Below are 57671 nucleotides of genomic sequence, written 5' to 3' on the forward strand. Positions count from 1 at the left end.
ATTGATATCGCCAAACGCAAATTGGCTGTGCCTCCGGAAAACTTTCAACAAGGATTTCACTTAATCCCGAAGACAGCGGATTTTCAGTTTGAGGATTGATGTTGGCTCATGGTCTGATAGACCATAGCTGATGGCTGATAGCTTATGGACCATGGTTAATGGTCTATGATCTATTGACCATTAACCATCAGCTAAATACAAAAAAATCTCCATTCAAAAAACGGGAAATTTCCCGTTTTTTTTCTGCCACCACTTACTGAACTTGCCTCTGCAAACCCGACAACTACATGGCGCATTTCTTGTTGACAAAGCGTTTCAACATTAAATCTGCTATCCATGATCACACATTGGCTATCCGCAAAGCGGGGCATTATCCTCAGCATGCTTGCCCTTTGTTTATGCAGCTGTACGAGCATCCGACTCATCAGCGCTTATGACGAAATCACCGACAAAAATATTAGTGCCCTGCAGGAAAAAGTATCAGGCTTTTTTGTGGAAATCAAAGAAGTCATTGGTACGGAACAAGCGCAATACAAGCATTACAATAGCTTTTACCGTGATGTAAAAACAGCCCTCGAAGGACTGCAGATACGTGCCAATGCCATCGACAAAAATGAACTTGTACAACAACAACTTGTTCTACTTGCACAACAATTAGCAGATTTGGAAACCCTGCATAAAAAAGGATTCAGCAATACCGCTGTACTCCAATCTGCACAAGAAGCCTGTAACCGTTCATTCACCGCCATCATTCGTTTGCAACTAGCCCTCAAACGTGGTGAAAAATAATTCAATCATTTATTCACTCATTCTATCATTCACTCATCCTATCATTCAATCATCCTATCATTCAATCATCCTATCATCCTATCATTCTATCATTCACTCATCCAATCATTGCCCATGGACTTCTCCTCCCTACTCCCCGATATGCTCAATGCCGCACAAGTGCCATTAGCCAAACAATGGAAACAGGCCAAGCCTTATGCCGAAGCACAAATCCGCTCCTTTATTGAAAGCATGGAAAGAATTGCCCTGCTGAAACTCGAAGGCAGCATCACCGAGGAAGAAGCCAATATCCTGATCACTATGCACAAACGCTCCATGACCACGGTATTGCTTACCATTAAAGGGCTCGGTCTGCTAGCCATTGAAGCTGCGATCAATGCAGCATTGGGCGTTGCACGCGATACGATTAACACGGCTATTGGCTGGAAATTATTGTAACTTAAGCAAGATGGAACCCGATATCCAAACACGCAGTTTCCGTAAACAAAGACGAGTGATCGGCTATCTGGGCTTTTATCTGCCCATTGCCCTCATGCTGCCTGCCTGCATTCCTAATTATGTGCCGCTGCAACATTCTATCAGTCATTACTACTACACCAATCTTCGCGAGATCTTTACCGGCACACTTTGCGCAGTGGGTTTATTCCTCATTAGTTATCAGGGACATAAAAGTCCTCAGTGGTGGCGCGATGATCACTTATTAACCAATATCGCCGGTGTCATGGCTTTTGGTGTGGCATTGATACCCACCAACCCGGAATCGCCTGCAGATAAAGTGGATACCCTTATTCCCATTCACCAACCAATACTTGGCTGGATACACTTAGGCTTTGCCGCCTGCCTCTTTTCCATTTTTGCATTGCTCTGTTTGTCTGTGTTTACGCTTGGACAAAAAAGAGATGCCGGCATTGCCAAAAGCATGCTGGATGAAAACAATATCTATCGCACTTGCGGCATTATCATTATCCTATGCATCATCGGCATTCCCATTTCTGAAGCACTGTTTCCAGATTTCGACTACTTCGTGTTTATCTACGAAGCCATTGCCCTCTTTGCATTTGGCACCAGCTGGCTCACCAAGGGACGTGCTTTGGGTGATAAGGGTTCAATAGGAAGAATCTTGTATGGAGAAAAGCATTGAGAAGAAGGTCTTTAGTCTTTGGGGTTTAGTCTTTGGTTTTTCTAATTTAACAGACTAGTAGTAAGAAATTTGAAAGGTTTCACGCTAAGCACGCCAAGTATGTGTAGCCCGCAAGGGTTTATAGAAGATTTGCGCGCCTGATAAACTTTGCGCGCTTTGCGAGAAAGGCGTTCAAAATGATACTGAAAGCAAAACGCAGAACACGGAACGCTTTATGCTTAAAGCCTTAAGCACTTAACCAAAGACCAACACCTAAAGACCAAAGACCATAGCTGATAGTCTATTGTCTATTGGCTATTGACCCTCCTGCGCCAAGGCTTCGGCGGGCGGGCCATGGACTATGGACTATTAACAATCACCTAAGTTTTTTCCTGTGAATACAAGAGTAGCTTTGAGCTAACCGAAACCAAACCGATGCGATTCCTACTAATAAAACTACTGATCATCACCGGATTGATTTGCTGCAGTAGCTGCTCAGTAAATAAAGCACTCCGCGAAGAAAGAAAAATGTGGGATTATGATCAATGGGAATTGGCATATAAAAACAGAACCCTTTGCTTATGTGTATTGGAAGGACTAAACAACCAAGCAATCAAAGACAGCATACTTAAATACGACAAATCCTATTATGAACCTTTAGCGATTGCTATTTTTGATTCCAGCATTCGCGCACTCCTGAAAAAAGAAATCAAACAAATACAGGAAGATTCTGCAAATGGCATTGGTCGATACCCGCAAGATATTGCCAGTTTAGTCGAAGGCAAACGTGTGATGTCCCACTGCCTGGAACTCTACCAAAGCAAAAGATTGGCAGAACTGGTTAAGCAACAAAAAAAAGACTGGAAACGCATTCCTAGTATCATCGATAAGATTCATGATACAATACCTACCTTTTGAAAAAGCACGCCAAGTAAGTTTAGTCCGCAAAGAATTATGAAAGACTTGCGCGCCTGATAGACTTTGCGCGCTTTGCGAGAAAGGCTTGTAATGATGCTGAAAGCCGAAGGCTGAATGCATAACGCTTTACGCTTTAAGCCTTAAGCAGTTAACCCAAGCCACCAAAGACAATAACCTAAGAACCAAAAACCATTAACTATAAACTATCAACCCATAACCCTCCCCCACAACCCCTAGCTATTGCTTGGTTACATAACCCAAGACGAGTTTCGTATCTTGACCCAGCTGAATACAAACCAAAACACCGCTTATGGAGCAGAAAGACTATGCACAAATGAGCAATGAAGCATTATTGCTGGAGAAAAAGAAATTAAAGCAGTCCAAAATCTTTTTTGCAGCAGCCATTGGTTTTCTGGCGGGAGTTTTTGTCTTTGGTATCGTTGGCTGGATACTCTCTCCCAAAAAGAACTTAGGTTTCTTTATACCCATGTTCATACCCATACTGCTCATACGCGGTATTCTTAAAAACAACAAACAAAACCAACCACTGGAAACCGTGCTGAAAGAAAGAGGAATATAGAGAGGGGGTTATTGGTTTAGGGTTATTAGTTTAGGGTTATTAGTTTAGGGGGTTTCTACCACAAAAGATGATTAGTAAGGAATTTAAAAAGTTTCACGCTAAGGACGCCAAGTGTTTTTAGCACGCAGGGATTCTTCTTAAATACTTGTAAGTTTTATAGTAGTGTTGCGACAGACAGATCGCTATAAATAGAATTGCACAGATGACAGACCAAACTGAAATTAAAAAGCCCAGGTTACACCCAATAATCATATTCCCTTTTTTATTAGGCACACCCCTTGCAATTATTGGTGGTGTTAGGACAGACGATATATTTCTTGAACCTAGCAGAAGTTTTACTACAGAAATTTTAGCTACTTTATCGTTATCTCTTTTATATATTGCTGTGATTAGCGCATTATTAATACACGATAAAATTAAGTTTGAATTACCACACACTCAAACTAAGCGAATATTATCTATAGTACTACAATTAATACTCTTGTTCGTTTCAAACTCAATTTTGGGTATTGGATTATGGGTAAACCTCAACTATTCTTTAAGAAGTAGTTCAGAAAAGAGCATTGAGTTAGTAGTTACAGCAAAAACAGCTTATCGTACAAAAGGACGTAAAACCTATTTAATCAACTTTACATCAAATGCTGAGGTATTGAGAAGGGAAGTGAGCCGAAAAGATTATCCAACTATTTCAGTTGGAGATAAATATGCAGCTACTGTACAAGAAGGGTATTTTGAAGGGTACTTTCTGACGAAACCGATGAATAAAATAAAAAACTAGCTGAAAGACCATCGGCCCCCGAATTCTCGGGGCAGGCTATTGACGATTGACCCTCCTACGCCAAGGCTTCGGCGGGCGGGCCATGGACTATCAGCTGTATGGGAAATCCCCCACTCCAAAACGGGAAATTTCCCATTAAAATACCGTTGTTTAACGGGTTGACTTTTTGAATAAAGAGGGATAGATTTGGATTGATAAACATTTCTAAACGCTTGTAAACGAAAATTAAGTTTTGTCAATCAGGTTGATACGCAAAACTTCTAAACGTTTAGTTGCGCATATTTACGAGTTAGCCCTCATTTAATACAGACAAAAGATGTACATAAATAAAGTCATAATAAAGAAATTTCGACATTTAGAAAATGAGGAATTAGGTCCTTTTAATTTTAACAGTAAAGCCTCTGACTTAATCGTATTTGCTGGTCCCAATGGAAGTGGAAAAAGTTCGGTATTGGAACTAATCGGATATGGGCTTTCAAGTTCATACAGCTTAAGCTGGCAATTAACAAGGACATTCACAGGATTCTCCTTTGAAATTGCTATTGGATTAAATCCAGAAGAGAAGAATATAATTATCAAATCACTGAACACAGAATTAGAAAATGTAGAAAAAGAAATAAATGACGGCTACATTAGTATTGACTACCGAACAGAAACTACTCCTGAAACTAAGCAAAGCCAAAAACAAGAACTTAAAGAAAGAGTGCGAAGACCGCATAAACACAAATATGACATATTAGAATATTTCAAAAGCAATAGTATTTATTATCGTGCGTTTGAATACAATGAAGGAGATTATGCCAAAAACCCAACTCTGCATAATCAAATTCACAGTTATGTTACGAGAGAATTGAAAGATATTTTGAAAAGATCGCTGGGTTTTTTCTTAAGAGCAGACCGAAACTACCCGCAACAAAGCTTCAATCGAAATCAAATATTTTCATATGATAATGTCAATAGGACAGAGCATTTATGGACTATGGCATTCAATACAAGCGAAATTCAATATAAGGACATGTATGAATTTCTCGTACAACAACGTTATCATTATTTACGTGAACTGGGGAATTATCATAACCAAAAAAATAAGGGGGTAACGACAGGTGCAGAACCTACTGATCCAATCAAGCCTTATGAAGCCTTGCTCAATAAACTGTTTCCAGAGTATAAATTCGCGGATCAGAATGAATCTATTCCAACAAACCTATTTGTTGAATTGCCATCGAAGGAAATAATAACATTTAATGATCTTTCATCTGGAGAAAAAGAAGTGTTTTTCATTCTTTCCTTCTTTATCAGACACAATGTAGAGAACGCAATAATTGTAATAGATGAACCAGAGTTGCATTTGCATCCCGAGTTATCGAGGCTATTAATCAGAAATATTAAAAGCATAAAAGACGGCAATCAAATATGGATGGCTACTCATAATTCCGAAATCATTGATGAAACTGGAAGGGATAAGGTTGTTTATGTAACACGTGACATTACTACAAGAAAAGCTAAGTTTATTTCAGGGGAAGAAGAACAGGAAGTAATTCTACAATTAAAAAATTTATTCGGATTCTCCGGGTACATAGGCGTTGCTAAAAATCTTGTTTTCCTTGAAGGTGATAATTCAAGCCCTGACAGAAAATTTTATAGTGCTCTATTTAGTAATAATTCAAACTTCAAATTAATTCCAGCAAACGGTAGCGACAATCTTAATAGAATTAATAATGCCATCCTTTCAATAATGGAATCAAACATTGCTTGGATTAGTTTTTATTTAATCCGAGATCGTGACTACCTTACGACTGAAATGATAGCTAAGTATAGAGGACATTCTTCTGGAAAAATATTTGTACTTGAAAAACATGAGCTTGAAAACTACCTGATCGACTTTAAAATTATAAAGACTGTTCTGTCTGATATATTCGGAATTGAGAAGGAAGAAACTGAAATTGAGGCAATTTTTCATAATACCGCCTTAAGTATTTCTTCAGCCGTTATTAGAGATATGATTAGTTTCAGGTTGAATCTTAAATTAAATCCTCAGGATTTTTCCATTGGAAAAGTATTGAATGGCCAACCATATTTTGAAGGAACTCGACCAAGTTATTCAATTAACAGTTCAAGAAATACAGTTATCAAGGATAAATTTAAAGAAACTTCAACTGAAATTCACAAGACACTTACAGAACAGCTCAGTGCACCAGCAATTGAATCAATAATTCAGACTTGTGAAAATGAAGTCAAAATGGCACTTGAATCTAACGATTGGCTGAATCTTTTTCCTGGAAAAGAATTAATAGAATTGTCTGCAAAAGCTTTGGGAATTAGCAATACCATTAGTTTTCAAAATTCAATAATTAAAGAACTTGCAGCGAATAAAGACCGCATAAATTCAGAGTTGGTAGAAATATTCGGAAAAATAAACCAGGGCTAACACGGGTTTTGCGTTAGTGGGCGGACTGTGCGAATAGAAACATTTGAGCAATTAATAAAGGTTGGTGCTGGCAGACAGTTTACGGTTTCAAAAGCCCCCCAACGCAAAGCCCGAAACCGTTGTATGCTATTTTAAGACATGACACCAATGACAATTGAAGACCTCATAAGCAAAGGATATTTTCCAAAAGAACTTCCGCCACCATTTACGACAAATGACTTGGCGACAAAGTATTCTTCAATTAAAACCTCACTCTCAGGGACAATTAGTAAAGACGCAACACGTTGTATTGACTTTTCAATTTCCAAAGTTGGTTTAATAAGGAAAATGATTAAAATTCCTAATCCAATGCATCAATGCCAACTGTGTGAAATGGTGGTTGACAACTGGGCTGATATTGAGGCAATATATAAGAAATCAAAGTTTTCATTTAGCAGACCTAAGTTGGTTGGAGAGAGAGCAGCCAACCCGACAAAATTCAAAGACTTTATTAGAAGAAGCTTTTTAGCTTCGTATCCATACATTTATGAACTCAAAACAGATATTTCAAAATACTATCCAACAATTTATACTCACAGTATTCCTTGGGCAATACACGGAAAAGCAATAGCAAAACGAAAACCGCTTGACCCAACGCTATTGGGTAATAAATTAGATTTTTATTTACGCCAAACTATGTATGCTCAGACAATTGGAATTCCAATTGGACCAGACACATCATTAATAATTTCTGAAATAATTGGTTGTAAAATAGACGAAATGCTTCTATCTGAATTTCCTTCTATAAAGGGATACAGATATGTTGATGACATGTATTTCTTCTTTCATAGTTACGCTGATGCAGAAGCGTTCCTCCTACGTTTACAGGCTGTTCTGAAAGAATTTGAATTACAGGTAAATCCAGAGAAAACCAAAATAAGGAAAATTCCAAGAGGAATTGAACCTGATTGGATTATTCAACTTAGAACTTTTACTATACGAGAAACGGAAATTAAGCAATACAATGACTTAATTAGCTTCTTTAGTTTGGCATTTGATTTAGCGTTACAACTTCCAAATGAATATGTTTTATCATATGCCGTGGAAAAGGTTAAGAGAGTTGCCGTAGTTTCCGACACCAATTTTGCGTTGCTTGAAACAATGCTACTCAAAACGATGATTGCCGAGCCATCTACAATCAAGGAAGTATTTAGAATATTATTTACAAATAAAACAAAAGTACGTGTAAGTAAAATTGAAAAGGTTTTACTAGATTTCATACTTTATCATTGCCCGAGAAAGAATGACTATGAATTATCGTGGGCTTTATGGTTTGCAAAAACATTTAAAATAAAAATTCCAACATCAGTTTCAAAGCAATTATCAACGACCAATGACCCAATAAGTGTTTTGATTATTTTAGACCTTTCAAACGATGGGTTAATAGAGAAAACTGATTTAGACTTGACAAATTGGTTAGCAAAATTGGAAGACCAATATTTATTAGATGAAAATTGGCTTTTGGCGTATGAAATTGCAGTAAAAAAATGGATTGGATCTGACTATTCATATATTGATGGAGTTCCCTACTTCAAACAATTACTTAAACATAAAATTTCGTTCTACGACCCAACCCGACAAATCAAACCTATTGACTATATAGACAAAGAAGTTTTTGAACCGGATACTGAGACGGAATATGAAAATACGCAAACTGAAGTTGCAGAACGAAATCAAGCAGAATTATTCCCTGACATAACTTATGACTTTAATGAAGGAGACGACACTGAAGAATTTAACCACGACTTTGACGACCAAGACGATTTAGATATTGACTACTTAAATTATCACTAATGCAAACCAAACGGAGAAAAACGGCATATAACACTGGTTTGGCAAAAGTGGCGGTTCACTGCTCCTCAGACACATTTGTAGTTAATCAAAGTTTGTTTCTCCGCATTAACATTTATGGTGAAAATCGCCACCTTCGCCAAGCCCTAAATCGTTGCCTGCTTTTTTTTCAGTCCCCGCAGAGTCTTCCAATAAAGGAGACTCTGCGCTTACTTCACCAACTACTTGCTCTTTAAAGTAATCTTCGTTTAATAATTCTTCAATGCGGCATCTTGCTTAAATTCAAAGAATTAGTTATGCATAGAATTATATGAGAATCCTTTACCCATTCGCACACTGGCTGCTAACGGTTCTTTTGTCACCACTTATGAGTAACCTACTCTTTTGTATGGTTTACCAAAGTCCATTAAGGCTAACCACTTTTTTTGAGCTCTACCCTGCTATCATCATCTTTATCTTCATTTTTTCTACACCAACTTTTCTTTGCTATTTGGTGCTATTTTTTATGCTCAAAAAATATCGGCTGCACATTCTTGTAGCCAAGCTTTGCCTAAATGCCACTGCCATCACAGGTATTCTTATCACCTGGTTTTATCTGGATGGAGGTTTTGGCTACCACCAGTTAGCCGGCACAATCATCAGCACATTACTTATTGGGTTTCTTTTGAAGCTGAAAAAAAGTTCAGCAAATAGTTCTCATACCGAAGATTGAGCGTGTAAAAGATTATAACTACTAACTACTAACTACTAACTTCTAACTTCTCAATTCTAACTTCTTCCCTGCTTACATTCAGCTTTGCCTTCAAACTTTCCTTCTATATATTCCTGCAATGGAATTAGTCCACGTTCCTTATTTTCGCCAAACTAACAACTGTTCGCTTTATGAACCTGGAGCAAAATCGTAACGAAGACTGGATGAAACTGGCCCTTAGCCAAACACGTCAATACCTGGAGCAGATTAAACTGGGTGGCGGTAAAAAAGCCATCGACAAACAACACGAGAAAAACAAACTCACACCGCGTGAGCGTATCGCCTACTTAATAGACAAGGATTCCACTTTCACAGAGATTGGTGCTTTTGCCGGTTTCGACATGTACACAGCAGAAGGCGGTTGCCCTGCCGGTGGTACGGTTGCCGGTATTGGTTATGTAAGCGGCAGACAATGTGTGATTGTGGCCAATGATCAAACTGTGAAAGCCGGTGCCTGGTTCCCCATCACAGGTAAGAAAAACCTACGCATGCAAGAGATTGCCATGGAGAACCGCTTACCCATTATCTACCTCGTGGATAGTGCCGGTGTGTTTCTGCCCATGCAGGATGAAATCTTTCCTGATAAAGAACATTTCGGTCGCATCTTCCGCAACAATGCCCGCATGAGTGCTATGGGCATTACACAAATTGCCGCAGTGATGGGCGCTTGTGTTGCAGGTGGTGCTTACCTACCCATCATGAGCGATGAAACCCTGATGGTGGAAGGCAATGGCAGTATTTTCCTCGCAGGTTCTTATTTGGTTAAAGCGGCCATCGGTGAAGACATCGACAATGAGCAACTCGGAGGTGCTGTTACGCATACAGAGATCAGTGGTATCGCAGATTATAAATTTCCTACAGAGCAAGCTTGCTTAGATCATATCAAAAATATCATGAGCAAACTGGGCGACACACCCAAAGCCGGTTTTAATCGTATCGCGCCAGCACCACCCAAAAAGAAAACCGAAGAGCTCTACAGCATCATGTCTGTAAACAATGCCAAGCCCTATGATATGCAAGAGATCATTGAGCGCATTGTAGATGAGAGCAGCTTCGAACAATTCAAACAAGATTATGGCAAAACCATATTGTGTGGTTATGCGCGCATAGAAGGTTGGGCCGTGGGCATTGTAGCCAATCAACGCCTCATCACCAAAAACAAAAAAGGTGAAATGCAAATGGGCGGTGTGATTTATAACGATAGTGCCGACAAAGCTGCCCGCTTTATCATGAACTGCAACCAGAAAAAAATTCCTTTGGTCTTCTTACAAGACGTCACCGGTTTTATGGTGGGCAGTCGCAGTGAACATAGCGGCATCATTAAAGACGGCGCCAAGTTGGTGAATGCTGTAGCCAATTCTGTTGTTCCCAAGATCACCATCATCGTAGGCAATAGTTATGGTGCCGGCAATTATGCTATGTGTGGTAAAGCTTATGATCCACGTTTCATCTATGCATGGCCATCGGCGAAGATTGCCGTGATGGGTGGCGAACAAGCAGCCAAAACATTGTTACAAATTCAGGTAAGTGCCATGAAGGCCAAGGGCAAGGAAGTACCTGCAGAAGAAGAACAAGCATTACTCAATACCATCAAGAGCCGATACGAGACACAGACCACGCCTTATTATGCAGCAGCACGTTTGTGGGTAGATGCCATTATTGATCCGCTGGAAACACGCCGGGTGATTGCAGAAGGTATTGCTGCAGCCAATCATAATCCCGATATGGAATCCTTTAAAACGGGCGTTTTTCAGGTCTAATCACCAGTGGTCATAAATAGCGTTTGCGGTCTGCATTCTTTTGGTTTGTTTTGTTCTTCAATTGATGCAAGATGACAGCAAGGAATTATTATGTGGTTGATGCGTTCACCAACAAATTATATGGTGGTAACCCCGCGGCTGTTTGTCCGCTGGAACAATGGTTGCCCGATGCCACCATGCAGGAAATAGCTGCAGAAAACAACCTGAGTGAAACGGTTTTCTTTGTGCCCGAGGGCGATCATTTCCGCATTCGCTGGTTTACCCCTGCGGTGGAAGTAAAACTCTGCGGTCATGCTACATTGGCTACTGCCCATGTGTTCTACACACAACTGGGTTGGACCAAACCCGAGATTCGTTTTGATTCTTTGAGTGGCATACTTGTGGTAACGAAAACCGATAATGGCTATCAATTGGATTTTCCTGCCAATGCACCTGAAGTGGTAGAACAAGTACCTGCAGGTTTGTTTGAGGGTTTACGCATCAGCGATGCACCGGTGTACAAAACATCTTTCGATTATATGGTGGTGCTGCCCACACAAGCAATGGTGGAAGCATTGAATCCTGATTTCAACACATTGGCACAAGTGCAAGCACGTGGTGTGATTGTAACGGCCAGAGGGAATGATGTGGATTTTGTATCGCGTTGTTTCTATCCGCAGAGCGGCGTGAATGAAGATCCGGTAACAGGTTCTGCGCACACCATCATGATACCTTATTGGGCACAGCAATTGAAGAAAACACGCATGCAAGCCATGCAATTGTCTAAGCGTCGCGGCCACCTAGATGTAGAACTCGTGGGCGATCGTGCCTTGATGCGCGGACAAGCTGTATTGTATGCAAAAGGTGAATATTACAGCGCATGAGTCACCCATTGATCATGTACACCGATGGATCGGCACGTGGTAATCCCGGACCCGGTGGTTATGGCGTTATTTTGATGTGGGGCAACCAAGCCAAGGAATTGTCTGAGGGCTATCGCCTCACCACCAATAACCGCATGGAATTGTTAGCGGTGATCAAAGGCTTGCAAGCATTAACACGCAAGCATATTCCCGTCACCATTTATTCTGATAGTCAGTATGTGGTAAAAGCAGTGCAAGAGAAATGGCTGGATAAATGGATTGCTACCGATTTCAAAGGTGGTAAGAAGAATCGTGATTTGTGGACGGAGTTTTATCATTTGTCGAAGCAGTTTCAATTGCGTTTTGTGTGGGTGAAGGGACATGCAGATAATCCATACAACAATCGTTGCGATGAATTGGCTACGACTGCTGCCGATGGAAAAAATCTATTGGTGGATGAAGGCTATGAAGCCATCGCAGAATAAATTCATTACATGAAAGCATTGGTTAGTTGGAGCGGTGGGAAGGACAGTTGTTTTGCGGCCATGCAAGCAAAAGCGCAAGGCTATGCACCAACCGTATTGCTGAATGTATTGAATGAAGCGGGTAAGATTTCTCGCTCGCATGGAATTCCATCAGCAATATTACAAGCGCAAGCCACTGCAGCAGGTTTACCTATTGAACTCATCAGTAGCAGCTGGCAAGAATATGAGCAACATTTTACGGGTGCCTTAGCGCGATTGAAAGCAGAACACGAATTAAGTCACGCCATCTTTGGCGATATCGATTTACAACCGCACCGCGATTGGGAAGAAAAGGTTTGCGCGAATGCGGGACTCACCGCTGTGTTACCACTCTGGTTACAAGAAAGAAAAGCATTGGTATTACAAATGCTGGATGCAGGCATTGACACGATGATTGTGAGTTGCAATACCACCATGGGTGAACGCTTTTTGGGGCAACGCCTCACTCCTGCTTTAATCGATGAACTGGAAGCTTTGGGTATTGATGCTTGTGGCGAGAACGGCGAGTTTCATACCCTGGTACTCAACTGTCCTTTATTCAGCCAACCCATTGATGTGCAGGTGCGCAACAAAATTCAACACGAACAATACTGGTTTACAGAACTAGAATTAACCCAAGCCTCCGGCTGACGCAAAATGCATTGCATTTTGGTCAGGGTTAACCCCGACAACGCCATGTGATGGCTTTTGTCGGCTCACTAAATTTACGCCCCTAGCCTAACGGCTTTAATAGCCTTTCGTTTGAGCATTTTTTTTGCAGTTGCACTGCAAAAAAAATGGGTTAAAATGAATAACCCCCGCATGTTGCGAGGGTTATTACTGTATACTTCCTTGTCCTTCCTAGGCAATGCGTTTGCTGCCCGCGAACCGAGTAATGAGGTAATAACCACCAAAGAAGATGGCCGAGAAAAATACGGTACCCAGTAAACTGTTCTGGTAAAAAGGCAGTCCATCCTGGTAGCATAGCATGAGGCCTTCAAAAGTCATGGGGCGCTTATAGCCACCATTACCGGCCCATACCATGAAATTAGACACCAGGAAAAATAAAGTAGGTGCAGTTACTGCTGCAGCTGTCACAGATAATGCGTTGTTCTTTCTAATGGCAAATCCCACAACAGTTACTGCTGCAAAGAGCAAGTAATTGCTGATCATACCGGAATAGAAACCGGGGATCATGGAATAGCCCATCTTGTAAGATATCTGGTAAAGAAGGTCTGACAATAACATAGATAACAAGGGCAATGCAAAAGCATATTGCTTGCTACGCGCAAAGAGAAAACCACCAAAGAGGGCTACGGCAATCTGGGGTGCGAAACCATAAGGTCTGCCCGGGAAAACACGATACAGGGCGGTTACCAATACCATGGCCGCCAGAGCCCATATAAAAGAACGATTCAGTTTCATCATTTAATCAGTTACGGAACAAAAATAGGTCTTAAAACCATTCAGCCACATTCTGTTATCCTCATAATGTGGAATTTTAGCCCTGAGGCACAAAAGCCTTGAAAATGGTGCATGCACCCGAGGTTTCAATGGCATATTGCCCACCAGCCAGCACGGCTGCAGCTTCTCCCGTCTTCAGGGTGAGCTCATTATTGATCACACAGCCCCCCTCGGTAACAAACAGAATTTCCAGCGAAGCGGCTGTGGATGTATAGCCTGAACCATTCAATTCCAGTCGGGAAATACCAAAATCCGGAACGGGACAAGGATAGACGATCTCGCCATTTTTGAGGTCGTTGCCCTTCATCACATTGGGCACTACTGGTTCGCAGGAAGTGTGCTTCATCAGTTCGGGCACATCGATATGCTTGGGGGTGAGTCCGCCGCGGAGCACATTATCGCTATTCGCCATGAGCTCCATATTCTGTCCTTCCAGATAAGCATGTGGAATACCTGCACTTTGGAAGATAGCACTACCCTTTTCAATGAAGACGATATTGAAGAAATAGATAGAGAATACACCACGATCGATATCAGTGATCTCTGTTTGACCATCAAATAGCTTGCTCACCCACCAGCCTGGCATGGAGCGATCCAGTTCGCCATCCTGCTTGCGGCGCAGTTCACGTTTCACGAGTGGCAGCAGCATATTGTTGATATCGGCCTGAGCCATTTCCATCACAAAGCGATACAGGGCTTGTGCGCCTTCGCGGCGATAGAGTCCGATGAGGATATTGAACTCTGGTACATCTTCTAAAATCTTGTTGAGCGATTCAGCAGAGCGGAAACCATGCAGCAACCAGAAATCGCTCAGGGCAACCATGACTTCGGGCTTGTGGTTGCGGTCTTTGTAATTACGATGAGGTGCAGAGATGGGAATGCCAGCCGCTTCTTCTGCATCAAAACCTTTTTCTGCTTCTGCTTTGGTAGGATGCACTTGAATGCTCAGCATGTCTTTTACATCCAGTACTTTGAAGAGATAAGGTAGTTCGCCAAAGCGATCGAATACTTGTTGATTGATGGTATTGGCAGGATCTTCTTTGACGAGTTGATTCAAGTTGATTTCACCTTCTTGATCCAACAGCACGGAAGAAGCCGAGGGATGGGCACCCATCCAGTATTCAGCGCAAGGCTGATTGTTTGCATTATCGATGCCTAAGAGTTGAGGAATGAAAGTTTGTCCGCCCCATGCATAGTGTTGCACTTTTCCTTTGAGTCGGTAGATTTTTTTGTTTGTGGCCATACACTTGGTTTTTCAAGATAGCTGTATTGTTTATGATTCAGTTGCAGCAATGCTTTGCAGGCATTAATTTACTTGGTAAAAAGCCATGCAGTCTAATAAAGATAAGGGCAAACAGGGAGAAGACCTCGCTGCGCAATATCTTTTAGATAAAGCTTATCACATACTGGAAAGAAACTGGCGCTATCGCCATGCGGAAGTAGACTTGATTGCCAGCAAAGCCAACCGATTACATTTTGTGGAAGTGAAGACCCGATACAGTGTGCGCTATGGTATGCCTGAGGAAAGTTTCAACCGGGACAAGATGCGCTCGCTTAAACTGGCAGCAGAAGCTTATCAATTAGCACATCCCGAATGGAAATATTTGCAGTTCGATATTGTATCCATCATCATGCTCAATGATGCAGTGCAGGAAATTCGTTTGTTTGAGGATGTGTATTTCTAGTGAATGGTTGGTGTCTCCACCAACCATATTTTCGGTGCCAATTTCGTTTGCTAAAATTTCGGTTGGTCGGGAGACCAACCGATAAAAGAGATTCAACAATCTCAACAACCAAATACAAGACCGCAGGGTCTACGCCTATGGCGCAAGACCCTGCGGGGACAAAGAAATATATTATTTTGTCCCCCTCTCCTTTGGAGAGGGGTAAGGGGTGAGGTCAGTTCTCTAATTGATCCATCATCTTCTCCACCATGCGGTAAGTGGCAGGACAATATTCCACGTTCTGCTGATGTACATGGATATACTCCACCATTTTCTTTTTCTTCAAATGTGGAAAGCCAGCGCAATCAGCCGGACGCACTTCGTAAATGCTGCAGTAATGTGTCTTTGGATCGAGGAACTGACAAGGCTGTGATTTATTCATCCAGTCGCCATCCTTCTCATCAAAATACAGCCACTTATCAATGAACTGCTGAGAGGTCATGTCCAGAAATTCAGCTATACGCTTGATATCGGCTTTGGTGTAGGTTGGGCTCATCGTCTTGCAGCAGTTGGCACAGCTTAAGCAATCCACTTCCTGCCATACTTCTGCATCTATTTTTTCAGCCAGTTTATCCAAACCCTTGGGTGGTCTGCGTTCAATCTTTGTAAGAAAACGTTTGAATGCTTTTTTGTTGTGTCTTACTTTCTGCTTGAAGGAACGTAGGTTGACGAGCTGCATGATGAATTGTTGTATGTTTATAGCGGCAGCGAATTTAGTTGAATTCGATTATACCTGAACAGATGTGGGAAGCTTATAAAAAAGGATTCAAAGCATGGTTGCAACTGGAGAAGTCGCTCAGTGATCATTCAGTGGAAGCGTATATCCGCGATGTGGAGAAGCTCACCATGTATTTGCAAGCAAACAATGACCTCAAAACACCCGATGCCGTTACACTCAAAGACTTGCAGGGTTTGTTGCAGTTCATCACCCAATTGGGTATTGGCGCTACATCGCAGGCACGCATGATTTCTGGACTGAGGGCATTCTATAAGTATTGCCTCTTAGAACAAATCTGCACCATCGACCCTACTGCCCTGCTGGATGCACCCAAAACCAAACGTAGTCTACCTGATACCCTCAGCTTTGAAGAGATCGAACAAATCATTGGTGAGATAGACTTGAGCACACCAGATGGTGGCCGAAACAAAGCCATTCTGGAAACCATGTATAGCTGTGGCTTACGCGTAAGCGAAGTGATTACCCTCAAGCTCTCCTGCTTGTACCTGGATATTGGCTTTATCCGTGTGATTGGAAAGGGTGATAAGGAAAGACTGGTACCCATTGGCTCAGATGCCACCAAATACATCAAACTCTATCGCGAAAACATTCGTGTGCATCAACCCTTGCAGCCGGGTTTTGAAGACATACTCTTTCTCAACAAATTCGGCCGTGGTCTATCCCGTGTGATGATCTTCTACATCATCAAAGACCTGGCGAAGAAAGCAGGTATTACCAAGACCATATCCCCGCACACATTCCGCCATTCCTTTGCCACGCACTTGGTTGAAGGCGGAGCAGATCTAAGAGCCGTGCAGGAAATGCTGGGCCATGAAAGCATTACCACAACGGAGATCTATACCCATCTGGACCGTGATTACCTGCGCAGCACCCTACAGCAATACCACCCCTCCTTCAAACAATAACCGCTTATCAGGGTTATCTTTTTGCCTCAGGGAATTCCCTTAGGTTTGCACCTCAAACAAAAAATGCTTGTTATGAAGAAATGGATCGCGCTGTCTGCTATTGTAGCAGCAACCAGCCTGCAGGCCCAGGTAAAAATGCCTCAACCATCTACCACACAAACCATCAGTCAAGAGTTTGGTCTGGGTAAAATAGAACTCAATTATTCAAGGCCAGGCCTGAAAGGTCGTGCTGCTTTTGGCGATAACAGCCTGCTGGCTCCCTTGGGTCAGGTATGGCGTACCGGCGCCAACGGTGCTACTACCATCACTTTCACAGATGAAGTAGTGATCAATCAAGTAACCATCAAAGCTGGTAAATACGGCTTGCTGAGCATCCCTGGTAAGAAAGAATGGACACTCATTATCAGCAAGGATGTTAATGTAAACCAGCCTTCTATGTACAAGCAGGAAAATGATGTGGTTCGTGTAACCGCCCCTGCCATGAGTATGAAGGACCGAGTAGAAACATTCACCATGCAGTTTGCCAATGTGCAAAATGAAAGCTGTGAATTGCACCTGATGTGGGATAAGACAGCTGTAAGCCTGCCCATCCAAACATTCATTAAAGCACGCATTGCTGCTGATATGGAAAAAGCATTGGCCGGTGATAAGCCACCTTATTTTGCCGCTGCTACTTTCTACAACGAGTGGATGAAAGACAATGAAAAAGCATTGGCGAATATTACCAAAGCCATTGAAGGCAATAAAACTGCTTTCTGGTTGTATTTAGCCAAAGCACGTATCCAGCGCGATATGGGCGACAAGGTTGGCGCCAAAACCAGTGCTGAAGAGTGTATCAAGATTGCTACCGAAGCCAAGAACGATGATTATGTACGTATGGCCAAGGACCTGATCAGCAAACTGTAATCGCTCTCAATACAATACAAGAATCCCCGCAGTCCGATAATTCGTGATGCGGGGATTTTTTATGCCCAACGAAAACGCTGCACAAAGATTGCGTAGCTAAAAAGTAATATTTCCACAAAGCTGGAATAACTTATTGCTTTTCATTCATCATAAAAATGCGTAGTTTGATGTTATTAGAAGGGTAACTCATACAGGGCAACCCTAAACATCCGCCCATGCAGGAAAACAATGAAATAAGTGCACTCTTTCGCCTGATAGACGACCCAGATGATACCGTCTATGACACCGTATCACAGAAGATTGTCAGCTATGGCAGCGTTATTATCCCCAATCTGGAACATCTCTGGGAAACATCAGTGAGTGAGGAAGTACAGGAAAGAATAGAGATGCTGATCCATCGCCTGCATTATACAGACCTAACCCGCGACTTTACTGAATGGCGGGATTCAGGACACCACGATCTCTTGTTTGGCGCTTTACTCGTAGCCAAATTCCAATACCCTGATCTGCACACAACCCCTGCCCTGCAGGAAATTGAAAAGATTCGCCGCAATGTATGGCTGGAGCTAAATAGCTTCCTAACACCACTGGAACAAGCCAATGTACTCAGCAGCATCATCTTCAGCTATTACCGTCTCAAAGGCGTGGAAATGGCCTATACCAATGTGGATGATTACATGGTGCATAAAGTATTGGAAAGTAAAAAAGGCAATGCCTTATCCAATGGCATTATTTACCAGGTGATGTGCGATTTGCTTGATATCAATGCCCGCATCATCAATATTCCCAAGCAATGTGTGATTGCATTCTTCCATTCTGATTATGATGGCGAACACATGGGGCATCCACAAGAGAAAATTCATTTCTATGTGGATGGTGCAACGGGACAGGCTTTCTCACACAACGATATCGAGAATTATTTCAAAAGGATCAATGTGCCTCCGGTTGCAGCTTATTTCAGACCGCAATCGCATAAGCGCACCATACAGATATTATTGGAACAAACGGCCAAATGCTTTGACCTGCCTGCAAATGAATACAAACAAAAAGAACTGATGCAGCTGGCCGATTTGCTGGATGAGTAGTTCATCAAATAATTCGCTACACAGCAACACAACTGCAAGCTTTGCCTTAATTTCATGGCATGAGCATCAGCTGGCAGGACTTCGAAAAGATTGATGTGCGTTCAGGTACCATCATTGCTGTGGAAGATTTTCCTGCAGCAAAAAAGCCCGCTTATCAACTCACCATTGATTTTGGCCCCCTGGGTATCAAACGTTCCTCTGCTCAAATCACCCATCATTACGAGAAAGAAAACCTGATTGGTAAAACCATTGTGGCTGTGGTGAATTTTCCGGTAAAGCAGATTGCCAATTTTTTCAGCGAATGTTTGGTGTTGGGTGTATACGATACAGAAGGACAAGTCGTTTTATTACAACCCGAAAGGCCAGTGGCCAACGGACAAAAAATTGGTTGATATGACTGAACTGCATTACACCTATTATGAGAGTCCCATTGGTCTGCTGAAGATTGGTGGTACCGATCATTATATTGGCGAAGTCAGTTTCATCGATAACCAGGAGCAATTGGTGCATGGCGAACCAGGTATTACTGAACTCATGCATGAATGCACCGAACAGTTGATTGAATATTTTCACGGTAAACGCAGACATTTTGATATTCCCGTACATCAGGATGGCACAGAGTTTCAGCGACGCGTATGGAGTGAGTTATTAGAGATTCCTTTTGGCAAGACCATCAGCTATATGGATATGGCCAAGCGATTGGGTGATCCTAAAGTGATTCGTGCAGCGGCAACGACTAACGGCAAGAATAAGATTGGCATTATTGTGCCCTGTCATCGGGTAATTGGCAGTGATAAAAGCTTGACAGGTTATGCGGGTGGATTGTGGCGTAAGAAATGGCTCTTACAGCATGAGTTCAAAGTGGCACACGGTGTGCAAACACTTTTCTAAAATCAACTGCTATATGAAATCGATTAACATTGAAATCAAATGGGCTTTTCTGTTTGCATTAATGACACTACTGTGGATGTTGTTAGAGCGTGTTAGTGGTTTACATAGTACATTGATTGCCCAACATGCTATTTATACCAACCTGATAGCCATACCAGCAATTACCTTATACGTATTTGCATTAAAGGAAAAGAAAAAAACAGCCTACAACGGCCAGATGAGTTTTCAACAAGGTCTGATTAGCGGGCTTATTCTAACAGCAATGATTACTGCGCTAACGCCGCTTACACAAACCATCACCAGCAAGTTCATCACGCCTGATTTTTTCACCAACGCCAGCAATTATGCAGTGCAAACAAAGCAATTGACTGCTGAAGCTGCAGCACAATATTTTAACCTACAGAGTTATATCATACAAGGTCTTATCGGCGCCCCGGTCATGGGCATTATTACCACCTTGATAGTGGCTTTTTTTGTTAAATCAAAAAAGTAAACTGATGAAAGAAAACAGTAAACTGGAAATCACGCTCTTAGTGCTGGCCATTGCAGGCATGATTGCTAAGCTTGCCACAGACGATCCTGTATTTAAACAATTTGGTGGTTTAGCCCTTTATGGGTTGACTAGCATCGCAGCCATCAGTAAAGCCTACCGTTTCCGGCATCTGCCAGCCACAAAGGGGCAAAAAATGACCATTGGTGCGGGTATAATGCTGATGATCGCATCTGTAGTAGGTGAAGCCATAGATCCCAATAAATTGTATAATGCGCTCTGGCTCCTTGGCATTATTGCTACTGGAACAACCGCCAGTAATCAGTTTAGAGCCCATAAAAGCACAACTTAATAAGCTTAACAAATTCATAAAATAAGCCTGCCAGCTTGGGGCTTCGGGCTTTTATCGGCAAATTTGTAAGGATTGAACTCTACACGCATGAGATTTAGCCGTATGGTACTGGGCATGCTGGTAATACCTGTGTGCCAAACATTATTTGCCCAAACGCCTATCCCACTCGCCTGGCATCTGCTGGACCCATCAACAGATTCTGTTTACGGCATTAGTCTGAATAAAGCCTATCAATACCTGCAGCAAAAAAAGAAACATCCAAAGTCGATTGTTGTAGCCGTACTCGATTCAGGTATTGACACTTTGCACGAAGACCTGAAGCCTGTTTTATGGCGTAATCCCAAAGAGATACCCGGCAATGGCATAGATGATGATAAGAACGGCTATATCGACGATGTGTTTGGCTGGAATTTTATCGGGGGTAAAGATGGCAGTAATATCGGCAGCTGCTCAGATGAACGCAGCAGGGTCTATCATCGTTTCAAAACACAATTCGGCAAGGAGCCACTTGATAGTAGTACTTGGCAGGATACAGACAGACGCAACTATCTGTTATGGTCACGTGCGGCAAAAGAAATGAAAGCCACACAAGAAGAACAAGTTGAACTGTATTTCATTGAAGCAACAAGTAAGGCTTTAAGGCGCCATGAGAAAGTGCTGAAAGAAGAAATGAAGTGTGAAGAGTTTGATTGTAATCAACTCGAAAAATTTGAACCAGCCACACGTCAGGGAAAAGAATCCAAACTGGCCTATTTAACTGGCTTACGTTTATTACAAATAGACAGTGAAGAAACCAATACCAGGTTATTCAGTGAACTGGATGAGTTTATACAGGGCAAGAAAAAATCCATTGAAGCCATCAATAAACCACCAACAGATTACCGCCTTACCATTACCAAAGACAATTACTTCGATTTCAGTGATCGTTTCTATGGTAATAACGACGTGATGGGCCCAAGCCCTATGCACGGCACCCATGTTAGTGGCATTATTGCTGCAGCAAGAAACAATGGCAAAGGCATAGATGGTGTTGCAGACAATGTACAGCTGATGATGGTGCGCGTTGTGCCTGATGGTGATGAATATGATAAGGATGTGGCGCTGGCAATTCGTTATGCGGTAGATAATGGTGCAAAAGTGATCAATATGAGCTTCGGCAAATCTTACTCACCGGAGAAACACTGGGTAGATGATGCTTTGCGTTATGCCGAAGAAAAAGACGTATTGGTGATACATGCAGCAGGCAACGAATCCTGGGATGTGGATGTGCGTGAAAATTTCCCTAATCCAATTTTATTGAACTCAGAGAAAAAACTGAATAATTTCCTGACCGTTGGTGCCAATGGCGATCCACGTGTAAGCGGTTTATTAGCGGCTGAATTCAGTAATTACGGACAAAACAATGTGGATTTATTTGCCCCGGGTGTAAAGATTTATTCTACCCTTCCGGGTGGTAATAAGTATGGCAAAGAGAACGGTACGAGTATGTCGGCACCAGTAGTAAGTGGTGTGGCTGCTTTGATCCGCACATATTTTCCTGAACTCAGTGCACAAGAAGTAAAACAGGTTTTATTGCAATCTGTATTTACTCCAGACAGTGCAGTAACTACCGTAAAACCAGGCAGCGCAGATAAAGTAAGCTTCTCTATTTTGAGTAAGACTGGTGGCATCATCAATGCCGGTAATGCTGTTTTGCTGGCAGAACAAACTTTAGCAGGTAGAAAAACGCAGCAGCAAAAAAATATGGTGGTGAATCAAGCCCCTGCACGTAGCAAAACAAGCAAACATTAATATGGCCAGACCCACAGCAGGTGAATACGGCAGTTTTTACCAGACATATATCAACTATACCCAGGCCGACTCAATTCATGCGCTGATTCATCAGCATGCAGCCCATATTCTTCAAAGCATTCAGGCCATCCCTGCAGAAAAAGCAGACTATGCTTATGCACCGGGTAAGTGGACCATTAAGCAGATGCTGCAACACATGTTAGATACAGAGAGAATTTTTGTGTACCGACTAATCTGGATTGCACGCGGAGATAAAAGACCATTGATGGGTTTTGATGAAAACGCATTCGCCGATGCAGCACCTGCAACACACAGAAGTCTGACTGATTTGGTGAATGAGTTTACCCATCTCAGAAATAGTACAGATGTATTAATGCAAAGTTTACAGGATACAGATTTGCAACAAATCAGCGAAGCAAGCGGCTACCCTATTTCCGTGAATGCTTTATGCTATATCATCTACGGACATAACCTGCATCATCTTCGCATCTTATCAGAAAGATACTTGTAAGGTAACCCCGCCCCCTCATCCGTAATTGCACGATGGTATACAGGATGTGCAAACACTTCTGTGTAATGCATGGGTTTTCCATCAACATATATGGTTTGATAAACCAGCCTAATGCCATGACTATAATCTACATACCAATTCACATGGCCCGTGTACAAGGGTTGAATGGGTTGAGCGTTTAATTGATGCCAACCATAAATCGCTACGCGGTTCGGTTTACTTGTGTTGCGTAAGCGATCTGTTATCACTACATCTTTTTTAATGCCCGCTATCAAGCCTTTACGCTGCTTTCTTTGTCCTTCAATGATCAAGTGGTGTTGCCACATGGTAATGGTGCTGTCGCGATGAATATACATGGGTACAGGCGCCAGCTTTACCTTGGCTGCTGTATAAATGGCATCTACCATTTTGGCTGTTGGCAGAAAACAATTCCATTGATCAGCGAGTATCGTTGCTGTCATGGGTGTTAATGGAATACGCGCCCAATCATCATTCGTACCAATACTCAAATAATCAGGTGTTACAAAATAGGTGATTCGATGCTGCTTACCTAAGCTGTCTAGGATAGACACATGAACGGGTAAAAGCTTTTGTATAAATCCGGGTACTGAACCTGACTGCAAGAACTGCAAAGCCATTGAATCGCGCAATTGCCACTGTATGGTTTTAGCGAGCTCATAGAACGCTGAACCGGAAACTTGTGCAGCACTAACAGGTAAAGCCAATTTCACCTGTCTTGGTGTACGACAGGCAAAGAGTGCTATAATAAAGAGTAAAACAATAAAGCGCATATGTCAAGATAAAAAAATCCCCGCAGTCCTATTCTTCGGGATGCGGGGATTCATCAATTTATCTGATTACGCAATTATCTGCCACTGGCTTTGATATAGCCGGAGAACTCATCATTAAATGCTTTCTCCTGCATCAGTTCTTCCACACTCAGGTGCATGCGGTAACGCCAGTAATGTTTGGGATTCGCTGGCACATTGATACGCTCCTCATTCGGGTCTTGTCTGCGCAAAGCATCACTCATACCCAAAATATCCTGTAATTGGAAAATGCTCCACATAGCTGGTGAATACAGGTGTTGTATCACGATAGCTTTGTTGATCCAGCCCTCACAATAGTAAGGTGCTTCGCCCCATTGCCCCAGCTCTTTGTTATAGAATTCCTGTGTTCTGCTGCGGTCTTCTTCCCACCAACCACGAATAGTGCTCATATCATGTGTAGAAGGTGTAACCACACTCAGGTAAGGTGCATCATTGGGATGGAAGAAAGTACGCTTCGGATCTTTCGGCATGCGCTGAATTTCCAAACTCAATAAGCCCAGATCACGCATTACATCAGGGACGCATGCAGGCACCAGACCAAGGTCTTCGCCGCAGATCAGCATATTGGTCACACGCTTCAATGCAGGTAATTTCTGTAAAGCCTGTTGCTGCCAGAATCCATCCTGACGGCGGAAGAAATAATCAACATACAAATCCTTCAGCTGGTTCTTCACGCTATCATCCAGATAACGGAAAGACAAAGTGCCTTCCATTCCAAAACGGAAATGGAATTGCTGCCCTTTGCCATTGCTGGCTTCAAACAACAACACATTACTGATCAGGTCGAACAAACCTTGCTTGATCTTGGCATTGACATCGTTTTGCTCAAGTCCTGCAAAGTGGTTCTCCACCATACGCTGTGTAGCATATTCAGGTTTGAGGCTGTACTGACCAAAGCCGTTATAATCGAGGTATTGCTTGGCGGTTTCATTATCATACCCAAATACATCCCACAAAACCTGATCGTTGATGAATGGTTGTGTATATCGGTGATGATCAAAATAAATACCTCTGCTATTAAACTCATTGATGTGCACAGGCAGTGCTGGCACAAAATGACCCATAATGCCTTCTACTGCATGCATAGGAATACTCCAGATGCGGAAGAAACCAAGGATATGGTCAATACGGAAGGCATCGAAGTAGTAACGCATTTGTTCAAAGCGCTGCTTCCACCAGGCGAAGCCATCCTCTTGCATCTTGGCCCAGTTATAAGTTGGGAAGCCCCAGTTTTGTCCCTTCACTGCAAAATCATCCGGAGGTGCACCGGCCTGGTATTCCATGTGGTAGAGTTCTGGCTGTTGCCATGCATCTACACTGTATCGATAAATACCGATGGGAATATCTCCTTTTAGGATGATACCGTTTTCATGAGCATAAGCCACTGCCTGCTGTAATTGCAGGTGCAAGTGATACTGTATGAAGAAATGAATTGCAATAGCATCATAAGCTGCAGAAGTTTCTGCGGCTAATGCTTCAATATCTTCGAGATTGAAATGTCTGTACGCAGGCCATTGGTTGAAATCGCAAGTGCCGTATTCATCGCGCAGGTAACAGAAAGCTGCATAGGGCAATAACCAATGTTTGTTTTGTGCATAGTATGCTGTAAAGTCTTCGCTGTTGAGCACAGCTTTTTCTGCTGCGAAGATCTTCTTCACAAAATCCAGCTTTGCTTGCATCACTGCTTCATAATCCACTGTATCCAGTGCATTCAGTGCTGTTTTTTGTGCTGCCAGTTTATCCAGTGCTTTCTGGTGTTTTTTGCCTGCTACTTGCTCCAGATTTAGATAAATTGGATGCAAGGCAAAAGCAGAGATGGCGGCATAAGGATAAGAATCCATCCAGGTATGTGTAGCCGTAGTATCATTGACAGGCAGAATCTGCACCAGTTTCAAACCAACTCTTTTGGCCCAATCCACCAAAGCAGGGATATCGGCAAACTCACCTACACCAAAACCTTTCGCTGTTCTGATACTGAAAACTGGAATGGCCATACCTGCCCCACGCCAGCTGGTATTGGGTAATACAGCAAACCCATCGTTGAGAATGGTTTGTTTGTCTTTGGCAACTGCATCAAACAATACACGGTTATTGCCATCTTCGAAACGGATGAATTTACCAGTAGCTGTTTCAGCAACACCATATTTATATGCTATGGGAAATTGCGCTTTGCTCAGGTTGAGTGTAACAGACCAATGTCCGTTTACAGAACCCGGCTCCATCAGCAGAGGTTTCGCAGTATCCCAATCATTGAGTAATGCATCGCTACCAAGAATGCACAATGATTCATGTGCCTGCAGTAGTGGTGCTTTTACGTGAAAGGTATGTGTTACGCTCTTCTTAGCAGCCTGCTTTACCGCTTTACGCTGGTGCAGCAAAACACGCTCAAAAGGTTCTGTATAAAATGCGTTTTCAAAATAGCCTGCATAATTCCAGGCATCCATAATCAACAAATCCTTGGCGGATACCGCACTGGGATGAATGGTTTTATCTCTACCCCAATCTGTGGTATAGGAACCATCTGCCGATTTCAATACATAGTTATAGGTAATTGCAGGTGATGCTGCATCCAACTCCAATTCTGCATACCAGCTCTCCTCATTGAAAAACTTCATGGGCAAAGCCTGATCCGGATTGCCCATCCCCAATTGTGGATGATTTCCGGTAATAAATAAGGTCTGACCAAAACTGGTGCGGTACCTCAGCTGAAAACGAACCCTCAGTAGTGCTTTAGCTGCACTGGGTGTTTTTACAGTTTTGGTTGTTTTAGCAGGGGTTTTGGCAGTTTGTCCGTTGCTTGCAGGCAGTGCTACGGGCTTATTGGTAGCACGTACAGTTCTGCCCTTGCCGGCGGGCTTTTTAGCCGTTGGCAAATCGTTAGAGCGCTTTTCAGTGGCCAAGGTCAACAGTTTAGATAAGCTAAAATACGATATAATGTGTAAAAAACACACATTGCTGGTATCCTGAAAAACAAAATCCCGCTTACCTTAACCGGCAAGCGGGATTCTACCCTTAGTAAGGGGTTCACTTAGTTCATGTTCCAGCGGCTGTATGCAGCTGTGGCACCTTTCATGTTGCGCTGAATCTTCCAAAGGTCAGCAGCACCAAATACGGGTGTCTTTGTGTTGTCCAGCAGTTCTTTTGCGGCAACAGTTTCTTTTACTTCATGCACCAGTTCATCTAATACATCTTTTTCCATGCTAATCATCGCATGCGTCATTTCAGATTTCATAACTATCCTGTTTTTATATTTTATACTGTTTAATTCAACAGCAATCAGCTCGTTAGCAGTCTAGCGGCAGTGCGCTTTCAGTGGGGGCTTACTGAATTGGGGTGCAAAATTACGCCGTTACAACTGAGCAGAAAAGGATTAAAATAAAAAGTATTGTTAATATGAAGGCGAATACTTCCACAAATACATCTTGAGGATAGCCATTCCCTTTTGAATAAATACTGATAATTATCAGTCCGGCATGCATCATTTATCATTTCCGCCCCCATACACCCCATCTAACTTCGAATGCATAAAAATTAACGCCGTATGGACAACCTAGAAACCCTGGAAAAAGCAGCCACAGATGCTGTGCTTTCCACATCAGCACCAACCAATAAGCAATTTGTCTTTGCCTTCCATGAAGGCGATGGAAAAAATAAACAGTTACTGGGCGGTAAGGGTGCCAACCTTTGCGAAATGACCCAGATCGGATTGAATGTACCTCCCGGTTTTGTCATTACTACAGAAGCTTGTCTGACTTATTTAGCAGACACCAATCGCAAATTGCCTTTGGGTGTGATGCAACAAGTAAAAGAAAACCTGATTGAAGTAGAACACCTTACAGGTAAAAAATTCGGTAATCCTGAAAACCCACTGCTCGTATCAGTTCGCTCCGGTTCTGCATTGTCTATGCCCGGTATGATGGATACGATTTTGAACTTAGGTCTGAACAAACTGACGCTACAAGGTTTGATCAAACAAACCAATAACGAACGCTTTGCTTACGATGCTTACCGCAGATTCATTCAACTCTTTGGTAAGGTTGCACTTGGCGTACCTGATGAAAAATTTGATCATGAGTTTGAAGCAGTGAAGCGTAGAAACAATGCAAAGAATGATGTTGACCTCAATGCCAACGACCTGAAAGAAGTTGCTGATAAGTTTTTGTCTGTTGTTGAAAAAACAATTGGTAAGCCTTTCCCTGAAGATGTATTTGAGCAATTGGAAATTGCCATCAAAGCTGTCTTCAATTCATGGATGGGCCGTCGTGCTATTGATTACAGAAGAGAATTCAATATCACACCACAGATGGCAAACGGTACTGCGGTAAACGTGGTAGCCATGGTGTTCGGTAATATGGGTAATGATAGTGCTACCGGTGTAGCATTTACCAGAGACCCAGGAACCGGTGAAAATATTTTCTTCGGTGAATACCTCACCAACGCACAAGGTGAAGATGTGGTAGCAGGTATTCGTACGCCTAAAGCTGTGTTGGACATGAAGACAGAAATGCCTGAGATGTATCAACAACTCGTTGAGCTGCGTAATAAATTGGAAACACACTATAAAGAAGTACAGGACTTTGAATTCACAATTGAAAAAGGTGTACTGTATTGTTTGCAAACCAGAAATGGTAAAATGAACACTACTGCCCTTGTTCGTACTTCTGTTGAAATGGCCAGAGAAGGTTTGATTACGAAGGAAGAAGCTTTGCTTCGCATCAAGCCAGATTTACTGGAACAATTGTTACACCCACGTTTGGATTCATTACATAAGTCAACACCGCTGGCACAAGGTCTGCCTGCATCTCCAGGTGCTGCATCCGGTATTTGCGTTTTTGATGCAGACCGTGCAGAAGCACTGGGTCATGCTGGCAAAAAAGTAATTCTGGTAAGAGAAGAAACCAAGCCTGAAGACATTCATGGTTTCTTTGCAGCCCAGGGTATTCTCACAAGCCGTGGTGGTAAGACTTCACACGCTGCTGTGGTAGCACGTGGTATGGGTAAGCCTTGCGTAGCCGGTGCAGAAGGCATTACTGTAGATGTGAAACTGCGTCAGGCCGTAATTGGTGAGATGATTTTGCATGAAGGCGATTTCATTACCATTGATGGTGGAACAGGTTTTGTTTATCAGGGTGTAATTCCAACAGTAGAACCAACATTCTCAGATGAACTGAAAGTATTGCTCTCTTGGGCTGATGAAGTTGCACAGCTGAAAGTGATGGCCAATGCTGATACACCAAATGCTGCTAAACGCGCATTGAGTTATGGTGCAATGGGTATTGGTTTATGCAGAACAGAACGCATGTTCAACGCATCTGATCGTTTACCAATTGTACTTGAAATGATTTTGGCCAATACATTGGAAGAACGCGAAGTTGCATTGAATAAACTGCTGCCTATACAGCGTGAAGACTTCAAAGAAATCTTCACCACTATGGCACCAAGACCTGTGACTGTTCGTTTGCTGGATCCGCCAATTCACGAATTCCTGCCAAAAGAAGATGAACTGCGTGAAGAATTGCAACACCTGCGTGCACTGAAAGAAACTGCTTATGGTGTTACCAATTTGATGAGCGCGATGAAACTGATGCAGGTAAATCCTGAAGATACACTCGCCGGTTTACCATTTAATGATAAAGGCGTTGAGCTGATAGATCAGGCCATTCTGAAGAAAGAACAAATGCAGAAGAAAGTACATGACCTGCATGAAGTGAACCCAATGCTGGGCCACAGAGGTGTGCGTCTTGGTCTCTCCTATCCTGAAATCTATCGCATGCAAATTCGTGCGATTTTGGAAGCCGCTGCAGAATGTCAGAAAGTACATATTGATGTGCGCCCTGAAATTATGGTGCCGCAAGTTTGTACTGCTGAAGAACTGGTACGCGTGAAGCAATATGTAGAGGAAATTGCCGCCAGCGTTGAAAAAGAAAAAGGCATCCGTCCAGTATTCAAGTTCGGTACTATGATTGAAGTAGTACGTGCTTGTATGGAAGCCGATCAACTGGCTACACAAGCTGCTTTCTTCTCCTTTGGTACCAATGACCTCACACAGGCTACTTTCTCATTCTCCAGAGAAGATGCAGAAAACAAGTTCCTCCCTTTGTATACTGAAAAAGATATCCTGCACGACAATCCATTTGAAGTACTGGATACCAAGGGTGTTGGTAAACTGATGCAGATTGCTGTAGAATGGGGCCGCAAGACAAACCCTGATTTGAAAATTGGTATTTGTGGTGAACATGGCGGTCAGCCAGATTCCATCCGCTTCTGCCATCAGTTAGGCCTTACTTATGTGTCTTGTTCTTCACCACGTGTACCTGTGGCCAGACTGGCAGCAGCTCACGCTAAACTCGGCGAAGCCAAACAAGGCTCACTATAATCCCTTAACCAACTGAAAGCAATCCCTCGTAGTCCCGACAAGTCGGGATGCGGGGGATTTTTTATTGCTGCAAAGCTTCTTGAATGGAACTGCGGAGCCACTTTATCGTACCTAAACCCAGCCCAGTAGTATGAAACTTAACTATCCCTTCCTTATCAACTACCACGTGGGTTGGATAGGATGTAATTCGATATTGTTGCGCAATAAACATGCCGCTATCGATAATATTATATTGAAAAGGAAGATTCTTCAGAAACTCTTCCAATGCTGCTTTATCATCCAAAGCAATGGCTAAAAACACAACATCTTTTTGCTGCTGATATTCTGCAACAATTTTATTCAACTCCGGGATTTCTTTCTTGCAGGGCGGACAATTCACAAACCAAAAATTCAAGACAACCACTTTACCCCGAAGTTCTTTCAGGTTGTACTTGTTGCCATACATATCCGTTGTCTTAAAATTACTGATGGGCTTACCAGTTGCAAAGAATGTACTCTCTCTGGGCTTAGGCGCTTCTGCTTCCATCTTAGCCTGCCTGGCTTTGGATTTGGCTATTTCATCCTCAGACATTCTGCGTATAAAAAAAGCTGTTGACGCATTCGTTGGATCTTCCGGTTTAAGACTATACAAGCCACTTTGCATTAAAGCCGACCAAACAGAATAGGGATATACTTGTCCCGATGAATCTTTCACTACGGTAGTTTCAGTAAGTCGGAAGGAAGCTGGTTTTTGTGCAATGGCTAATTGTACGAAACAACATACAGCCATCAGAAGGATATATCGCAGCATGTTTAGGGTTTATGTTTCAATAATACAAAGGTTTTTGCTTTCTAAAAAGCTTAACATTTTTATTGGTACCCTTTTTGCTATCTATGTGCTAAAGCAATGATATGAAGCGAATAGTAGCTACCCTTACCACCCTTTTCTTTTTTACTATCAGTACGGAAGCTCAGCTATTGAAAAAAGTGTTGGGGAATCAGGATAGCGGATTACAGAAAAAAGCCAGCCAATTACTGGGCGGCAATAAATCAGGCAGTGGCTTAAGTCAGCAAGACATTGCTTCAGGTTTGAAAGCAGCCCTGAACCAAGGTATTGAAAAAGGCACATCCCTGCTTTCTGCAACGGATGGTTTTTTTGGAAACGCAGCAGTGAAAATTTTACTTCCGCCGGAAGCTACTCAGGTAGAAACAACTTTGAGAAGAATTGGTATGGGCAAACAAGTGGACGAAGCCATCCTAACGATGAACCGTGCAGCAGAATCAGCAGCAAAAGAAGCACTGCCAATTTTTAAAGATGCGATAACCGGAATCAGTTTCGCTGATGCCATGCAAATACTCAGAGGTGGTGATACTGCTGCTACAGGATATTTGCGCGGCAATACGCAACAATCACTCAGCAATGCTTTCAGACCGGTAATCGAAAAAGCATTGGAAAACACCGGTGCCACCAAACACTGGAATACCATTTTCTCAAATTACAACAGAGTGAGCCTGAAAAAAGTAAATCCCGATTTAACAGGTTATGTAACAGAACGCGCATTACAAGGACTTTTTCTGCAAGTGGCAGAAGAAGAGAAGAAAATCAGGAAGGATCCACTTGCCAGAGGCTCGGATATCCTGAAAAAGGTCTTTGGGTGATAATTTTTCAGCATTCTCTATAAAAAAATCACACCCGGATGCCCCCTCAAACTAGGGATATCCGGGCTTTTTTATTTTTCAAAATATTGATTTTCAAACACTTAAAAGAAGGCTATGCCTGTAGTAGGACACCTACAAGATTTGCAGAATATACACTACGTTGTAGTCTGAATGAAAATCCTGAAATTGCATATGTGTTTTGGATACAACAATTCCGAACCAAAAAACCAAAAAATCCAATGAGAAGCCTTATCCACATGGCAATAGCGATATCATCGCTATTTCTGCTACCTCAATCAGGTAGTGCAGCGATAAAGGCGAACACTGCTTCCACACTTCAGGTTCCGGGAAACAATGTTCAAAGAGATCTTGTACCACCTTCTGTTAGTGCACTCAGCAGACGCTCTCCTTACGATACCATTTCTAATATGACCAGCTTCACTTTTCGACTGGTCTTTAACGAACCGGTTATTAAACTTAACAATAGTTTCGTCGGTGTTTATCATCCTACAACATTATTACCCGGTAATACCATTATTCAACAGGTTAACGACAGAACATTTGATATCAGATTGGATAATGTAAGTGGCTATGGTTGGATGCAGCTATATGTATATGATAGTTTAAATGCTATTAGAGATTTACAAGGCAACACACTCCCACTCCAACGCTATACCAGCAATCTTTTTGTAAAAAATGCAGTGCCCAAATTCAATAACAACTCTACCAGTATTCCTATAACATTATGTGGCAATACCACTTATACCAAACTGGATTCTATCCTAAGCACTTTTGATGGTGATAGCCAGCAGCGCATTGAGTGGACAATCCGCAGAGCTGCAAGAGGCCGAGTTAATGGTTTACCGGCACAGCGTTTACTGCCCGGTAATCAATCCGTTCAACCTGCCAATGCCAGCTATACACCTCCCGCAGGTTTTACTGGCCTTGATACTGTTTTTGTACAAGTAAGCGACGGTCTTTCTACTGATAGTTTATTTGTTGCTTTCAATGTATTGCCTCAACCTGCATTAGGGGGTATCAGCGGCGCAAGCACTGCTTGTGTTGGTGAACAAAAACAATTCAGTACAACCGGAACCAGTCAGGGTGTATGGGCATTCAAGAGTTGGAGTACCAATGATCCATCACTGGCTACTATTGATCAAAATGGTGTGTTGCGTGCCAAGAAATCTGGAACTGCTATCGTTCGTTTTGATATTGCAGACCCCAATGGTTGCGCACAGTTTGCACAGCAAAGCATCACTGTATATCCTATTCCTGCTAAACCAAGTATCAGCAGAGACCTGGGTTCTGTGATACTGAAAGCAAATATCAACACCGGTATTCAATGGTTTGATGCAGGTGTACGCATACAAAATGCTACCAAACAAGAATTTACGCCGGGCAAACATGGTCGCTACAGTGTTACACAAACACTCAATGGTTGTACCAGCGCCCCTAGTGATGAATTTCTCTTTGTAGAAAGCAGTTTCGCCTATCCTAACCCGGCCAGAGATGTGCTGAATATCCAATTGCCGAGTGACAAACAAAAAATGGCCATCGTACAAATTGCTGACATCAGCTGGCGAGTATTGATGGAGAAAGAAGTCCAGCTCAATAAGGGTCAAACCCTTGTTCAATTCAATATCCTTAATCTGTCTAAAGGTATTTACAGACTGATTATCAAAACCGAAAACAATGAATACAAACAATTTGCCAAAGAATAAGGGCCGATTGTTCGGTCACCTGCTGCTGGCCGTGCTGTTTGTACTCAGCTGCCTTTCTTCTACAGCTCAGAGCATCACCACTACAGCAGTGCCCTATCTGCGCTTTGCACCGGATGCCATTTCATCCAGTATGGGTAATGCCGGCTTAACCTTAAGCCCAGATGAATACAGCATATTTCATAACAATGCGAAAGCTTTGTTCTCTGATAAACAATTTGCTTTAGGCCTTTCACACATGGGCTATAGCACAGGATCAGGCAGCAATGTAAAAGGCAGTTATTTCATGAGCATGGCCGGTTACAAAAAGTCTGAAGATGATAAAGACCTTTTCTCTTTTGGTATTCGCTATATCAGCCATGGTGGTATGGAATTGAGTTCAGCCATGGGTGATCGTTTAGGCACATTCAATCCTTATGATTTTGACCTCAGCTTCGGCTATGCACATAAGATCAGTAATACACTGGGCATTGGCGTTACCATGCGCGGCGTATTCAGCAATATGGCCAGTGGTGTAAGCGCTTCTACCGGCTACCAATTCAGTACAGGTGTTGCTTTAGCGGGCGATGTAAGCTTGATGTACAACCAACAATTTGTGAATGGTAATTTTCTGCGTGGCGCGATACAGTTTTCAAACTTAAGCTCAAAGATTACCTATGTAAACAATGCCATTGGTAAGGATTTTATACCAACCACGCTAAATGTTGGTCTCGGTTATGTTTTCCTTTTTGATGATGAAAACGATTTAGGCTTTGAAGTGAAGTACAGCAAACTGATGATTCCTGCTGCACCAAATTATACCGGTGATTTTTCTCAGGACTCAGCTGCCATTACTAATTTCAGAAACAAAGATGTTTTAAGAGCCTGGGGCGAGTCTTTCAATGGAGCAAACGGTTTATCTACAAATTACAGCCTATCATTTGGTTTGCAATACCGATACATGAATTTCTTACACATTCGTGGTGGTTACTTCATGGACAAACCAAGTAACGTACAACCACTGAATTATTTTACTGTAGGTGCAGGTGTAGGGTTCGGCCGCTTTGGTGCACAATTGGCTTATCAGGTACCTACCGGTGGTACCGCTGCCAATATCCCGATGATGCAAAGATTTAAACTGGGTATCAGTTTCAACTAATTACAAATAATATTCTAGTGTCTCTTTTGAGACTCCAACTATAATATCATCAGAAGCATCTATTATTAATTTCTGAAAAGTCGAATATTCTATCTCTGTTAATACTTTATACTGAAATTGTAATTTTTTTGAGAATTGATTTTCATTCTTGAATTTACTTAATAACCCATGTAATAGAATTTCGGTAAAAGAGTAATAAATAAACTTAAGTACAGATTTTTTTCTGGGTTGAAATAATTTAACTTTTACAATTATCCATGGATTAATTGGACAAATTATTCTCAAATCAGAGTTTTGCACTAAATGCTCATTTTTAGCTAGCGCGGTAACTCTCTTTAGACCATCATCAGTTTCAATCCAAAAAGAAGAAGGATTATCAGATGTCAATAATGGCTTTCTAGATTTGTATATAACAATTTCTGCGTCTTCAATTAACGTAGGGAACCCCTTGATAACTAAAAATGAAAGCAATAAAGAAGGTTTACTATGCCATATATCGCTCCCACTTTCATTAAGAAATTTCTTTAAATAAGATACTTCTTTCTCCAAAAAGAATTTTGACCTAAATGCTTGAATAATAGAAAACCCGCAAATCTTATAAGCATCAGACTTTGTAATTCTCTTATTATTTGAGAATTTGTCACTAAACTCAAGGTACCACTGCTCAAAATGGTTTATTAGGGACTTCTCAATAAAAGTCTTGTCACTAAATTGAAATTCATTTGGTAAAATATAGAGATTCTTCTTTTGTGCAATATTCTTAGGAACATCTTGTAAAATCTTTTTTGTTCGCTTATGAATAAAGTACAAAAATGGAGTTTGGCTATTGACAATTCCATTGTTATCTAAAATCCACTGTTTTAGATAAAATTTCGCAACAAAATGATTGGACTTATATGGTTTAACTTTTTTATTCACATTAAACTAAAAATGCCCATACAATTGTACGGGCATTTCTGAGTAATTCGTAAACTATTTAACTTCTTCAAACTGCGCGTCTTCTACATTGCTGCCGCTGTTGTTTGCTTGCGCACCGGCATCTGCAGTACCTGCATCTGCACCTTGTGCACCACCAGCAGCTTGTTGTGCTTTGTAGATTTCTTCAGAAGCTGCAGTCCATGCAGTATTCATCTCAGCCATTGCTGCATCAACTGCTGCAATATCCTGTGCCTTATGCGCTTCTTTCAGTTTGTTCAGCGCAGATTCTATAGGCGCTTTCTTATCAGCCGGAATCTTATCGCCAAACTCTTTCAACTGCTTTTCAGTTTGGAATACCAAACTATCTGCCTGATTCAGCTTGTCGATTTTTTCACGAGCCTGCTTATCTGCTTCTTCGTTGGCTTTTGCTTCGGCCTTCATCTTTTCGATTTCTTCCTTGCTCAAACCACTACCCGCTTCAATACGAATCTTCTGCTCTTTACCAGTACCCTTGTCTTTGGCTTGAACGTTCAAGATACCATTGGCATCGATATCAAAAGTTACTTCGATCTGAGGCACACCGCGTGGTGCTGGTGGAATACCATCGAGGTTGAAAATACCCAAGCTCTTATTATCTTTTGCCAGTGAGCGCTCACCCTGTAATACATGGATCTGTACACCAGGCTGGTTATCGCTCGCCGTAGAAAATACTTCTGTTTTCTTAGTAGGAATCGTTGTGTTGGCAGGAATCATCACCGTCATCACACTACCCATGGTTTCAATACCCAGGCTCAATGGTGTAACATCCAGCAACAATACATCCTTCACTTCACCGGTCAATACCGCACCTTGAATGGCCGCACCAACAGCTACTACTTCATCAGGGTTTACACCACGGTTAGGCTTCTTACCGAAGAACTTCTCAACGATCTCCTGTACTTTAGGAATACGTGTAGAACCACCTACCAGAATTACTTCATCAATTTCTGATGCATTGTAACCGGCATCTTTCAATGCAGCTTCGCAAGGCTTCAAGCAACGAGCAAAGAGGTTATCGCTCAACTGCTCAAACTTAGCACGGCTCAGCTTTAGCACTAAGTGCTTAGGTACACCGTCCACTGCAGTGATATATGGCAGGTTGATTTCTGTTTCAGAAGAAGAACTCAATTCAATCTTCGCTTTTTCAGCCGCTTCTTTCAAACGCTGTAAAGCCATCGGATCTTTACGCAGGTCGATCGCTTCCTGAGTCTTAAACTCATCAGCCAACCAGTCGATGATCACTTTATCGAAATCATCACCACCCAGGTGGGTATCACCGTTGGTAGATTTTACTTCAAATACGCCATCACCTAATTCCAGAATAGAGATATCGAAAGTACCACCACCCAAGTCGAACACCGCGATCTTCATATCCTGGTGCTTCTTATCCATACCGTAAGCCAGTGCCGCAGCAGTAGGCTCGTTTACGATACGACGCACGTTAAGGCCAGCAATTTCACCGGCTTCTTTCGTTGCCTGACGCTGGGCATCATTGAAATATGCAGGTACGGTGATCACCGCTTCAGTTACTTCCTGACCCAGGTAGTCTTCAGCTGTCTTCTTCATTTTCTGGAGCACCATCGCAGAAATTTCCTGCGGCGTATACTGGCGTCCGTCAATATCAACACGTACGGTATTGTTATCGCCCTTCACTACTTTGTAGCTCCAGTGGCTGATTTCTTCAGTTACTTCATCGAATCTGCGGCCCATAAAACGCTTCACAGAGCTAATGGTATTGCCAGGGTTGGTAATGGCCTGACGCTTAGCGGGGTCACCCACTTTACGCTCGCCATTCTTCAGGAAACCTACCACGGATGGCGTGGTGCGGCGGCCTTCGTCGTTGGCAATCACAACTGGTTCAGATCCTTCCATCACGGCCACGCAACTATTCGTGGTACCGAGGTCAATTCCTATAATTTTACCCATAACATTGAATTTCAGATGAATAATCGCACTTATCTGTCAATCATTGTGCCATGACAGGTGGGTGTGTTAAATTGTCAGACTAAGGCCCAAAAAACGGGGAAATGGCAGCAAATCAGGATGTTGCAAGGTAATTTGTCAGGCCTTAAAGGTGTAGTTCTTCTGGCTCAGATAGCTGAACATGACAACAAAGACAGTCGTCAGAATCTTGGCCGGAGTTGGGTACCAACCAAAGAATTCCACCAGAATTTTCAGAAACATATAGTTGAGGCCGATACAGCCAAAGACAACGATGAAATACTTCATCAACTGCTCGCGCTTTCCGGTATCGGTCTGCTGCCAAACAACATAACGACTCAGGTAAAAGCCTATCGGAAAAGTGAATAGAAAGGCAAAAAGGAAGGCGGCAATATGCGGGGTGATGATAATACTGCCATAAACCGGTATCGGTTCTTTGTGAAAAACATAGTTATAGCCTACAAAAAACAAAAGGATATCTAACACAGTATTAAAGCCACCACAAGCTGCATAGCGGTAGGTTTGCTGAGGCATGAAACGGCGAAAGAGTGGATAAAACCAATCCACTACTGCCAAAATTGTTTGCCTTAACCAATCGTGTGCGCGACGCATATAGCCGGCAAATGTAGCCCATTATTGATTAGTTTTGCGCTCCAAAACTGTTCAGCACCATGCGGATTACGGCACAGATCAGGCATTTAACAAGCAAAGCCATTCAGGAATTGTATCAGGTGAGCATTGATGAGCATGCTGTGCTGGTGAACGAAACCAAGCCAGAGTTTGAAGGCGATTATACGGTTGTCTTATTCGCTTTTGTGAAACAACTCAAGCAATCACCCGAAGCATTGGGCGATGCATTGGGTAAACAAATGGTGGCCAACTCCCCCAACCTGTTCAAAAGCTATAATGTCATCAAGGGTTTTCTGAACCTAGTGGTGGATGATGCTTATTGGTTGCAAGTAATCAAAGACCAATATGCGAACCCCGCTTATGGTCGCAAGCCAGCGAACGGACAAAAAGTGATGGTGGAATATTCCTCACCCAACACCAATAAACCACTGCACCTTGGCCACCTGCGTAATAATTTCCTTGGCTGGAGCATTGCTTCTATTCTGGAGTTGAATGGATATGAAGTAGTTAAGACTTGTATCGTAAATGATCGCGGTGTGCATATCTGCAAAAGCATGATTGCATGGCAGTTGTTTGGTAACGGCGCTACGCCTGCATCTACTGGTATTAAGGGTGATCATTTTGTAGGCGATTACTATGTAAAATTCAACGATGCCTATAAAGCTGAAGTGAATGAGCTGATTGCCAAGGGCATGGATAAAGACACGGCAGAACGTGAAGCCCCCATCATGAAAGCCACACAACAGATGTTAGTTGACTGGGAAGCGGGCAAACCCGAAGTGATGGAACTTTGGCAAACAATGAATGGCTGGGTGTATGATGGCTTCAATGCTACGTATGCGCGCATCGGCAGCAACTTTGACAAAACCTATTACGAGAGCAATACTTATTTATTAGGCAAAGACCTAGTTGAAAAAGGTTTGTCGAAAAATGTCTTTTACCAAAAAGAAGATGGCTCAGTTTGGATTGATTTAACAGCAGATGGGCTCGATGAAAAACTGGTGCGTAGAAAAGATGGCACATCGGTATACATCACACAGGATATTGGTTTGGCCGAGCAGAAAACTGCAGAGTTTGGTTGCGACCAAAGCATTTATGTGGTGGGTGATGAACAGAATTATCATTTCAAAGTATTGAAACTAATCTGCCAGAAACTGGGATTGCCTTCGGCTGATGGTATCTACCATTTGAGTTATGGCATGGTGGAATTACCAACCGGTAAAATGAAGAGCCGCGAAGGCACAGTCGTAGATGCAGATGATCTGGTGGATGAAATGGTGAATATCGCCCGCCAGAAAACAGAAGAGTTGGGCAAAGTGAAAGATTTTACTGATGCTGAACTCACAGAACTCTATGACACCATTGGTTTGGGCGCGTTGAAATTTTTCTTATTGCGAGTGGATCCGAAGAAGAAAATGATTTTCAATCCGGAAGAGAGTATCGATTTCCATGGCTTCACCGGACCGTTTATTCAATACACCCATGCGCGTATCAGAAGTATTCTACGCAAAGCAGCTGCAGCTGATTTTGCAGCAAGTGTCAGCACCGACTTACTGCCTTTAGAAAAAGCACTGGCTGTAGCATTGGAGCAATTCCCTGTGGTATTGGAAACAGCCGCCAATACACATGACCCATCACAGTTGGCGATTTATGTTTTCAATATTGCGAAAACCTTCAATAGCTTTTATACTGAACATTCTATTGCTAACGCGGAAAATGCGGAGAAGAAAGCACTGCGTTTGCAACTATCGCAACTCACTGCAACCGTCTTGAAAACAGGCATGCAGGCATTGGGTATTGCGGTTCCTGAAAGAATGTAACCACACAATAAAAAGCCCCGCATGCGGGGCTTTTTATATTACTACTGATTGATTTAATTTTTCACCATTTGCGCTTTAATCACAAATGCTTCTGCATATCGCTCTAATGCTCTCTTGGCGGCTGCTTTATACTTCTCTCTTGTTGTAGCAATTACCACCGGCTCGCTTTCTAATTTTTTCACCAAGCCTATCCGGAAAAACTCGTTGCGTTTTTCTGCTCTGGAAGGATCTTTAGCCAACTCTGTAGCAAAATCCATTTCAGCCGCGATACCCATTTTCACATTTACGTTTTCCATCTGCACTTTATCATTGTGCAATAGGCTGAATCGAAGTGTTTCGTAAAAATCACTCACACGCATGTAGGCGGTTACAGCAGTTTCTGATTTCATTACAGTGGTATTGTTGGAAGACGAATTTGCAGACTTATATGCATTACCTGTTTGGATATTCAAGTCCACATCTATATAAGCAAAATCAACCGTAACATTAATAAAGCCAAGTGCTGCACCCAACTGATCACTCATCCTGCTAACGCTTTTACTTTTCAGAAAAGCAAACCCGTTCTTACCATTAAATAATTGCTTTCCGCCATAAGCCTGATAAGCTACCCAAGTATTGCCCTTACTTTTTTCTTCCTCATTATCGCTTTTATCACTGTCGGCATCTTTGTAATAATCAGTTCCTGTAACAGCAGTCCAGGCAACTGTATCAATACCAGCATCCTTCAGCTTTTTTTGGAAATAGCTGTAGAAATGATCTACTACTTCCTGATAATCTGCTGCTGTAAGTTCACCATCGGTCGTTTCCAGATATGCTGTTACAGAAGCTTGTGCAGCTTTGCCGGGTGTTTTACCGAAAAAGCCTGCTTTCTTCTCTACTTTCTGTACCGATTTGGTGGTTACTTGCTTAAAATTCACCGACACTTCGGCTAATGCCAATTTTTCCATTTTGGGCATCACTTTGGCTTTACCAAAAGTGCCACCAACGACAATATCCAATGACTCACCTAGTTTCTTTTGTGCATCTGTGAACTGAGCCTGTGTTGAACAGACAATCATGGCTCCAATCATTGTAGTAAAAATCGTACGCATGTGCTTTGGTTTGATGTTATATGCTGTAAAACTCAAACCTTCTTGCGCTCAGGTCAATAATACATATGTAGTATTAGATCCACTTATTCTTATAGGCAATTTGAACGGCCTGGGCTTTTGAATTGATGTGCAGTTTCTCATAAATCTTGCGAATATGCACCCTTACAGTATTAGGACTAATAAACAGCTTCGCCGCAATGGCTTTGTAATCATGGCCTTCCACCATCTGGCGGATGATATCCATTTCTCTTTCACTCAAAATACTATTGGCTGCTGTATCTGTAACTGGTGAAGACAAAGTCTTTAACCAACTCATGGTTTTCCTGGCAATAGCCGGGCTCATGGGCGCTCCATTATAGATCATGGCTTCTCTTACGGCTTCACGCAGTTCAGTGGCGGCATCATCTTTCAATAAGTAACCACTTGCGCCGGCCTGTATGGCTTCAAAAATCTTTTCATCGTCGTCAAAAACTGTCAAAACCAGAAAACGGGTATCAGGAAACTTGATAGTGCCAACAGCGATTGCATCAATGCCACCCATAACTGGCATATCCAAATCCATGAGTACTACATTGGGACGCTCAGCCTCATCCATGGCCTGCATTTTCTCCATAAAATCGCTGCCATTGGATGCTTCTAGTATAATGCGCATATCGCTGCATCCGTCAATATTTCGTCGGATGGTTTTCCTATTCACCAGCTTATCATCCACAATACCCAATCGAATCATAGTTTCAAAATTGCTTGCTTATTCAGGTAAAACCACTAATGCAAATGGAGTATTATCCTGTTTCTTCCAACCGAATAATTGTTCCACCGTTACTTGCTGTTTGTATTTGGAGGCTAAAGCCAATTTCTACAGCCCTAGCCTGCATGTTCTGTAATCCGAAGCCTTGCTCCCTGCTATCTAGAGCAAACCCTTTTCCGTCATCTTCTATTTGAAAACATATGCGTTGTTGATTTGCAAAATGTATCCGGATATTATTGGCATCCGCATGCTTACATGCATTTTGTAAAGCTTCCTGCAAAACCCGGAACAAGTTGAGTGAAATCTGGGGGGTTAAAATCCGTTCTTCATGAATATCGGTAACAAAATGCAGTTGCTGTCCCTGATAATACTTGCTGATTCTTGTTGCATAGGTCTTGAATCGATCCACAAAAGCCGTCAAAGTCAATTGTTCGTTATTCAATACCCAAATAGTTTCACGCAGATAACCCATGATGTTTGCTGCATAATCATGTAATTCATCCACGTAAGTATCTTCAATTGTCTCTTGTTGCTTTAGTTGATGAATACCAGATATCAATGCTGAAGTGTATGCCCCGATATTATCATGCAAATCCCTGCTGATACGCCCACGTTCATCCTGCAACTGTTTTTGTACTTGTAGTGCCTGTATTTTTTTTCGATACCTGATTCGGTTATACTGAACAGTAAAAACAACTGCAATTACCATCAGTGCTGCAATCATGAGCGCATAAAAGCTTTTGGTTTCCCAAAAAGCCGGATAGACTTCTATACGTAAACTTGCAATGGGTGCTTTTGAGAGTCCAGCAAGTGTATATGCAGCCCTGAGCTCCAGAACCGATTCACCTTTGGGCAGATTGGAATAAGTGACGCTTGATTCATCGTATTTCAATGTTTGCCATTGATCATCTACGCCCTTTAAACGGTACTGATAAAAAATCGCTTTCGGTTGTAATGCCTGTCGCAATGAAAAAGAGAATCGGATACTTTTGTAACCGGGTTGAACAGCCAGAACGCCATTGTCTATTTGTTGGGGCTCTCCATTCAATAATACCTCAGCAATCTTAGCCTCCACGAAAGCATCTTGTGCAGTAAATCTATCTGCGTCAATACTGATCAATCCTCGAACACTGCCAGCCAGAATTTCGCCCGACTGATTGGCAAACAAAGCACCAATAACAAAATCATCTGATGGAAGTCCATCTTTACTGCTGATTAGGTCTATCTGTTGTTTGGTCTGATCAATTACATTTATACCTGAACTGGTGGTTGCCCATATCCTATTTTTCCGGTCAACAGCAATACCATAAATCAGGTTACTACTCAACCCCTGCTCTGTTGAGTAATGCATTAATCGATCTTTGCGAATACAAAAAATTCCATTGCTTAATGTAGCAATCCAAATGCGTCCGTCCTTATCTTCTGTAACTGCAGTAATGATGGTTCGGCCAAATACATCCGTGATGCTCTTAGAGCGATAAACCTGCTTTACTGATAAGTCGCTACTACGTTGTTCCAGACCAATATGCTTACTAATCCATAACTGCTGATGTGTATCTTCAAATACATGCAGACTATACCATCCTGCTACATCCTTCTTCTTGTATGAATAATAAGATTGCCACTGCTTTGTAGTAGGCTGATACACAAAGAATCCTTTTTCTGTTGCCAGAAAAACCCTGCCGGTAGCATCACAAAAAAGATATAAGACAGATTGTGTTTGTAATAAGGAATCATTCCGCGTAAAAGCTTGCAGCGATTTGCCTGTAGAATCAAGCACATACACACCTTTTCTTTGAATTGCCACCCAAAGCCTTGATTGTTGATCAACAGTAAGCGATGTTACCCTGTTTGCAGCAAATAATTTATCAACCGGTTTATGCTTATTTACCAGCGAAAACTTATACAAACCATCTGCAGAACCTATCCATCTATAACCACCTAAATCAGCCACTGAAGTAACTGGCTCTTCTTGTAAACCTGTTTTGTATAAAAAAAACTTTCGAAAAGAAGGATGGTGATAGGCAAAACCTGCATTTGCTGAGCCAACCCATACATTGGCCTGCCTGTCTTCATATGCGCATAAGATATTAGCAGAGGGAATAGACTGTTGCGTGGGTTGATAACTAATAGTATCTGTTATAGCATAGCCTTCTATGATAAACACTCCTGCTAAAGTAGACACCCATGCTTGTCCGTTTCGCAATAAGGCAATATGCTGTATGGGAGATGGTAATGAAAGTGTTTTGTTCAACCACTTACTCGAGCGCGTATCGAAAAAATGAATGGTGGGAAGATTCTCATCTGTATAACACCATAAAACAGATGCAGTATCCATCACGTGCTTGATAATGACATCTCTTGATCTTAAAGCTGCAGGTAATAGCGCAATAGTACGTGGTTGATATTGTTTATTACGACTTGCCAAAAGGACGCCTTTCTTAGTAGAACTTCCCCACAGATTGCCTTCCTGATCAAAGACCGGACTTCTTAAATCGCGCAATCCGGTATCAGCTTGAATCATCTGCCCTTTGTTATTGATGAAAACCGAAAAACTGTGCTGGATAAACAAATTGTTTTGCCGATCGCGGATAATGGTCTGATAATTTCGGTACAATTCTGTTCGCTCTGTTGCGGAAAAATAATACCGTGTGAATTTGCCGGTACGCTTATCGAGTTTATTCAAACCACTTCTTGTACCAACCCATAAATAACCAAGCGCATCTTCTTCAATGGATAAAACAAACTGATCGCTAATAGTGGTGGTATCTTTTGGGTTACACTTATAGACCCTGAATTTTCTTCCGTCAAAACTATTTAGGCCATCTTGGGTACCAATCCAGAGCAATCCGTCTTTATCTTGAAAAATTACGTGGACACTGTTTTGGGATAACCCATCTTTGGTGTTAAAGCCTACGAATCGGTACTGCGTCTGGGCAAAAGCCGAGAACATGAATAAACAGCATATTCCTATCAGCAGCAGTCTAGATAACATAGGTGTATCAAGATAGTCAAATGCATTCAATCGGCTTGTATATGGTTGAATCGCTAGCGAGTAAAAAAATCAAAAAAGACTAGTCTGGATAGCACTCAAACCCTATTTTTGCAGCCCGGTTGCCCAGGTGTTGAAACTGGTAGACAAGCCACTTTGAGGTGGTGGTGCCCGTAAAGGGCGTGCAAGTTCGAATCTTGTCCTGGGCACAAAGCCCCCAACAGGAAGTGTTGAGGGCTTTTTTATTGGATGCGTGCAAAGCTTGCTGTGCTAAGCAGACAAGGAAAAAAGCCTCCACGCTGAAAGCGGGGTTAGGGCTTTGAGTAAGACCTCCTTCTTGATCACCGAAGGTAATCTTGTCTATATCACTTCGCTTAGAGCAAAACGCCCACCGAACCAAAGGTTCGGGAAGGGCTTTGGGTAAGACCTCCCGTTAAGATCGCCACAAGTAATCTTGTGTATAATGCCCATCGCGGTGTCCCCACCGCGATTATTGTAAATTATATTCAACCCCTTCAGGGTTGTGATTTCGTTTACCGCTCTATCCTATTCATATTGGACGCCTTCAGCGTCCGGTAAAGCCAGATCAAAAAATGATATTCACCCCAGGCTGAAGTCCGGGGAAATACCCGCAAACTTCATCCTAATTATTTCCAGGGACTTAAGTCCCCGGTATACTAAAACCAAACTACGCTTCTTCATTACCCCCGACTTTAGTCGGGGGATACATAAAATCTCAGCTCTTAATGCTAAAACTGTTCAACACAAACACATCCACGCAACTCCCCACAATTGCTGTAATTTGTAGCCAAATTCAGCGAGGATATGTCAGGATTGATCATTTGCCCCAATTGCAGTCACCAGTTTGAACCTACCGACGCATTTCGGGAAGAGGTACAGAAAGAATTAAACGCCAAAGCCGCCGCATGGCAAAGCAAGAAAGAAGAAGAATTCAAGCTCAAAGAAGCCCAATTGCAACAACAACTGCAACAAAAAGATGCAGAAGCCAAGCAGCAATTACAACAAGCCATACAACAGCAGGAAGCACAGATGCGTCAGCAACTGGCACAGGATTTTGAAAACCGCATGCGCTTGCTACAGGAAGACAATCAGCAAAAAGAAGAACAGCTGAAAAAAGCAAGGGCGATTGAGCTGGACATGATGCGCCTGCAACAGGAACTGAAAAATAAAGAACAGGAACTGGAAATATCCGTACAGAAAAAAGTATTAGAAGAAAGAGAACGCATCAAAGAACAATTGCAAAAAGAGGAACAGGAAAAACGCAGCCTCAAAGAACAGGAACACCAATTACAACTGCGTGAGCTGCAGAAGCAATTAGACGACCAGAAAAAACTGGCCGAAGAAATGAAGCGTAAGGCCGAACAAGGCAGCATGCAATTACAAGGTGAAGTACAGGAATTGATGCTGGAAGAAATTTTGCACACAACTTTTCCTTTCGACAAAATTGAAGAAGTGGGCAAAGGTGTACGCGGTGCTGATTGTATCCAGATCGTACACAACAGCTTTGGTCAGGAAGCTGGTAAGATCATTTATGAAAGTAAACGCACCAAAGACTTTGCCAACGACTGGATTGAAAAACTCAAAGCAGATATGCGCACCCTTGGTGCCGATGTGGCGGTGATTGTGACGCAAGCTCTCCCCAAAGACATGGAACGCTTTGGTGAAAAAGATGGCGTCTATATCTGCACTTTCGCGGAAGTACGCAGCGTGGCACTCTTACTGCGCAATGCCATTCTTAAATTGTTTGATGCACGCAAGAGCCAAGAGAACAAGGGCGACAAAATGGTGATGCTCTACGATTACCTCACCAGCAACGAATTTGGTGAACAATGGAAGGCGATTAGAGAAGGCTTCATGGCCATGAAACTCAGCATACAGAAAGAGAAAGATGCCATGGAAAAACTTTGGAAGCTGCGTGAAAAGCAATTGGAAAAAGTATTGTTGAACGCAGCGCATATCAAAGGCTCAGTAGAAGGCATTGCCGGTGCAGATGCAGTAAACCTGAATTTATTGGAAGACATCGATCCACAACTGGATGCATGATTGAACTGAATACCGATAACCAGCCCGATAAACCATCGAGAAAGAAACCCATTTTTCCGGTGAATCCGCAGTTGCGACAATACCTCACGCGCTATGGCCGCGAAGTAAAATTGCCACTCACCTATAAAGATTTATTACGCTTTACCTATACCCTTCCACTCAAGAATAAAAAAGGTGAAGCCACTTCCTGGGAAACGGCTAGTTATGATATGCAGGACTGGGAATACCTGCGCGAGAACTTGGTGAAGATTTATGCGATCTTAAAAACGGAAGGTGATCTCAGCTTCATCAATCACTTGGATGTGGCGCGTGTTGATTTCTGCTATTTCGGTAATAGTCAGCCCTTCCGCATCCGCATCGTCAACAAGTTTAATGATAACTACGATCATTACTATATCAAACAAGCAGACGCCAATCGTATTTATGGTTTGGAATTAGAGCATATCCTCTCTCCTAACCACATTACTTTCTTTACCGACCACAACACCCTGATTGAAGAACATATTCCCGGTGTGCCCGGCGATCTGTTCATCAAGGAATACCTGCAAAACGAGAATACCAATAAGATTCGTTTGGCAAAAGAGTTTGTAAAATTCAATGAACGCTGTTTTGTGCATTTACTGGGCGATATGCGTGCGTACAATTTTGTAGTGAGCATTATTCCCGACATTGAAGACTTTCAATACCGCATTCGCGCGATTGATTTTGATCAGCAGAGTTATGAAGGCAGAAAGAGCCTATACCTGCCGCAGTTTTTCAAAGAGAACAATCCCTATGTAGAAACGGTGATGCAACACCTCGACAAAAAATCCATCGCCCAATACCAAACAGAAGAAAGAACCATGATCGCCTGGCGTTTGGTTTCTTCCCGCTATCGCGTGAAAGAATTGTTGGACTTAATGGGTATTGACCAAATCTCTACACCTGAGAAAACACAACAACTCAAGGAAGAACTCAGTGCCTACTTTCAACAACCGCTTTTCCTGAAAGCCAAGACCATGGGCCAATTGGTGAAAGTGCAATTGAAACAAATGTTGCGCAAGAGTCTGTTGATTCTACCTAAATCGAAAAGTAATTCTGTGTATTAAACCGGCGTGACCGTCCACACAAGCGACTGCTTACCCAATTGCCTAAAATGTAATAAGAGTTTTTCCTGTACCTCGTCTTTCCAAAACATGGCATCCATGGTACCCTGCTCGTTTAAAGCAAAGGGCATGATGCGCAGCGCTTCGCTGAAATCCACATCGCCATTGCCCCACCATTTGAACATGGCTTCTTTGGCACTCCACAAAAATGTGAGCAAAGCTGTCTGCTGCTCTGCCGGAAAAGTATTCACGAAACGCTGTTCTTGTGGATGCAGGTATTTGTGTTTGATGCGGTGTACCCGCTCGGTGAAAGTTTCAATATCAATACCCACGCGATGATTGGTACTCACAATAGCTGCTGCATAATCGCCGCAATGCGAGATGGAAAAATGAAATGCCTCGCTAGGTAAAAATGGTTTGCGTGTATCCGCAATCAGGATTTCTTCGTAAGGAAATGCAGGAAACAAATAGCGCAACAAGTATCGTCCGGCCAAATGCTGTAAGCGCTTGTGCGGATGCGAAATCTCTCGCTGCAAAGGCACGGTGGTGCTGAAAAAATCTTCCGTTTCTTCCAGCTTCCATACGGCCAAACGGCTGCTCGCGTTGATATCTTGTTGATAAAACAGAGGCATGCGCGAATATCTGTTTTTCCCTGCGCGATTACTCATTTATTTGCCATTAATTCGTACAAAATCAACTGAATCGAACATGATCCTCTCCGATTCCCGCATACTGGAAGAAATCAGCAAGGGCACCATTAAGATTGAGCCTTACGACAGAAGCTGCCTCGGTAGTAATAGCTATGATGTGCACCTTGGCAAATGGCTGGCTACTTATACCAACCACATTCTGGATGCCAAGCAACACAACCAGATCGAGTATTTCGAGATACCGGATGAGGGCTTTGTTTTATACCCCCACGTATTCTATCTCGGTGTAACCCAAGAGTACACCGAAACCCATGCACATGTGCCTTTCTTAGAAGGCAAATCTTCTACCGGTCGTTTAGGTATTGATATCCACGCCACAGCCGGTAAGGGCGATGTTGGTTTTTGTGGTAACTGGACTTTGGAAATATCCGTAAAGCAGCCTGTGAAAGTGTATAAGGGCATGCCCATTGGCCAGTTGATTTATTTCCCAGTAGAAGGACCTATTGAAGTGGCCTACAACCAAAAGAAAAACGCCAAGTATAGCCAGCAGCCCGATAAGCCTATTGAGAGCATGATGTGGAAGAATCAATTTTAAATTGACAATTGATTATTGTTGATTGATTTTTGACTATTAGCAATTCATGGATTAAATGAAGCAGCTACACATATTCCTTTGAGCCTGCTTCACTGCTGCAGAAGTTGAAAGACATTAGTATACCGACAGATAGCAATACCTAATACCCGTCTATAACTTTATGGCAGAAATTATATCTAAGCGACATAGCATAAAGTTCTATCTGGCTTTAGTAATCATTTGCCTTTTGTTTTTATTAATGGCAACTCTTTTCTTGAACGGATTTTTAGAACAAAGGAGTAATAACTATTTATACCCTAAAGATTATTTATTGCTTGTGCTTAGTATTCTGGCGTATTGCAGTGTACCTTATTTTATATATGCTCAATTTAAAAATGCGCCTATCATAAAAGTGAATGCGCACTCCATCACAATAAATCGTGAAGAACTATTCTGGTCAGATATGGTAGAGATTGAGCTTGTAGGCAAGAGAAAAGTCCCATCGATTATTGGTAAAGATTACGCAGAATCAGCTGCATTCAGTTTCAAAAACGGCACAACCAAAGTCATATTCGATGACATGTATGCAAATACTTGGGAGATAAAATCTTTCATCCAAATGGTTATTATCGATAAGAAGCCATTCTCTACTAGTCCCAATACATTCATTGACAAGGATAAACCCTCATTAGATTTTTTTGACACTTTTAAAGGAAATCAGCTAACATCTTTCAGGGGAATTCTACTTTGGGCGTTTATTATCTTTATCAATTTAAAATTTTTCATTTTCACTAGCCCTTTAAACTTAAAAGGACTGCCTTATATCACCGGCTTTTCAGTAGTCTTCTTTATGCTGTTCTCTTATCAAATGTATTATTTTGAGGTCTCGGATAATTATCTTGTCATTCGCAATCATAATTTCTTCTGGATAAGAAAAGCCTATAGGATTGATCAATTGAAAGAAATCGTATTTGAGACCAAAGGGAAATTGCCTAATTGTTTACGCGTCATCACAAAAGACTTTAAGTACAATTTTTTTCCGGCATGCACACTTCACAACGAAGATTGGTTAGCCTTTAAAAATAAATTAGAAACCTATCACATCAAGGTTAGAAACGAGTGTATTCCTGACCCTACAGCTTCTTCTGATTAAACGAGATTTCATAGATAGTTATAATCAACCTTAAGCAATTAACAATTGTAATAACGAATCATTAAAAGTGCTTCTCGTTATGTAAATTAGCTACTGATCCTTTAATACATGTCCTCCCGCAAACTGCTGCCCCTATTACTGATTTTGTTGTTGAATAGTGTTTGCTACGGCCAGCAATACGTTAAAGCCTATGTGCAGACTAATTCAGTGCCCATCAAGCATATCAATATTCAGGAGCATGATTTCACAGACCTAGAGCCCATTGGGCAGGCCATTGGCGATGCCCGCATTGTAGCACTGGGCGAGCAAATGCATGGAGATGCCACCAGCTTTGAAGCCAAGGGCAGACTCATCCGTTATTTACACGAACAAAAAGGCTTTAACCTCATTGTGTTTGAAAGTGATGGGTTTGGCCTCACTTATGGATTTGCGCAAGTGAAAAACAAACCTGCAGACAGCATCAACAAGTTTATCTACCACAATCTCCTGGGTTTATGGGCCTGGTGCAAAAGCGCGGCGCCCTTTCTCTACGGCTATATTGCACAAACACAAACTACTGCTACCCCACTACACATTGCAGGTATGGACTGTCAGAATCAAAGTCCCTACACATTTACCCACTTGCCCGGTCAACTACAAAGCATCCTGTCTAAACTCATCACTACTTCGCAGGATTCTATCCATGCAAAGACCGTTTTAGACAATTTGCACACCACATTTTTCAATGAACAAAAAGCCAATCCCACCGGTTGCGAAAATGGCTTAACTGCTTTAACTGCGTTACTGAAAAACACAACACTGCAAGGGCTCAATGCAACAGAAATCAATATCCTCAACAATGTAGAAGCATCTTTCCGCAATATTCTGCCACTGCTGCAACAGAAAATGGATACTGCTACCAAGCATGTGTACAGAGACCGGCAGATGTTTCAAAACCTCTTATGGTTGCTGCAACACCAATACCCCAATGAAAAGGTCATTGTATGGGCACACAATGCCCATATTGCCAAATCGCTTAGCGAAAACAATCCACGCATGTTGGGGCATTATCTCGGTAATCCCAACTTGAATCCCTTCAGTTATTATGCACTGGGTATTACTTCCTACAATGCCACTTCTGTTTGGACCGCTTCTGTGCAATCTCCCATACAAGCACAACAACCCTTGCGCAACAGTTATGAAAATTGGATCAATAAGGATTGGGCTTTTGCTTTCACCGACTGGAAGCTGTTTCATCAACAGCATAAAAAAGATACCGAGTTTTCCATGAAGGGCTCTTTAGAGCTAACCCAGCACATGAATCATATCTACCCTTGGCACAAAGTGTATGATGGGGTTTTGTTTATTCGCAATATAACCGGATGTACCAAAATCAGTGAGGCGGAAGCAATTGCAACGAAACGATAAAGATTGATGATTGTCGATTGATTATTTTCAATTGTTGATTAAATATTCACGATTGACGTTTCACGTTTGACGATTGCCCCTTCTTCCTCAACGCCAACACCCAAGCCACCACATCATTGTAACTATTCACGCCTTTTAATTGATCGTTGGCTAATAAGTATTGATTATAGATAGAAGAAATTACCGGTGCCACATTGTTCTCTTCTCCACGGAAGAACTGGCGAATCATTTTGCGGTCGTGCAACACCAATGGATCCATTTCTTCCAATCTTTGTCGGCCATGCAGAAAATAACCCTCCACATCTTTAAACATCAGTTCCGATAAGAGATAGGAATAGATATCCAGCAAAGCTGCATATTGAAAATAGGGATCATCGCTGGCCATGCAAACCAAGTAACTCACAAAATTGGCTTGGTCTTCGCTGGCATAACCTAACTGATGCGCCATTTCATGGCATATCGTAAAAGGCTTAGTCACATCGGGCACATTCCAACGCAAATTGGCTTCACCAGTTACGGGATTGAAATAACCGAGATAACCGGCGTATTTCCCCCAAGCACCAAACAGACTTTTCTTCACTGCAGGTTTATGGTAAGCCAGAAAAGGATAGATTTTTTCAGCTTTCTGATAAGCAGTCTGGGCTTGCAACAACAAATCGCCTTTCGGCATGGGCAATGCGCTATCAACACTAATTTGTCTTCTCAGCCTGCTCAAGTCTGCCACCAAATCGCAGCGTAGCGCTTCCAACTCGGTCTTGGTATAATTACTGTCTACCTGCAGCTTCAGCTGACTCGCAATGCCTGCTCGGTAATAGTTCAGTCCCCAAATACCATAGAAAGCAATATAGACCCAGCAGCAAATCAGCACCAATCGGCCAACCTGTTTCAGCAATAGCTGCTTTTTGAGTTCTTTGCGCCAAACCTGTCGGACAAATCGAAAAACAATGATAATCAATACGATAGTCAAAAAAGCATAGAGCACATCCCCCACACTAAAGGGAAAAATTCCGGTGATACTCCGTAAAAACCGACCAATAAAAGGATACACACCCGTACTATACTGAGCTTCCACCCAGTTGGGTTGGCGGGCGGCCAGGCTCACCCCTAGCAATCCAAGGAGGGTGACTGACCAGACGAGAATTCGGCTAATTTTGCTCCTGTTCATGGTTTCAGGGGTTTTCAACAGGTGTGGATGAATCAAATCCGCCATTTTCCTTTGTCATTCCAGACAGAGCACTTACCTTTGCCAACCCTAAAAACCGTCCATGAGCCACCGGAGAGAGTTTGATATTGCGTTTGTGGGTTTGAAACCAGGTGTTCATGTGTACGAATATAGGATAGACGACAAGTTCTTTACAGAATACGGGGAGCAGGATTTTGTTAATTGCAAGGCCGACGTAAAACTCAGCCTTGACAAGAAAACCGGCTTTATTCAGTTGCAATTTGATGTTGGCGGCAGCGTTGATGTGATTTGCGACCGTTGCGGGAACACCCTTACCAAACAACTCTGGGATGAATTTAACCTGGTAGTGAAAATGGTGGAAGAGCCCGAGGCAATGAATGAGCAGGAAGAAGATCCTGATGTGTACTACATCAGTCGCGGCGAAAGTCATTTGCACCTGGCCGACTGGCTCTATGAATTCATCAACCTGAGCATTCCGATGCAGAAAATGTGTACGGAAGAGCAATATGGCGGACCGCTTTGCAACAAGGAAGTGTTAGAAAAGCTGAAGCAGATGGAAGATGAAGTGATGAAGGAAACCAACCCGCTTTGGAAAGGACTGGAAAAATTTAAAGACTTAGATCAATAACAAAGGATACCATTAAAATTTGAGTTATGCCGAATCCTAAACGCAGACATTCTCAGCAGCGCAGCGCTAAGAGAAGAACACACTACAAAGCTGAGACTGTTACTTTGAGCAAGGACAGCACAACCGGCGAAACACATGTACGCCATCGTGCACATGTAAGCGAAGGTAAATTGTACTACAAGGGTAAACTGGTGGCTGAAAAAGCACCCCTGAAAGCTTAATCCTTTAGTATAACCATACTGCTTAGCCGGACATGAACATTGGACTTGACATGATGGGGGGCGACTTTGCACCGCTAGAGGCGGTTCAAGGTCTGCAACAATATTTGTCGGGTAACAATGGTCCGGCTCATTTATTTTGTATCGGTGATGAAGCACAGCTGAAATCGCTCCTAGACGAGCATCAGTTGAATCATCCCAATATTCACGTTGTACACGCTGCCGAAGTCATCGGCTACCACGAGCACCCTACCAAGGCCCTGAAAGAAAAAAAGCAATCTTCTATTGCCATCGGTTTTTACATGCTGGCAACCGGAAAGATTGATGCATTCATCAGTGCAGGTAATACAGGTGCTATGCTGGTGGGTGCGATGTACAGCCTCAAGCCTATTGAAGGACTCTCCCGTCCTACCATTGCCACAGTCTTCCCCAAACTCTCTGGCGGTACCGGCTTATTGCTGGATGTTGGCCTGAACGCCGATTGCAAACCCGAGCAACTGAACCAGTTTGCCGTATTGGGTAGTTTGTATGCGCAGCATATCCTCGGCATTGATCAACCCAAAACCGGTTTGATGAATGTGGGTGAAGAAGAAGGCAAGGGCAATATCTTGGCGCAAGCCACTTACCCACTCCTGAAAGAGAACAGCCGCATCCATTTCATTGGCAATATTGAGGGCCGCGACCTGTTCAATGATAAAGCCGATGTAATGGTCTGCGAAGGCTTTACCGGTAATATCATCCTCAAAATGGCGGAGTCTATTTATGATATTGCCTGCCAGCGCAACCTGCAGGACGATGCGTATTTCAGCCGCTTCCACTACGAAAACTATGGCGGCACACCCGTTTTAGGTGTAGCCAAGCCAGTGATCATTGGCCATGGCATCAGCAATGCCAAGGCATTCATGAACATGATCCGCCTCGCGGAAAAAATGATCCAGACCGATTTGTGCGGTCAAATTGCAGGCAGTTTTCAGGCCTAATGCTGGATTTTCTCCTTTTCTCCTTCTGATTTTCAAGATTTTTGTCAACTTATTTGACCGCTCATCATTTCCTATTCAGCTTTGGCACTTACCTAAATCGAATCAACTTATTCATTATCAATACATAATGACTTAACCCATTAATAGCCTTACTAAATTACCTTTTTAAAGATGGTACTGTGTGTTGCATAGTACCAAATATTTCCCCATCTTTGTGTTGTCAATGTGAAACAAACACCAAAAAATTTAAAAATAGATTTTATGAAAAAGACAATCTTCGCCATCTACGTAAGCGCTATCATCGCCTTAGTACCTGCTACTTTTATTGGTTATTTATCCAATACCAATGCTGCTGATGAAAGCATCGTGAAAGATGATACGCCTAGCAAAAAGGCCGATAATAAGACTGAAGTCTTTACGATTCTGAAGACTTTCTAAACGAGTTGAGGGCAAGCAACCGAAAGTGCCGGTACTGTTCAGCAGTGCAGGCACTTTTTGTTTTCAACATTACACAGCAAACGCCTATTGAGACGCCCCTATCCGCTATATTTGCGCGCAAACAACTGTTAGTTTTTATGTGGTTGAATAATATTCTGGAAACGATTGGCAATACGCCCCTGATTAAGCTGAACAAGATTACCAAAGACATACCTGCCACCGTGCTGGCCAAAGTAGATTATTTCAATCCCGGTAACTCCATCAAAGACCGTATGGCGTTGAAAATGGTGGAAGTAGCAGAGAAAGAGGGCAAACTCAAGCCTGGCGGCACCATCATCGAGTGCACCAGTGGTAATACCGGTATGGGTCTGGCATTGGCTGCCTGCGTGAAAGGATACAAATGCATATTCACCACAACCGATAAGCAGAGCAAGGAGAAAATGGATATCCTCAAAGCAGTTGGCGCTGAGGTAATCGTGTGCCCCACCAATGTGGAGCCCGATGATCCGCGCAGCTATTACTCAGTTGCCAGAAGGCTTGCCAAAGAGATTCCCAACTCCTTCCATTGCAACCAGTACGATAACCTTGCCAACCGTTTGGCACACTATGAAAGCACCGGACCAGAGATCTGGGAACAGACCGAAGGTAAGATTACCCACCTCGTTTGTACGGCAGGCACAGGGGGTACGGTTACGGGTACAGCACAATATTTAAAAGAGAAAAATCCGAACATACAAGTCTGGGCCATAGATGTTTATGGAAGTTTGCTCACAAATTATTTTAAGACTGGTGAGATTGATATGAGCTATGTACACCCCTATATCAGTGAGGGTTTTGGGGAGGATTTTGTACCCGAGAACTACGATGTAAGTGTACTGGATCATTTTGAGCAGGTGACCGATAAGGACGGTGCCGTGATGGCCCGCCGACTGGCCAAGGAAGAAGGTCTGTTCTGTGGCTACAGTGCCGGCAGCTGTTTGCAAGGACTGATGCAGCTCAAAGACAGACTGAAACCTACCGATGTGGTGGTCTGCATTTTCCACGATCATGGTAGTCGCTATGTAGCCAAAATCTACAACGACCAATGGATGATGGAGCGCGGCTTCTTAGATGTGAAAACATTCAAGGATATCGTGAATGCACGTCCGATGCAGAAACTCATCACTGTTTCTCCAGAGCATACCGTAGCACAGGCAGTTGACCTGATGAAGAAATACGATATCGAACACATTCCTGTGATGCGCGAGCAAAACAATGTGGGTTCTATCAGCGAAGTGGGTTTGTTCATGAAGGTCTTCAACAATCCTGAAATCCGCAACGAACCTGTTGTGGGTGTGATGGAGCATCCCTACCCTGTGGTGGATTATGATACACCGGTAGAAAGATTGGGCAGTCTCATCAACAAAGAAAATGGTGCAGTTTTGGCTAAGGATGAAACCGGCAATTTCCATATCGTTACCAAATACGATGTGATCCAGAGCCTTGCTAAATAAACATGCCGCAGTTTACTGATCAGACGGGTTATACCATTTCGCTCAGCCATGTGCCGAAACGGATTGTTTCGCTCGTTCCCTCACAAACTGAATTGTTGTACGACCTCGGTTTGGATGAATGCGTAGTGGGTATCACCAAATTTTGTGTGCATCCAAAAACATGGTTTCGTAGTAAACAACGTGTGGGTGGAACCAAAACAGTGAAACTGGATGCGGTAGAAGCTTTGCAGCCCGATTTGATTCTCGCCAATAAAGAAGAAAATATACAGGAGCAAGTAGAAGCTTTGCGCAACATCGCTCCTGTCTGGACCAGCGATATCAGCAATCTAGCTGAAACACTTGACATGATTCAAGCAGTGGGCGCATTAACAGATACAGCAGCTACTGCAACAACTATTCTAGAACAAATCAACAATTCCTTTGCAGCACTTAGTGGAACTACTCAAAGAAAAGCTGCTTACCTTATCTGGCGCGATCCTTACATGACTGCAGGTGGAGATACGTTTATCAGCGATATGCTGCAATACTGCTGCTGTACAAATGTGTTTGCACATCAGCAACGCTACCCTGCCATCACGCTGGAAGATATTCGAAACAGCGGTGCAGACACAGTCCTATTAAGTAGTGAGCCCTTCCCTTTCAAGGAAAAACATATTGCTGAAATCAGCGCAGAATTACCGGGTGTGCAAGTGTTATTGGTAGATGGCGAAATGTTCAGTTGGTATGGCAGCAGGCTCTTACATGCACCAGCCTATTTTC

The 57671-nt window shown here is 42.6% G+C and carries 54 protein-coding genes and 1 tRNA gene (2 of these 55 cut by a window edge); 40 read left to right on the forward strand and 15 right to left on the reverse strand.

Annotation, left to right across the window (positions count from 1 at the left end; all coding sequences use genetic code 11):
• From J0L83_04125 to J0L83_04185, 13 genes are all read left to right on the forward strand, one after another.
• Positions 1-99: the 3' end of a thioesterase family protein gene (locus J0L83_04125; protein ID MBN8663733.1), read on the forward strand. It extends 339 nt beyond the left edge of the window; the window shows 99 of its 438 coding nt (coding positions 340-438); the start codon falls outside the window, past its left edge; it ends in the stop codon at positions 97-99.
• A 237-nt stretch (positions 100-336) separates the two neighbouring features.
• A complete protein-coding gene (locus J0L83_04130; GenBank protein MBN8663734.1) occupies positions 337-789 on the forward strand; it encodes a hypothetical protein in 453 nt (150 codons plus the stop codon).
• Between the two features lie 114 nt (positions 790-903).
• Entirely contained in the window at positions 904-1227 is a 324-nt protein-coding gene (locus tag J0L83_04135; protein ID MBN8663735.1) for a hypothetical protein, read from the forward strand.
• 10 nt (positions 1228-1237) lie between these two features.
• Positions 1238-1930, forward strand: a complete 693-nt coding sequence (locus tag J0L83_04140; GenBank protein ID MBN8663736.1) for a hypothetical protein — start codon at positions 1238-1240, stop codon at positions 1928-1930.
• 414 nt (positions 1931-2344) lie between these two features.
• The gene (locus J0L83_04145) at positions 2345-2827 is read left to right on the forward strand and encodes a hypothetical protein (GenBank protein ID MBN8663737.1); all 483 of its coding nucleotides are present in this window, start codon (positions 2345-2347) and stop codon (positions 2825-2827) included.
• Positions 2828-3137: 310 nt separating this feature from the next.
• The gene (locus J0L83_04150) at positions 3138-3407 is read left to right on the forward strand and encodes a hypothetical protein (GenBank protein MBN8663738.1); all 270 of its coding nucleotides are present in this window, start codon (positions 3138-3140) and stop codon (positions 3405-3407) included.
• A gap of 202 nt (positions 3408-3609) precedes the next feature.
• Positions 3610-4185: a hypothetical protein gene (locus tag J0L83_04155; GenBank protein MBN8663739.1), complete on the forward strand. Its 576-nt coding sequence runs from the start codon at positions 3610-3612 to the stop codon at positions 4183-4185.
• A 316-nt stretch (positions 4186-4501) separates the two neighbouring features.
• Positions 4502-6613: an AAA family ATPase gene (locus tag J0L83_04160; protein MBN8663740.1), complete on the forward strand. Its 2112-nt coding sequence runs from the start codon at positions 4502-4504 to the stop codon at positions 6611-6613.
• A gap of 138 nt (positions 6614-6751) precedes the next feature.
• Positions 6752-8446 carry an RNA-directed DNA polymerase gene (locus J0L83_04165; protein ID MBN8663741.1) on the forward strand — a complete coding sequence of 565 codons (1695 nt, stop codon included), beginning with the start codon at positions 6752-6754 and terminating at the stop codon, positions 8444-8446.
• An 879-nt stretch (positions 8447-9325) separates the two neighbouring features.
• Entirely contained in the window at positions 9326-10954 is a 1629-nt protein-coding gene (locus tag J0L83_04170; GenBank protein ID MBN8663742.1) for an acyl-CoA carboxylase subunit beta, read from the forward strand.
• 71 nt (positions 10955-11025) lie between these two features.
• Positions 11026-11817, forward strand: a complete 792-nt coding sequence (locus J0L83_04175; GenBank protein ID MBN8663743.1) for a PhzF family phenazine biosynthesis protein — start codon at positions 11026-11028, stop codon at positions 11815-11817.
• On the forward strand, positions 11814-12281 hold the full coding sequence (rnhA, locus tag J0L83_04180; protein MBN8663744.1) for a ribonuclease HI: 468 nt from the start codon (positions 11814-11816) through the stop codon (positions 12279-12281). The genes J0L83_04175 and rnhA overlap by 4 nt, the downstream gene beginning before the upstream one ends.
• A 9-nt stretch (positions 12282-12290) precedes the next feature.
• Positions 12291-12950 carry a diphthine--ammonia ligase gene (locus J0L83_04185; GenBank protein MBN8663745.1) on the forward strand — a complete coding sequence of 220 codons (660 nt, stop codon included), beginning with the start codon at positions 12291-12293 and terminating at the stop codon, positions 12948-12950.
• 210 nt (positions 12951-13160) lie between these two features.
• Here the strand turns inward: J0L83_04185 and J0L83_04190 are convergent, their stop codons facing one another.
• Positions 13161-13727, reverse strand: a complete 567-nt coding sequence (locus tag J0L83_04190; GenBank protein ID MBN8663746.1) for a hypothetical protein — start codon at positions 13725-13727, stop codon at positions 13161-13163.
• Between the two features lie 73 nt (positions 13728-13800).
• A complete protein-coding gene (gene manA, locus J0L83_04195) occupies positions 13801-15006 on the reverse strand; it encodes a mannose-6-phosphate isomerase, class I (GenBank protein ID MBN8663747.1) in 1206 nt (401 codons plus the stop codon).
• Between the two features lie 85 nt (positions 15007-15091).
• Between manA and J0L83_04200 the strand changes: the two genes are divergently transcribed.
• Positions 15092-15448 carry a YraN family protein gene (locus J0L83_04200; GenBank protein ID MBN8663748.1) on the forward strand — a complete coding sequence of 119 codons (357 nt, stop codon included), beginning with the start codon at positions 15092-15094 and terminating at the stop codon, positions 15446-15448.
• Positions 15449-15662: 214 nt separating this feature from the next.
• Here the strand turns inward: J0L83_04200 and J0L83_04205 are convergent, their stop codons facing one another.
• Positions 15663-16166: a YkgJ family cysteine cluster protein gene (locus J0L83_04205; protein MBN8663749.1), complete on the reverse strand. Its 504-nt coding sequence runs from the start codon at positions 16164-16166 to the stop codon at positions 15663-15665.
• A gap of 62 nt (positions 16167-16228) precedes the next feature.
• Here J0L83_04205 and J0L83_04210 point away from each other — a divergent pair, with 62 nt between their 5' ends.
• The 9 genes from J0L83_04210 (at position 16229) to J0L83_04250 (ending at position 23157) form a co-directional block, all read left to right on the forward strand.
• Positions 16229-17131 (forward strand): tyrosine recombinase XerD, encoded by a 903-nt coding sequence (locus J0L83_04210; protein ID MBN8663750.1) that lies wholly within the window; start codon positions 16229-16231, stop codon positions 17129-17131.
• A 63-nt stretch (positions 17132-17194) separates the two neighbouring features.
• Positions 17195-18037 (forward strand): DUF2911 domain-containing protein, encoded by an 843-nt coding sequence (locus J0L83_04215; GenBank protein MBN8663751.1) that lies wholly within the window; start codon positions 17195-17197, stop codon positions 18035-18037.
• 215 nt (positions 18038-18252) lie between these two features.
• Positions 18253-19122, forward strand: coding sequence for a hypothetical protein (locus tag J0L83_04220; protein MBN8663752.1), 870 nt, complete (start codon positions 18253-18255; stop codon positions 19120-19122).
• 59 nt (positions 19123-19181) lie between these two features.
• Positions 19182-19514: a tRNA-binding protein gene (locus tag J0L83_04225; GenBank protein ID MBN8663753.1), complete on the forward strand. Its 333-nt coding sequence runs from the start codon at positions 19182-19184 to the stop codon at positions 19512-19514.
• A gap of 1 nt (position 19515) precedes the next feature.
• Positions 19516-20013, forward strand: coding sequence for a methylated-DNA--[protein]-cysteine S-methyltransferase (locus J0L83_04230; protein MBN8663754.1), 498 nt, complete (start codon positions 19516-19518; stop codon positions 20011-20013).
• Positions 20014-20026: 13 nt separating this feature from the next.
• Positions 20027-20506, forward strand: coding sequence for a DUF4199 domain-containing protein (locus J0L83_04235; protein ID MBN8663755.1), 480 nt, complete (start codon positions 20027-20029; stop codon positions 20504-20506).
• A gap of 4 nt (positions 20507-20510) precedes the next feature.
• Positions 20511-20855: a hypothetical protein gene (locus J0L83_04240; protein MBN8663756.1), complete on the forward strand. Its 345-nt coding sequence runs from the start codon at positions 20511-20513 to the stop codon at positions 20853-20855.
• Between the two features lie 87 nt (positions 20856-20942).
• On the forward strand, positions 20943-22646 hold the full coding sequence (locus J0L83_04245; protein MBN8663757.1) for a S8 family peptidase: 1704 nt from the start codon (positions 20943-20945) through the stop codon (positions 22644-22646).
• 1 nt (position 22647) lies between these two features.
• On the forward strand, positions 22648-23157 hold the full coding sequence (locus tag J0L83_04250) for a DinB family protein (GenBank protein MBN8663758.1): 510 nt from the start codon (positions 22648-22650) through the stop codon (positions 23155-23157).
• On the opposite strand, the gene J0L83_04255 is transcribed toward J0L83_04250, so the two are convergent.
• The 3 genes from J0L83_04255 to J0L83_04265 form a co-directional block, all read right to left on the reverse strand.
• The gene (locus J0L83_04255) at positions 23124-23948 is read right to left on the reverse strand and encodes a hypothetical protein (GenBank protein ID MBN8663759.1); all 825 of its coding nucleotides are present in this window, start codon (positions 23946-23948) and stop codon (positions 23124-23126) included. The two genes, J0L83_04250 and J0L83_04255, sit on opposite strands and share 34 nt — an antisense overlap.
• Before the next feature lie 74 nt (positions 23949-24022).
• Positions 24023-26710 (reverse strand): 4-alpha-glucanotransferase, encoded by a 2688-nt coding sequence (locus tag J0L83_04260; protein MBN8663760.1) that lies wholly within the window; start codon positions 26708-26710, stop codon positions 24023-24025.
• A 305-nt stretch (positions 26711-27015) separates the two neighbouring features.
• Entirely contained in the window at positions 27016-27219 is a 204-nt protein-coding gene (locus J0L83_04265; protein MBN8663761.1) for a hypothetical protein, read from the reverse strand.
• A 309-nt stretch (positions 27220-27528) separates the two neighbouring features.
• Here J0L83_04265 and J0L83_04270 point away from each other — a divergent pair, with 309 nt between their 5' ends.
• Positions 27529-30363 (forward strand): pyruvate, phosphate dikinase, encoded by a 2835-nt coding sequence (locus J0L83_04270; GenBank protein MBN8663762.1) that lies wholly within the window; start codon positions 27529-27531, stop codon positions 30361-30363.
• Positions 30364-30424: 61 nt separating this feature from the next.
• Here the strand turns inward: J0L83_04270 and J0L83_04275 are convergent, their stop codons facing one another.
• On the reverse strand, positions 30425-31153 hold the full coding sequence (locus tag J0L83_04275) for a TlpA family protein disulfide reductase (GenBank protein MBN8663763.1): 729 nt from the start codon (positions 31151-31153) through the stop codon (positions 30425-30427).
• Between the two features lie 101 nt (positions 31154-31254).
• Between J0L83_04275 and J0L83_04280 the strand changes: the two genes are divergently transcribed.
• The 3 genes from J0L83_04280 (at position 31255) to J0L83_04290 (ending at position 34860) form a co-directional block, all read left to right on the forward strand.
• Positions 31255-32001 carry a DUF4197 domain-containing protein gene (locus J0L83_04280; GenBank protein ID MBN8663764.1) on the forward strand — a complete coding sequence of 249 codons (747 nt, stop codon included), beginning with the start codon at positions 31255-31257 and terminating at the stop codon, positions 31999-32001.
• A gap of 257 nt (positions 32002-32258) precedes the next feature.
• Positions 32259-33725 carry a T9SS type A sorting domain-containing protein gene (locus J0L83_04285; GenBank protein ID MBN8663765.1) on the forward strand — a complete coding sequence of 489 codons (1467 nt, stop codon included), beginning with the start codon at positions 32259-32261 and terminating at the stop codon, positions 33723-33725.
• Positions 33697-34860, forward strand: a complete 1164-nt coding sequence (locus J0L83_04290; protein ID MBN8663766.1) for a PorV/PorQ family protein — start codon at positions 33697-33699, stop codon at positions 34858-34860. Before J0L83_04285 ends, J0L83_04290 begins: the two co-directional genes overlap by 29 nt.
• On the opposite strand, the gene J0L83_04295 is transcribed toward J0L83_04290, so the two are convergent.
• From J0L83_04295 to J0L83_04305, 3 genes are all read right to left on the reverse strand, one after another.
• A complete protein-coding gene (locus J0L83_04295; GenBank protein MBN8663767.1) occupies positions 34861-35778 on the reverse strand; it encodes a DUF4238 domain-containing protein in 918 nt (305 codons plus the stop codon).
• A gap of 54 nt (positions 35779-35832) precedes the next feature.
• Positions 35833-37743: a molecular chaperone DnaK gene (gene dnaK / locus J0L83_04300; GenBank protein ID MBN8663768.1), complete on the reverse strand. Its 1911-nt coding sequence runs from the start codon at positions 37741-37743 to the stop codon at positions 35833-35835.
• Positions 37744-37878: 135 nt separating this feature from the next.
• Entirely contained in the window at positions 37879-38370 is a 492-nt protein-coding gene (locus J0L83_04305; protein ID MBN8663769.1) for a GtrA family protein, read from the reverse strand.
• Positions 38371-38429: 59 nt separating this feature from the next.
• On the opposite strand from J0L83_04305, the gene J0L83_04310 reads away from it, so the two are divergent.
• Entirely contained in the window at positions 38430-40208 is a 1779-nt protein-coding gene (locus J0L83_04310; protein ID MBN8663770.1) for an arginine--tRNA ligase, read from the forward strand.
• Between the two features lie 53 nt (positions 40209-40261).
• On the opposite strand, the gene J0L83_04315 is transcribed toward J0L83_04310, so the two are convergent.
• From J0L83_04315 to J0L83_04325, 3 genes are all read right to left on the reverse strand, one after another.
• Positions 40262-41299, reverse strand: a complete 1038-nt coding sequence (locus J0L83_04315; GenBank protein ID MBN8663771.1) for a hypothetical protein — start codon at positions 41297-41299, stop codon at positions 40262-40264.
• Positions 41300-41372: 73 nt separating this feature from the next.
• Positions 41373-42029, reverse strand: a complete 657-nt coding sequence (locus J0L83_04320) for a response regulator transcription factor (GenBank protein MBN8663772.1) — start codon at positions 42027-42029, stop codon at positions 41373-41375.
• A 52-nt stretch (positions 42030-42081) separates the two neighbouring features.
• The gene (locus tag J0L83_04325) at positions 42082-45042 is read right to left on the reverse strand and encodes a hypothetical protein (GenBank protein ID MBN8663773.1); all 2961 of its coding nucleotides are present in this window, start codon (positions 45040-45042) and stop codon (positions 42082-42084) included.
• Positions 45043-45163: 121 nt separating this feature from the next.
• On the opposite strand from J0L83_04325, the gene J0L83_04330 reads away from it, so the two are divergent.
• The 3 genes from J0L83_04330 (at position 45164) to J0L83_04340 (ending at position 48191) form a co-directional block, all read left to right on the forward strand.
• Positions 45164-45248, forward strand: a tRNA-Leu gene (locus J0L83_04330).
• 616 nt (positions 45249-45864) lie between these two features.
• On the forward strand, positions 45865-47103 hold the full coding sequence (locus J0L83_04335; protein MBN8663774.1) for a DUF2130 domain-containing protein: 1239 nt from the start codon (positions 45865-45867) through the stop codon (positions 47101-47103).
• Positions 47100-48191 carry a hypothetical protein gene (locus J0L83_04340; GenBank protein MBN8663775.1) on the forward strand — a complete coding sequence of 364 codons (1092 nt, stop codon included), beginning with the start codon at positions 47100-47102 and terminating at the stop codon, positions 48189-48191. Before J0L83_04335 ends, J0L83_04340 begins: the two co-directional genes overlap by 4 nt.
• Here J0L83_04340 and J0L83_04345 read toward each other — a convergent pair.
• On the reverse strand, positions 48188-48820 hold the full coding sequence (locus tag J0L83_04345) for a 4'-phosphopantetheinyl transferase superfamily protein (GenBank protein MBN8663776.1): 633 nt from the start codon (positions 48818-48820) through the stop codon (positions 48188-48190). The genes J0L83_04340 and J0L83_04345 overlap by 4 nt on opposite strands.
• Before the next feature lie 76 nt (positions 48821-48896).
• On the opposite strand from J0L83_04345, the gene J0L83_04350 reads away from it, so the two are divergent.
• The 3 genes from J0L83_04350 to J0L83_04360 all read left to right on the forward strand — a co-directional run bounded on the left by J0L83_04350 (position 48897) and on the right by J0L83_04360 (position 51972).
• Positions 48897-49433, forward strand: coding sequence for a dCTP deaminase (locus tag J0L83_04350; protein MBN8663777.1), 537 nt, complete (start codon positions 48897-48899; stop codon positions 49431-49433).
• A gap of 160 nt (positions 49434-49593) precedes the next feature.
• The gene (locus J0L83_04355; GenBank protein MBN8663778.1) at positions 49594-50565 is read left to right on the forward strand and encodes a hypothetical protein; all 972 of its coding nucleotides are present in this window, start codon (positions 49594-49596) and stop codon (positions 50563-50565) included.
• Between the two features lie 108 nt (positions 50566-50673).
• Positions 50674-51972, forward strand: coding sequence for an erythromycin esterase family protein (locus J0L83_04360; GenBank protein ID MBN8663779.1), 1299 nt, complete (start codon positions 50674-50676; stop codon positions 51970-51972).
• 46 nt (positions 51973-52018) lie between these two features.
• On the opposite strand, the gene J0L83_04365 is transcribed toward J0L83_04360, so the two are convergent.
• Positions 52019-53137 carry a DUF3810 domain-containing protein gene (locus J0L83_04365; GenBank protein MBN8663780.1) on the reverse strand — a complete coding sequence of 373 codons (1119 nt, stop codon included), beginning with the start codon at positions 53135-53137 and terminating at the stop codon, positions 52019-52021.
• 100 nt (positions 53138-53237) lie between these two features.
• Between J0L83_04365 and J0L83_04370 the strand changes: the two genes are divergently transcribed.
• The 6 genes from J0L83_04370 to J0L83_04395 all read left to right on the forward strand — a co-directional run.
• The gene (locus J0L83_04370) at positions 53238-53783 is read left to right on the forward strand and encodes a DUF177 domain-containing protein (protein ID MBN8663781.1); all 546 of its coding nucleotides are present in this window, start codon (positions 53238-53240) and stop codon (positions 53781-53783) included.
• A gap of 26 nt (positions 53784-53809) precedes the next feature.
• Complete coding sequence (gene rpmF, locus J0L83_04375; protein ID MBN8663782.1) at positions 53810-54004, forward strand: 50S ribosomal protein L32; 195 nt, start codon at positions 53810-53812, stop codon at positions 54002-54004.
• A 32-nt stretch (positions 54005-54036) separates the two neighbouring features.
• Positions 54037-54981 carry a phosphate acyltransferase PlsX gene (gene plsX / locus J0L83_04380; GenBank protein MBN8663783.1) on the forward strand — a complete coding sequence of 315 codons (945 nt, stop codon included), beginning with the start codon at positions 54037-54039 and terminating at the stop codon, positions 54979-54981.
• Between the two features lie 261 nt (positions 54982-55242).
• Entirely contained in the window at positions 55243-55419 is a 177-nt protein-coding gene (locus J0L83_04385) for a hypothetical protein (protein MBN8663784.1), read from the forward strand.
• A 137-nt stretch (positions 55420-55556) separates the two neighbouring features.
• Positions 55557-56912, forward strand: a complete 1356-nt coding sequence (locus tag J0L83_04390) for a pyridoxal-phosphate dependent enzyme (GenBank protein ID MBN8663785.1) — start codon at positions 55557-55559, stop codon at positions 56910-56912.
• Between the two features lie 2 nt (positions 56913-56914).
• Positions 56915-57671, forward strand: partial view of an ABC transporter substrate-binding protein gene (locus tag J0L83_04395; protein ID MBN8663786.1) — the 5' portion only. It continues 38 nt past the right edge of the window; the window shows 757 of its 795 coding nt (coding positions 1-757); its start codon is at positions 56915-56917; its stop codon lies beyond the right edge, outside the window.

The organism is Chitinophagales bacterium (assembly GCA_017303835.1).
Classification (GTDB): domain Bacteria; phylum Bacteroidota; class Bacteroidia; order Chitinophagales; family Chitinophagaceae; genus JAFLBI01.

Excerpts from the sequence above, each read along its gene's own strand:
- J0L83_04130 (MBN8663734.1), top strand. The coding sequence starts at position 337 with ATGATCACACATTGGCTATCCGCAAAGCGGGGCATTATCCTCAGCATG.
- J0L83_04135 (MBN8663735.1), top strand. The coding sequence starts at position 904 with ATGGACTTCTCCTCCCTACTCCCCGATATGCTCAATGCCGCACAAGTG.
- J0L83_04140 (MBN8663736.1), top strand. The coding sequence starts at position 1,238 with ATGGAACCCGATATCCAAACACGCAGTTTCCGTAAACAAAGACGAGTG.
- J0L83_04145 (MBN8663737.1), top strand. The coding sequence starts at position 2,345 with ATGCGATTCCTACTAATAAAACTACTGATCATCACCGGATTGATTTGC.
- J0L83_04150 (MBN8663738.1), top strand. The coding sequence starts at position 3,138 with ATGGAGCAGAAAGACTATGCACAAATGAGCAATGAAGCATTATTGCTG.
- J0L83_04155 (MBN8663739.1), top strand. The coding sequence starts at position 3,610 with ATGACAGACCAAACTGAAATTAAAAAGCCCAGGTTACACCCAATAATC.
- J0L83_04160 (MBN8663740.1), top strand. The coding sequence starts at position 4,502 with ATGTACATAAATAAAGTCATAATAAAGAAATTTCGACATTTAGAAAAT.
- J0L83_04165 (MBN8663741.1), top strand. The coding sequence starts at position 6,752 with ATGACACCAATGACAATTGAAGACCTCATAAGCAAAGGATATTTTCCA.
- J0L83_04170 (MBN8663742.1), top strand. The coding sequence starts at position 9,326 with ATGAACCTGGAGCAAAATCGTAACGAAGACTGGATGAAACTGGCCCTT.
- J0L83_04175 (MBN8663743.1), top strand. The coding sequence starts at position 11,026 with ATGACAGCAAGGAATTATTATGTGGTTGATGCGTTCACCAACAAATTA.
- rnhA (MBN8663744.1), top strand. The coding sequence starts at position 11,814 with ATGAGTCACCCATTGATCATGTACACCGATGGATCGGCACGTGGTAAT.
- J0L83_04185 (MBN8663745.1), top strand. The coding sequence starts at position 12,291 with ATGAAAGCATTGGTTAGTTGGAGCGGTGGGAAGGACAGTTGTTTTGCG.
- J0L83_04190 (MBN8663746.1), bottom strand. The coding sequence starts at position 13,727 with ATGATGAAACTGAATCGTTCTTTTATATGGGCTCTGGCGGCCATGGTA.
- manA (MBN8663747.1), bottom strand. The coding sequence starts at position 15,006 with ATGGCCACAAACAAAAAAATCTACCGACTCAAAGGAAAAGTGCAACAC.
- J0L83_04200 (MBN8663748.1), top strand. The coding sequence starts at position 15,092 with ATGCAGTCTAATAAAGATAAGGGCAAACAGGGAGAAGACCTCGCTGCG.
- J0L83_04205 (MBN8663749.1), bottom strand. The coding sequence starts at position 16,166 with ATGCAGCTCGTCAACCTACGTTCCTTCAAGCAGAAAGTAAGACACAAC.
- J0L83_04210 (MBN8663750.1), top strand. The coding sequence starts at position 16,229 with ATGTGGGAAGCTTATAAAAAAGGATTCAAAGCATGGTTGCAACTGGAG.
- J0L83_04215 (MBN8663751.1), top strand. The coding sequence starts at position 17,195 with ATGCTTGTTATGAAGAAATGGATCGCGCTGTCTGCTATTGTAGCAGCA.
- J0L83_04220 (MBN8663752.1), top strand. The coding sequence starts at position 18,253 with ATGCAGGAAAACAATGAAATAAGTGCACTCTTTCGCCTGATAGACGAC.
- J0L83_04225 (MBN8663753.1), top strand. The coding sequence starts at position 19,182 with ATGAGCATCAGCTGGCAGGACTTCGAAAAGATTGATGTGCGTTCAGGT.
- J0L83_04230 (MBN8663754.1), top strand. The coding sequence starts at position 19,516 with ATGACTGAACTGCATTACACCTATTATGAGAGTCCCATTGGTCTGCTG.
- J0L83_04235 (MBN8663755.1), top strand. The coding sequence starts at position 20,027 with ATGAAATCGATTAACATTGAAATCAAATGGGCTTTTCTGTTTGCATTA.
- J0L83_04240 (MBN8663756.1), top strand. The coding sequence starts at position 20,511 with ATGAAAGAAAACAGTAAACTGGAAATCACGCTCTTAGTGCTGGCCATT.
- J0L83_04245 (MBN8663757.1), top strand. The coding sequence starts at position 20,943 with ATGAGATTTAGCCGTATGGTACTGGGCATGCTGGTAATACCTGTGTGC.
- J0L83_04250 (MBN8663758.1), top strand. The coding sequence starts at position 22,648 with ATGGCCAGACCCACAGCAGGTGAATACGGCAGTTTTTACCAGACATAT.
- J0L83_04255 (MBN8663759.1), bottom strand. The coding sequence starts at position 23,948 with ATGCGCTTTATTGTTTTACTCTTTATTATAGCACTCTTTGCCTGTCGT.
- J0L83_04265 (MBN8663761.1), bottom strand. The coding sequence starts at position 27,219 with ATGAAATCTGAAATGACGCATGCGATGATTAGCATGGAAAAAGATGTA.
- J0L83_04270 (MBN8663762.1), top strand. The coding sequence starts at position 27,529 with ATGGACAACCTAGAAACCCTGGAAAAAGCAGCCACAGATGCTGTGCTT.
- J0L83_04275 (MBN8663763.1), bottom strand. The coding sequence starts at position 31,153 with ATGCTGCGATATATCCTTCTGATGGCTGTATGTTGTTTCGTACAATTA.
- J0L83_04280 (MBN8663764.1), top strand. The coding sequence starts at position 31,255 with ATGAAGCGAATAGTAGCTACCCTTACCACCCTTTTCTTTTTTACTATC.
- J0L83_04285 (MBN8663765.1), top strand. The coding sequence starts at position 32,259 with ATGGCAATAGCGATATCATCGCTATTTCTGCTACCTCAATCAGGTAGT.
- J0L83_04290 (MBN8663766.1), top strand. The coding sequence starts at position 33,697 with ATGAATACAAACAATTTGCCAAAGAATAAGGGCCGATTGTTCGGTCAC.
- dnaK (MBN8663768.1), bottom strand. The coding sequence starts at position 37,743 with ATGGGTAAAATTATAGGAATTGACCTCGGTACCACGAATAGTTGCGTG.
- J0L83_04305 (MBN8663769.1), bottom strand. The coding sequence starts at position 38,370 with ATGCGTCGCGCACACGATTGGTTAAGGCAAACAATTTTGGCAGTAGTG.
- J0L83_04310 (MBN8663770.1), top strand. The coding sequence starts at position 38,430 with ATGCGGATTACGGCACAGATCAGGCATTTAACAAGCAAAGCCATTCAG.
- J0L83_04315 (MBN8663771.1), bottom strand. The coding sequence starts at position 41,299 with ATGCGTACGATTTTTACTACAATGATTGGAGCCATGATTGTCTGTTCA.
- J0L83_04320 (MBN8663772.1), bottom strand. The coding sequence starts at position 42,029 with ATGATTCGATTGGGTATTGTGGATGATAAGCTGGTGAATAGGAAAACC.
- J0L83_04325 (MBN8663773.1), bottom strand. The coding sequence starts at position 45,042 with ATGTTATCTAGACTGCTGCTGATAGGAATATGCTGTTTATTCATGTTC.
- J0L83_04335 (MBN8663774.1), top strand. The coding sequence starts at position 45,865 with ATGTCAGGATTGATCATTTGCCCCAATTGCAGTCACCAGTTTGAACCT.
- J0L83_04340 (MBN8663775.1), top strand. The coding sequence starts at position 47,100 with ATGATTGAACTGAATACCGATAACCAGCCCGATAAACCATCGAGAAAG.
- J0L83_04345 (MBN8663776.1), bottom strand. The coding sequence starts at position 48,820 with ATGCCTCTGTTTTATCAACAAGATATCAACGCGAGCAGCCGTTTGGCC.
- J0L83_04350 (MBN8663777.1), top strand. The coding sequence starts at position 48,897 with ATGATCCTCTCCGATTCCCGCATACTGGAAGAAATCAGCAAGGGCACC.
- J0L83_04355 (MBN8663778.1), top strand. The coding sequence starts at position 49,594 with ATGGCAGAAATTATATCTAAGCGACATAGCATAAAGTTCTATCTGGCT.
- J0L83_04360 (MBN8663779.1), top strand. The coding sequence starts at position 50,674 with ATGTCCTCCCGCAAACTGCTGCCCCTATTACTGATTTTGTTGTTGAAT.
- J0L83_04365 (MBN8663780.1), bottom strand. The coding sequence starts at position 53,137 with ATGAACAGGAGCAAAATTAGCCGAATTCTCGTCTGGTCAGTCACCCTC.
- J0L83_04370 (MBN8663781.1), top strand. The coding sequence starts at position 53,238 with ATGAGCCACCGGAGAGAGTTTGATATTGCGTTTGTGGGTTTGAAACCA.
- rpmF (MBN8663782.1), top strand. The coding sequence starts at position 53,810 with ATGCCGAATCCTAAACGCAGACATTCTCAGCAGCGCAGCGCTAAGAGA.
- plsX (MBN8663783.1), top strand. The coding sequence starts at position 54,037 with ATGAACATTGGACTTGACATGATGGGGGGCGACTTTGCACCGCTAGAG.
- J0L83_04385 (MBN8663784.1), top strand. The coding sequence starts at position 55,243 with ATGAAAAAGACAATCTTCGCCATCTACGTAAGCGCTATCATCGCCTTA.
- J0L83_04390 (MBN8663785.1), top strand. The coding sequence starts at position 55,557 with ATGTGGTTGAATAATATTCTGGAAACGATTGGCAATACGCCCCTGATT.